The 57,671-nt window shown below is 41.3% G+C and carries 50 protein-coding genes, 2 tRNA genes and 4 pseudogenes (1 of these 56 running past the window's edge); 38 read left to right on the top strand and 18 right to left on the bottom strand.

Annotated elements, in window-relative coordinates:
• Positions 1-647 carry the 3' portion of a succinate--CoA ligase subunit alpha gene (gene sucD, locus ACGF63_RS15770; protein WP_387631914.1) on the top strand. Its footprint begins 229 nt before the window's first position, so 647 of the gene's 876 nt are visible here — the last part of the coding sequence; its start codon lies off the left edge, out of view; its stop codon occupies positions 645-647.
• A 66-nt stretch (positions 648-713) separates the two neighbouring features.
• Here sucD and ACGF63_RS15765 read toward each other — a convergent pair whose 3' ends face one another.
• Positions 714-2,501: a Hint domain-containing protein gene (locus ACGF63_RS15765; RefSeq protein ID WP_387631911.1), complete on the bottom strand. Its 1,788-nt coding sequence runs from the start codon at positions 2,499-2,501 to the stop codon at positions 714-716.
• Between the two features lie 439 nt (positions 2,502-2,940).
• Between ACGF63_RS15765 and ACGF63_RS15760 the strand changes: the two are divergent.
• Positions 2,941-3,090: pseudogene (locus ACGF63_RS15760) on the top strand (IS5/IS1182 family transposase); the annotation flags it as partial.
• Positions 3,091-3,331: 241 nt separating this feature from the next.
• On the opposite strand, the gene ACGF63_RS15755 reads toward ACGF63_RS15760, so the two are convergent.
• The 3 genes and pseudogenes from ACGF63_RS15755 to ACGF63_RS15745 all read right to left on the bottom strand — a co-directional run.
• Positions 3,332-5,098, bottom strand: a complete 1,767-nt coding sequence (locus ACGF63_RS15755) for a Hint domain-containing protein (RefSeq protein ID WP_387631908.1) — start codon at positions 5,096-5,098, stop codon at positions 3,332-3,334.
• Between the two features lie 670 nt (positions 5,099-5,768).
• Complete coding sequence (locus ACGF63_RS15750; protein WP_036850652.1) at positions 5,769-7,067, bottom strand: tail fiber protein; 1,299 nt, start codon at positions 7,065-7,067, stop codon at positions 5,769-5,771.
• A 552-nt stretch (positions 7,068-7,619) separates the two neighbouring features.
• Positions 7,620-7,736: pseudogene (locus tag ACGF63_RS15745) on the bottom strand (tail fiber assembly protein); the annotation flags it as partial.
• A 670-nt stretch (positions 7,737-8,406) separates the two neighbouring features.
• Between ACGF63_RS15745 and cydA the strand changes: the two are divergent.
• The 4 genes and pseudogenes from cydA to ACGF63_RS15725 form a co-directional block, all read left to right on the top strand.
• Complete coding sequence (gene cydA, locus ACGF63_RS15740; RefSeq protein ID WP_387631905.1) at positions 8,407-9,975, top strand: cytochrome ubiquinol oxidase subunit I; 1,569 nt, start codon at positions 8,407-8,409, stop codon at positions 9,973-9,975.
• A 17-nt stretch (positions 9,976-9,992) separates the two neighbouring features.
• On the top strand, positions 9,993-11,132 hold the full coding sequence (cydB, locus tag ACGF63_RS15735; RefSeq protein ID WP_152962747.1) for a cytochrome d ubiquinol oxidase subunit II: 1,140 nt from the start codon (positions 9,993-9,995) through the stop codon (positions 11,130-11,132).
• Between the two features lie 12 nt (positions 11,133-11,144).
• The gene (gene cydX / locus ACGF63_RS15730; protein ID WP_021325053.1) at positions 11,145-11,261 is read left to right on the top strand and encodes a cytochrome bd-I oxidase subunit CydX; all 117 of its coding nucleotides are present in this window, start codon (positions 11,145-11,147) and stop codon (positions 11,259-11,261) included.
• A pseudogene (locus tag ACGF63_RS15725) lies at positions 11,261-11,419 on the top strand (cyd operon YbgE family protein); the annotation flags it as partial. The gene cydX and the pseudogene ACGF63_RS15725, both read left to right, overlap by 1 nt.
• Before the next feature lie 49 nt (positions 11,420-11,468).
• Here the strand turns inward: ACGF63_RS15725 and ACGF63_RS15720 are convergent.
• A complete protein-coding gene (locus ACGF63_RS15720) occupies positions 11,469-12,695 on the bottom strand; it encodes an RNA-guided endonuclease TnpB family protein (protein ID WP_036851020.1) in 1,227 nt (408 codons plus the stop codon).
• A gap of 58 nt (positions 12,696-12,753) precedes the next feature.
• Here ACGF63_RS15720 and tnpA point away from each other — a divergent pair, with 58 nt between their 5' ends.
• The 11 genes from tnpA to ACGF63_RS15665 all read left to right on the top strand — a co-directional run bounded on the left by tnpA (position 12,754) and on the right by ACGF63_RS15665 (position 19,213).
• On the top strand, positions 12,754-13,158 hold the full coding sequence (tnpA, locus tag ACGF63_RS15715) for an IS200/IS605 family transposase (RefSeq protein WP_023045406.1): 405 nt from the start codon (positions 12,754-12,756) through the stop codon (positions 13,156-13,158).
• An 84-nt stretch (positions 13,159-13,242) separates the two neighbouring features.
• Entirely contained in the window at positions 13,243-13,365 is a 123-nt protein-coding gene (locus tag ACGF63_RS15710) for a cyd operon YbgE family protein (RefSeq protein WP_083335169.1), read from the top strand.
• Between the two features lie 116 nt (positions 13,366-13,481).
• Positions 13,482-13,883, top strand: coding sequence for a tol-pal system-associated acyl-CoA thioesterase (gene ybgC, locus ACGF63_RS15705; protein WP_036850658.1), 402 nt, complete (start codon positions 13,482-13,484; stop codon positions 13,881-13,883).
• Positions 13,883-14,578 carry a Tol-Pal system protein TolQ gene (tolQ, locus tag ACGF63_RS15700; protein WP_036850661.1) on the top strand — a complete coding sequence of 232 codons (696 nt, stop codon included), beginning with the start codon at positions 13,883-13,885 and terminating at the stop codon, positions 14,576-14,578. The genes ybgC and tolQ overlap by 1 nt, the downstream gene beginning before the upstream one ends.
• Positions 14,579-14,592: 14 nt before the next feature.
• Complete coding sequence (tolR, locus tag ACGF63_RS15695; protein ID WP_152962750.1) at positions 14,593-15,018, top strand: colicin uptake protein TolR; 426 nt, start codon at positions 14,593-14,595, stop codon at positions 15,016-15,018.
• Positions 15,019-15,063: 45 nt separating this feature from the next.
• A complete protein-coding gene (gene tolA / locus ACGF63_RS15690; protein WP_387631899.1) occupies positions 15,064-16,131 on the top strand; it encodes a cell envelope integrity protein TolA in 1,068 nt (355 codons plus the stop codon).
• 133 nt (positions 16,132-16,264) lie between these two features.
• Positions 16,265-17,557: a Tol-Pal system beta propeller repeat protein TolB gene (tolB, locus tag ACGF63_RS15685; RefSeq protein WP_152962994.1), complete on the top strand. Its 1,293-nt coding sequence runs from the start codon at positions 16,265-16,267 to the stop codon at positions 17,555-17,557.
• A 44-nt stretch (positions 17,558-17,601) separates the two neighbouring features.
• Positions 17,602-18,102, top strand: a complete 501-nt coding sequence (gene pal / locus ACGF63_RS15680) for a peptidoglycan-associated lipoprotein Pal (RefSeq protein WP_036850672.1) — start codon at positions 17,602-17,604, stop codon at positions 18,100-18,102.
• A gap of 9 nt (positions 18,103-18,111) precedes the next feature.
• Positions 18,112-18,879: a cell division protein CpoB gene (gene cpoB / locus ACGF63_RS15675; protein ID WP_387631896.1), complete on the top strand. Its 768-nt coding sequence runs from the start codon at positions 18,112-18,114 to the stop codon at positions 18,877-18,879.
• A gap of 147 nt (positions 18,880-19,026) precedes the next feature.
• Positions 19,027-19,102: transfer RNA gene (locus tag ACGF63_RS15670), tRNA-Lys, on the top strand.
• 35 nt (positions 19,103-19,137) lie between these two features.
• Positions 19,138-19,213: transfer RNA gene (locus tag ACGF63_RS15665), tRNA-Lys, on the top strand.
• Positions 19,214-19,339: 126 nt separating this feature from the next.
• On the opposite strand, the gene ACGF63_RS15660 is transcribed toward ACGF63_RS15665, so the two are convergent.
• Positions 19,340-20,191, bottom strand: a complete 852-nt coding sequence (locus tag ACGF63_RS15660) for an aminoglycoside 6-adenylyltransferase (RefSeq protein WP_387631893.1) — start codon at positions 20,189-20,191, stop codon at positions 19,340-19,342.
• 221 nt (positions 20,192-20,412) lie between these two features.
• Between ACGF63_RS15660 and nadA the strand changes: the two genes are divergently transcribed.
• The 7 genes from nadA to ACGF63_RS15625 all read left to right on the top strand — a co-directional run bounded on the left by nadA (position 20,413) and on the right by ACGF63_RS15625 (position 27,930).
• The gene (gene nadA, locus ACGF63_RS15655) at positions 20,413-21,453 is read left to right on the top strand and encodes a quinolinate synthase NadA (protein ID WP_387631891.1); all 1,041 of its coding nucleotides are present in this window, start codon (positions 20,413-20,415) and stop codon (positions 21,451-21,453) included.
• Positions 21,454-21,507: 54 nt separating this feature from the next.
• Complete coding sequence (gene pnuC / locus ACGF63_RS15650) at positions 21,508-22,233, top strand: nicotinamide riboside transporter PnuC (protein WP_387631888.1); 726 nt, start codon at positions 21,508-21,510, stop codon at positions 22,231-22,233.
• 260 nt (positions 22,234-22,493) lie between these two features.
• On the top strand, positions 22,494-23,549 hold the full coding sequence (gene aroG, locus ACGF63_RS15645) for a 3-deoxy-7-phosphoheptulonate synthase AroG (protein ID WP_152962755.1): 1,056 nt from the start codon (positions 22,494-22,496) through the stop codon (positions 23,547-23,549).
• Positions 23,550-24,076: 527 nt separating this feature from the next.
• A complete protein-coding gene (locus ACGF63_RS15640) occupies positions 24,077-24,289 on the top strand; it encodes a hypothetical protein (RefSeq protein ID WP_152962756.1) in 213 nt (70 codons plus the stop codon).
• Positions 24,282-25,490 (top strand): ATP-grasp domain-containing protein, encoded by a 1,209-nt coding sequence (locus ACGF63_RS15635; protein ID WP_132355582.1) that lies wholly within the window; start codon positions 24,282-24,284, stop codon positions 25,488-25,490. Before ACGF63_RS15640 ends, ACGF63_RS15635 begins: the two co-directional genes overlap by 8 nt.
• Positions 25,491-25,514: 24 nt before the next feature.
• A complete protein-coding gene (locus ACGF63_RS15630) occupies positions 25,515-26,726 on the top strand; it encodes an MFS transporter (RefSeq protein WP_387631884.1) in 1,212 nt (403 codons plus the stop codon).
• Positions 26,727-26,736: 10 nt separating this feature from the next.
• On the top strand, positions 26,737-27,930 hold the full coding sequence (locus ACGF63_RS15625) for a MalY/PatB family protein (RefSeq protein ID WP_387631882.1): 1,194 nt from the start codon (positions 26,737-26,739) through the stop codon (positions 27,928-27,930).
• Positions 27,931-28,278: 348 nt separating this feature from the next.
• Here ACGF63_RS15625 and gpmA read toward each other — a convergent pair whose 3' ends face one another.
• The 7 genes from gpmA to modE all read right to left on the bottom strand — a co-directional run bounded on the left by gpmA (position 28,279) and on the right by modE (position 37,733).
• Positions 28,279-29,031 (bottom strand): 2,3-diphosphoglycerate-dependent phosphoglycerate mutase, encoded by a 753-nt coding sequence (gene gpmA, locus ACGF63_RS15620; RefSeq protein ID WP_021325676.1) that lies wholly within the window; start codon positions 29,029-29,031, stop codon positions 28,279-28,281.
• A gap of 160 nt (positions 29,032-29,191) precedes the next feature.
• The gene (locus ACGF63_RS15615) at positions 29,192-30,019 is read right to left on the bottom strand and encodes a CPBP family intramembrane glutamic endopeptidase (RefSeq protein ID WP_387631879.1); all 828 of its coding nucleotides are present in this window, start codon (positions 30,017-30,019) and stop codon (positions 29,192-29,194) included.
• A 346-nt stretch (positions 30,020-30,365) separates the two neighbouring features.
• Positions 30,366-31,109: a hypothetical protein gene (locus ACGF63_RS15610; protein WP_387631877.1), complete on the bottom strand. Its 744-nt coding sequence runs from the start codon at positions 31,107-31,109 to the stop codon at positions 30,366-30,368.
• Positions 31,110-31,153: 44 nt separating this feature from the next.
• Positions 31,154-34,396 carry a hypothetical protein gene (locus ACGF63_RS15605; RefSeq protein ID WP_387631875.1) on the bottom strand — a complete coding sequence of 1,081 codons (3,243 nt, stop codon included), beginning with the start codon at positions 34,394-34,396 and terminating at the stop codon, positions 31,154-31,156.
• Positions 34,397-34,492: 96 nt separating this feature from the next.
• The gene (locus ACGF63_RS15600; protein WP_152962763.1) at positions 34,493-34,822 is read right to left on the bottom strand and encodes a hypothetical protein; all 330 of its coding nucleotides are present in this window, start codon (positions 34,820-34,822) and stop codon (positions 34,493-34,495) included.
• A 456-nt stretch (positions 34,823-35,278) separates the two neighbouring features.
• Positions 35,279-36,754 (bottom strand): molybdate ABC transporter ATP-binding protein ModF, encoded by a 1,476-nt coding sequence (modF, locus tag ACGF63_RS15595; RefSeq protein ID WP_387631871.1) that lies wholly within the window; start codon positions 36,752-36,754, stop codon positions 35,279-35,281.
• Positions 36,755-36,941: 187 nt separating this feature from the next.
• On the bottom strand, positions 36,942-37,733 hold the full coding sequence (modE, locus tag ACGF63_RS15590) for a molybdenum-dependent transcriptional regulator (protein WP_036851022.1): 792 nt from the start codon (positions 37,731-37,733) through the stop codon (positions 36,942-36,944).
• Positions 37,734-37,916: 183 nt separating this feature from the next.
• Between modE and ACGF63_RS15585 the strand changes: the two genes are divergently transcribed.
• From ACGF63_RS15585 to modC, 4 genes are all read left to right on the top strand, one after another.
• Positions 37,917-38,051: an AcrZ family multidrug efflux pump-associated protein gene (locus ACGF63_RS15585; protein ID WP_071993025.1), complete on the top strand. Its 135-nt coding sequence runs from the start codon at positions 37,917-37,919 to the stop codon at positions 38,049-38,051.
• Between the two features lie 249 nt (positions 38,052-38,300).
• The gene (gene modA / locus ACGF63_RS15580; RefSeq protein ID WP_036850714.1) at positions 38,301-39,071 is read left to right on the top strand and encodes a molybdate ABC transporter substrate-binding protein; all 771 of its coding nucleotides are present in this window, start codon (positions 38,301-38,303) and stop codon (positions 39,069-39,071) included.
• Positions 39,072-39,141: 70 nt separating this feature from the next.
• On the top strand, positions 39,142-39,780 hold the full coding sequence (modB, locus tag ACGF63_RS15575; protein ID WP_239002438.1) for a molybdate ABC transporter permease subunit: 639 nt from the start codon (positions 39,142-39,144) through the stop codon (positions 39,778-39,780).
• Positions 39,774-40,838, top strand: a complete 1,065-nt coding sequence (modC, locus tag ACGF63_RS15570; RefSeq protein ID WP_162524159.1) for a molybdenum ABC transporter ATP-binding protein ModC — start codon at positions 39,774-39,776, stop codon at positions 40,836-40,838. Before modB ends, modC begins: the two co-directional genes overlap by 7 nt.
• A 130-nt stretch (positions 40,839-40,968) precedes the next feature.
• On the opposite strand, the gene ACGF63_RS15565 is transcribed toward modC, so the two are convergent.
• Entirely contained in the window at positions 40,969-41,787 is an 819-nt protein-coding gene (locus ACGF63_RS15565; protein ID WP_152962767.1) for a pyridoxal phosphatase, read from the bottom strand.
• Between the two features lie 104 nt (positions 41,788-41,891).
• Between ACGF63_RS15565 and pgl the strand changes: the two genes are divergently transcribed.
• The 4 genes and pseudogenes from pgl to ACGF63_RS15545 form a co-directional block, all read left to right on the top strand.
• The gene (pgl, locus tag ACGF63_RS15560) at positions 41,892-42,878 is read left to right on the top strand and encodes a 6-phosphogluconolactonase (protein WP_036850722.1); all 987 of its coding nucleotides are present in this window, start codon (positions 41,892-41,894) and stop codon (positions 42,876-42,878) included.
• Between the two features lie 332 nt (positions 42,879-43,210).
• A complete protein-coding gene (locus ACGF63_RS15555; RefSeq protein ID WP_387631866.1) occupies positions 43,211-44,785 on the top strand; it encodes an S-type pyocin domain-containing protein in 1,575 nt (524 codons plus the stop codon).
• Between the two features lie 8 nt (positions 44,786-44,793).
• Complete coding sequence (locus tag ACGF63_RS15550) at positions 44,794-45,051, top strand: colicin E3-like toxin immunity protein (protein WP_036850725.1); 258 nt, start codon at positions 44,794-44,796, stop codon at positions 45,049-45,051.
• Positions 45,052-45,151: 100 nt separating this feature from the next.
• Positions 45,152-45,271 (top strand): annotated as a pseudogene (locus tag ACGF63_RS15545) (DUF6392 family protein); the annotation flags it as partial.
• A 720-nt stretch (positions 45,272-45,991) separates the two neighbouring features.
• Here the strand turns inward: ACGF63_RS15545 and bioA are convergent.
• Entirely contained in the window at positions 45,992-47,263 is a 1,272-nt protein-coding gene (gene bioA, locus ACGF63_RS15540; protein WP_036850728.1) for an adenosylmethionine--8-amino-7-oxononanoate transaminase, read from the bottom strand.
• A 94-nt stretch (positions 47,264-47,357) separates the two neighbouring features.
• Here bioA and bioB point away from each other — a divergent pair, with 94 nt between their 5' ends.
• Genes bioB through bioD form a run of 4 tightly spaced genes read left to right on the top strand, consistent with a single transcriptional unit; the run spans position 47,358 to position 50,970 of the window.
• Positions 47,358-48,395 carry a biotin synthase BioB gene (gene bioB / locus ACGF63_RS15535; protein ID WP_387631862.1) on the top strand — a complete coding sequence of 346 codons (1,038 nt, stop codon included), beginning with the start codon at positions 47,358-47,360 and terminating at the stop codon, positions 48,393-48,395.
• Positions 48,395-49,546 carry an 8-amino-7-oxononanoate synthase gene (gene bioF / locus ACGF63_RS15530; protein ID WP_387631859.1) on the top strand — a complete coding sequence of 384 codons (1,152 nt, stop codon included), beginning with the start codon at positions 48,395-48,397 and terminating at the stop codon, positions 49,544-49,546. Before bioB ends, bioF begins: the two co-directional genes overlap by 1 nt.
• The gene (gene bioC, locus ACGF63_RS15525; protein WP_036850737.1) at positions 49,530-50,297 is read left to right on the top strand and encodes a malonyl-ACP O-methyltransferase BioC; all 768 of its coding nucleotides are present in this window, start codon (positions 49,530-49,532) and stop codon (positions 50,295-50,297) included. The genes bioF and bioC overlap by 17 nt, the downstream gene beginning before the upstream one ends.
• On the top strand, positions 50,290-50,970 hold the full coding sequence (bioD, locus tag ACGF63_RS15520; RefSeq protein ID WP_387631855.1) for a dethiobiotin synthase: 681 nt from the start codon (positions 50,290-50,292) through the stop codon (positions 50,968-50,970). The genes bioC and bioD overlap by 8 nt, the downstream gene beginning before the upstream one ends.
• A 121-nt stretch (positions 50,971-51,091) precedes the next feature.
• Here bioD and ACGF63_RS15515 read toward each other — a convergent pair whose 3' ends face one another.
• Both ACGF63_RS15515 and ACGF63_RS15510 read right to left on the bottom strand, forming a co-directional pair.
• Entirely contained in the window at positions 51,092-51,985 is an 894-nt protein-coding gene (locus ACGF63_RS15515) for a queuosine precursor transporter (RefSeq protein ID WP_036850746.1), read from the bottom strand.
• Entirely contained in the window at positions 51,986-52,600 is a 615-nt protein-coding gene (locus tag ACGF63_RS15510; protein ID WP_036850748.1) for a helix-turn-helix transcriptional regulator, read from the bottom strand.
• Positions 52,601-54,090: 1,490 nt separating this feature from the next.
• Here ACGF63_RS15510 and uvrB point away from each other — a divergent pair.
• Positions 54,091-56,100 (top strand): excinuclease ABC subunit UvrB, encoded by a 2,010-nt coding sequence (gene uvrB / locus ACGF63_RS15505; protein WP_152962774.1) that lies wholly within the window; start codon positions 54,091-54,093, stop codon positions 56,098-56,100.
• On the opposite strand, the gene yvcK is transcribed toward uvrB, so the two are convergent.
• Positions 56,101-57,009: a uridine diphosphate-N-acetylglucosamine-binding protein YvcK gene (gene yvcK, locus ACGF63_RS15500; protein WP_036850754.1), complete on the bottom strand. Its 909-nt coding sequence runs from the start codon at positions 57,007-57,009 to the stop codon at positions 56,101-56,103.
• A 211-nt stretch (positions 57,010-57,220) separates the two neighbouring features.
• Between yvcK and ACGF63_RS15495 the strand changes: the two genes are divergently transcribed.
• A partial coding sequence (locus ACGF63_RS15495) for a transposase (RefSeq protein WP_387631852.1) occupies positions 57,221-57,671 on the top strand: 451 nt, incomplete at its 3' end.

Genomic DNA, 57,671 nt, shown 5'->3' with positions numbered 1-57,671 from the left:
TCTGTAAAGATTCCATTCTGGAAGCTATCGACGCTGGCATCAAACTGATCATCACGATTACTGAAGGTATCCCGACTCTGGATATGCTGGCTGTTAAAGTCAAACTGGATGAAGCCGGTGTTCGTATGATCGGCCCTAACTGTCCGGGCGTTATCACGCCGGGTGAATGTAAAATCGGCATTATGCCGGGCCACATTCATCTGGCAGGTAAAGTTGGTATCGTTTCCCGTTCAGGCACACTGACTTATGAAGCAGTAAAACAGACTACTGATGCAGGCTTAGGGCAATCTACCTGTGTTGGTATTGGTGGTGACCCAATTCCAGGTTCTAACTTCATTGATATCCTGAAATTGTTCCAGGAAGATCCGCAAACAGAAGCCATCGTAATGATTGGTGAAATTGGTGGTAATGCGGAAGAAGACGCGGCAGCTTATATTAAAGAGCACGTAACTAAGCCTGTTGTTGGCTACATCGCAGGTGTGACTGCGCCGAAAGGTAAGCGTATGGGGCATGCTGGCGCCATTATCGCAGGTGGTAAAGGAACCGCTGACGAAAAATTTGCTGCTCTGGAAGCGGCTGGCGTGAAGACAGTTCGTAGCCTGGCAGACATCGGTGATGCAGTGAAGGATTTACTCGTTGGCAAGTAAGCGTTGATAAGAGATGCTTATCTATGAGGCCACAGTGAAGTGGCCTCAGATCGTTAAAAAAGCTGGTTAATTTGATATCGACACTTTTCTTTGCAGGTTATTATCACCGACCAAAATACCACCGGCAGAAAGCACAGCATCTTCAGGTAATAATTCACTTTGGCTATCTGTCTTTTCTAAGACAAAATTATACACGTTTGATGGTTCCGATTTTCTCTGTTTAACTGAATTAAGGGTAGTTTGACCATCACGTGTATGTATTGTATCACCGTCCTTAAGGTCTTCGGCTTTGACTATTCCTCGTAATGTTGAGACAGGATGTGTTGGCGTCAGTGAAACCTGTTCACCATTATTGTAAATTAAATCAATAAATTCAGTATCGTGACCTACAATACGGCTTTTTACTTGTAAGATGCCTCCTTGCTTTGTTAAAACTTTATCGCCTGGGCGTATATTTTCAACTTTCCATTTTGAGCCGTCAGCCATATCTATTAATGTGCCTTCAGCAATACAACCATATTGGATTTGAATGGGCGGATAAAGGAGTTGTGACGCGCTCTCCACACTACCGGGGTTATTGGTAAAAGAAAACAGGACAGGAAATGCGTTATCACCTTGCTCTGTTACAATAGTAGCTTGTAGGTCTAGTATATATCTTTCGTTATTTTTCCAGCATATTGGTCCAAAATCAGCGTAACCTGTGTTTTTAGAAAATTCCCATGATAAATTTGTATTATTGCCTTTGAGACGATCATTATTGACTTTTTTATGTTTCCAAAATGTATCTTCATTTATATCTCTTGCTAATTTACATGCGCCGCCAGTATCGAGACCGACCAGTGTCAGATCTATCGCTGGTGAAATCCCTTGAGCTGCTTTAGGTTTCCTATTTTTATCAATGGCGATAGGGTGCTTGAATGTAACATTACCTATTATTTCCAGCTTGATTGTTGACTGATCATTTGGCTTACCTGGCGACGTAGGACTGTAATCACATTCACTAGGAGCTCCTGGTTTAGAGTTTGCTTTATTTAAGCAAACGATTATCGGTTTCTTTTCCTCAGGTGAATTATTTACATAAGTTGGCGCTTTGTTTTCCATACTTTGAGGAAAAAAGTTGCTAAAAGAATTTTCAAGGTCTTGCAGCGGCAGTGACTTCTCTACTATTGGCGCGTTATTGAGTGGTATCCCATTTATTTCCCCTTGGAAAAAGGAAATAGCTTGATACGTATTACCATGTTGTCCAGAGGTAGCAAAATTATATTCGGGGGTGGATAGTACAAAGTTCCGTACCCTATTATTCTTTGTATTTTCTTGTACAGATACATGTAGTGTTTTAACATCTTGGTTGTCAGAGCTAATAATTGAGAGGCCGCCCTGTAACTTTGCTTTTCCAGCGTTATTTTCAATTGTATTGCTGTTTGAAATATTAGAACCAGGAAAATATAGGGAAGCAAAAACAGTAGCTGAAATTGATTTGTTATTTTCGGAAAATACTATTCTAGGATGACTAATATAATTTTTTGGCTTTGTAACCGAATCTTGTATTTCAAGTCGTTGTCCATTCTTAAGTAATGCATTTTGGTGTACTTTCATAGTTTCGATATCTTCAAAAATATCAGGATGTGTCTGTTCTGTAATATGATGGGATTTTAATAATGCGATATATCCTTTCTCGTTTTGTGGTTGAGTTAAATCTATCAATGTGGGTTTATTAGGTTCAAGACTATTTAAGAACTGAGACATAGTCTGGCTTTCTTCGGCAGATAACTTAATTTTGTTATCAGCAAAGCATGATATTATAGGGGAAAATAACATGATGAAAAAAACAAGTGTTCTGTTGTATAGAGTCATAATTTTATCCTGTGAAATAATATAGGTTTTTTAAGGAATTAATTACATATACTTTATTTTTTAGTCTAAATAATATTAGCGCATTATTGTTTTAAACTGATAATTCATTAATTTTTTTAATTTACTTTGGAAATTATGAGTAAGATGAGTAGTAAAGATGCCTACTATATAAACTGACCGCCTTTCTGAAAAATTACACTTATTAGTCGAATCCGCCATATATATAATATTTTTACAGTATAGGAGGAATAGATACTAAAGGTGACGCTATAATCGTTTATATAATTAATAGTTTTTTGTAAAAGATTGTCAAGTTTCTCATGTCAGATTGTTAACAAATACCACTATTTTTCTCGTGGAACTCTTTATTTCACTTTATTAAGTTCTATTGCCGTATTCTTCTAGCTTTCATTTTAGAGAAAACCGGTTGACGCTGTAGGGCAAAAAGAAGTACGCCCGGTAAAGGAGACGATAGAACAGAGTCTTGCGGTATCATGGTCACCGTTATGCTCGTTTCCTAGGTTTGCTGAAAGTACAGATACTGTGTCTGTTAGCAGTAATAGCCAGAAATACCAAGAAGAGAGCGTTACGGGTCGCGCGTTTTGTGGTTTTTACCTCTGGATGTGGAAGGTTATTTGGTGCAATAGGGACACAATAGTGTATCTGTAGGTGATCAAATTAACCTAAGGGAAAATGGAGTCAGAACATTTTTCATAATGGCTGTTTTTCGTTGGCTGGATATCATTCTCAACCATAAAAATAATACAAATGCGTTACTTAGAAATTAGTGCTGACTAAAAAAGCCAGCACTTTGTTATTAATCTGAGAGATTAATTTGATATCGACACTTTTCTTTGCAGGTTATTATCACCGACAAGAATGCCACCGGCAAAAAGCACAGCATCTTCAGGTAATAATTCATTTTGGCTATCTGTCTTTTCTAAGACAAAATTATACACGTTTGATGGTTCTGATTTTCTCTGTTTAACTGAGGTAAGGGTAGTCTGACCCTCACGTGTATGTATTGTATCACCGATCTTAAGTTCATCGGCTTTGACTATTCCTCGTAATGTTGAGACAGGATGTGTTGGAGTCAGTGAAACCTGCTCACCATTATTGTAAATTAAATCAATAAATTCAGTATCGTGACCTACAATACGGCTTTTTACTTGTAAGATGCCTCCTTGCTTTGTTAAAACTTTATCGCCTGGGCGTATATTTTCAACTTTCCATTTTGAGCCGTTAGCCATATCTATTAATGTGCCTTCAGCAATACAACCATATTGGATATGAATGGGTGGATAAATGAATTGTGACGGATTGTCCCTAGCATGGGGGGCATTGGTATAAGAAAATGGGACAGCAAATGCGTTATCGCCTTGCATTGTTATAATAGTAGCCTGTAGGTCTAGTATATATCTTTCATTATTCCTCCAGCATATTGATCCAAAATCAGCGTAGCCTGTGTTTTTAGAAAAGTCCCACGATAAATTTGTATTATTACCTTTGTCAGGATCATCATTGACTTTTGTATGTTTCCAAAATGTATCTTCATTTATATTTTTTGCTAATTTACATGCGCCGCCAGTATCAAGACCGACCAGAGTCAGATCTACCTGTGATTTCTCTCCTTTATCGTTTTTAGACTTTCCGATTGTATCAATTTTGATAGGGTTATTGAATGTGACATTACCTATTATTTCCAGCTTTATTGTTGGATTACCTGGTGATGTTGGACCATAATCGCATTGACTAGGAGTTCCTGATTCAGGGTTTGCTCTATTTAAGCAAACGATTATCGGACTATCATCCGTTGGTAGATTTTTTACATAAGTCGGTGCTTGGTTCTCCATTGTGGCAGGCTGATAGTATTGAGCGAGATCTTCAAGGTTTGTCAGTGTATTTGACACAATTAATACTGGGCCACTAGTGAGAGGTTTCCCGCTTTTTTTCCCCTGGAAACTAGCAACAGTCTGAATAGAATCAAGTTCAGCAAGATTATATTTCTCAGTACCTATTGAAAAGTTTCGTACTTCTGTGTTGATTGCTTTTCCGTGTTTGGGTACGAGTATTGTTCTGCGCTTCCCATTTTTGTCTTTGCCAAGAATTGAGAGGGTACCCTGTACCGATATCTGTTGAGCGTTAGTTTTAATGGTATCGTTGCTTAAAGTAGTAAGAGGAGGAAAATATATGGAGCTAAGAACTTGAGCTGAAACTAATTTGGAATCTTCAGAGAATACTATTCTAGGATTACCAAAATGATTTGTTGGCTCTGTAGACGAGTTTGATATATCAAGTGATTCTCCTTGATCGAATATTACTTTTTTGGACGCTTTCATAGTCTTGATATTTTCAAAAATATCAGGATTGTTTTGTTCTGTAATACCGTGGGATTTTAATAATGCAATATATCCTTTCTCATTTTGCGGTTGAGTTAACTCGAGCGTTATAGGTTTATTAGGTTCAAGGCTCTTTATGAGCTGAAACATAGCCTGACTTTCCTCGTCAGATAACTTAATTTCGGTATCCGCAAAGCAGGATATTATAGGGGCAAACATCATGATGAAAAAAATAAATATTCTGTTATATAGAGTCATAATTTTATTCCATGAAGTAATAAATGGTTTATAAATAATGAATTACACATATTTTATATGATATTATCTGTATATAAATATAATATTAGAGTGTCACTATTCACTGAATCTTAAACTGATAGTGAATTAATGTTGTAATTTCATATTGAAAGTTATGAGTAAGGATAAAGATGCATAATAACTCCTCTTAGTTAGACAAATAGTTTTAAGAATATATATGTAACATTTTGGTATTACAGGATTAAATGGATACTAAATAAAGATGGTATTATAATTAATAGTTCTTTGTAAAAAATTGTCAAGTTTCTCATGTCAAATTGTTAACAAACCCCACTGTTTTTCTTGTAGGACTTTTTTAATTTCATTCATCATAGAAGACGATGCCCGGTGGATATACAGGTAATAAAGTGCTATTAATAAAGACACTTTCCTTATATTTTTCACTGCTGCAAGTAGATACTGTATTTGTGCTTTCGACAGATCACGGAGCCGAGTATAATAATGACCATGATATTGTTTCGTATCGGTAAAGTTCCATTTCCATCCACAGGAACCTGAGATAAACTGGGCATCACATTGTTATATCATTCCTGACTGGCATGAAAAGAACTTCAGCTACTTATCTTGAAGTTCAAAAAAGTAAGATACGGGGCCATACGGCCCCGTGTTACTACAATTTATTGCCGGAAACGCTGATACTTTCTATTTCTTCCTGCAACTTCTTTCGTTTCAAGTTCCAGAGTGAATCTTCTGGCATTTGGATGCGAATATCTAAACGACAATGTTCAGAAATATCACAGGGTTCCCCATCTTGGTAGAATACCTGTTTGCCATTATCATCAACAGATTTGAGCCGCCAGTTCTGAAATTTCTCAGGTAAATGCGAATGTTGGCGATGGCAGGTTTCAATGATAATAGAACCATCAGGTTGGATATGATCGTCAACGAAAATCAATTCAAGATTATTATTGTTTTGGGGAACAGAAATACCGCCATGCACACCCCAAGCGCCATCAGTGTTATAGCCTGAAATATTTGATATGCGGTATATGCCTGTTCCTTCTTTTGTTACTTCTGCTCCCTCTGATTCTTCATTAGTTGAAAATGTGCCATCAGGATAGATTTCTATTATCGGAGAGGATATTTTTAGGTATCCATTAAAATCTGGTCTGGCATTAAGATTGTCCCAAAATTTACGTGTAAGTTTATAATATTCATTTATATGATCTGTACGATATGTATCGCCAAAATGGGTAAAAATCAGCCTGTGGCTCCATACATCGTCTTCCCCCTCGCTTGATTTACCATTCATATTGCTAATTCTTAATTGAACGCCACCGTTGCCACGTGGCAGCCCATATTGAGTCAGGAACAACGCGGAGGGGTTAAACCCGGAACAACCATTATGTAGATTTTCCAATCCGTCCAGATCACCGTGTTTCATTGAATGTATTACATTATCTGTTGATATCGCTCTTACATCCTCAGCATCAATAGTAATATCCCCGGTTAATACTTTCCCATTTATTTTTCGGGTATTGGGTACTTTTTCATTAATATTTTTACGTAATGAATTTATTATTTCCTGAGCAAGTTTCTGTGTCACTGCCAGCGTGTCATTATCGCCAATTTCATTTGTTAGTTGAACAATTCCCTTTTGTGTTAATGAGGCATTGGGAATTTTTGCTGTGGTTACTTTTTCTAACGCTTTATTTAACTGCACGGTGAGTTTATCTCTATCTCCATCATCCAGAACATCCTCACCAGATTGTGTTGCAATAAAATCAGCCACCACCGATGATATGGTTGACGATTGACGTAATACCTTATTTAACAAGTGAATGTAAGGGGAAATATCACCTGCTGGAATTCCATCTTGCAAATTTTTATTAATTTCATAATCTCCTTGGCTCAACACATTAGAATTCTTGCCGAAAGAAAAAGATTTAAAATCATTTTTTTGATTCATAAACACTCCTTATATAAAATAACATTATTTTATAATCAACATATTGAATTATTGAAAAATACTTCAATAATTCATATCAATTACAGTCTAGTTCAGTTGATTAATAATTAAATGTTCTTATAACTTAAAGGATTAACTATTTTTAGTTAATTGGTGAAAATAAGAAATTCAACATGTAAAAATTATTGTTATCTCTCTTAATTTCTTATTATAAAACACCCTCAATAATATCCGCATTATTTAATAATCAATTTACAGTGAAAACATTAATGAAATAAAATTTTACAAAGATTTAATTTTGAAGTAAATGACCAGAAAAAATAATTATTCATTTAATGAGTATACATATACCAAGCCTTCAGTTTCTCAAAAATTCCATTTAGACCAATTAAATAGCTTTCCATAATACCGATACACCTATGCATTTTGTTTTCTTCTTGAACAATATTGGTTCTATAACCTATCTCACTGTTTTCACGGGCCGTTTAGATGAAAAGGCTGTATGTCTTGGTGCACAAGGGCTAGTTGGAAGTGAAGCATAATTATGAAAGCTTATTTAATGTTTTGTGACAATGAAACATTAGCTCGACTCAGTAATACCAAATGCTTTTTCCAGTCCAGCAACAACGCTTTTTCAGCTTCTGACCGCATCTTAGTTTCAACAGCGTATTGTGGTGGTGACTGGTGCGAGCCTGGAAGTGCCGGTCTGCGAGAATCGGGGTACTAAGTCATTATCCTAAGTTTGGTGAGGTTTGTCACAAGGAGGAAGTTTAGTTTTCAAGCTGCGTGCCATTATTGCTATCTGAATGACAGTCAAATGGTGGCTATCTCACTGCTAATGCAACGTTAATAACAATATTTTCTTAAGGATGAAAATAAAAAGTTAATTTTAAAAGTCATTTCACAGCAATATGGAAATCAACAATTATCTAAAGAAACAAATAATTAACAATATGCCAACCAAAATGAAATAATAGATAATACAGTTAACACTGGCCAGAAAAAAATTATTAAAATCAAGTTATTACTATAGCATTATTTTTCTAATTTGCTTAAATTGATCCTGATCAATAAGTTCCCATTAAACAATAACTGCAATTATTGACCTACATTCAGAATTCTAATCTGAATCACGTAAAACGTATTTATTGTATGGGAATATAAGCGTACTATACTATTAGTCTAATTAGGTTTTTAATTCACTTGGTAATGAGTTGTTATTTTAGAGGCATTTATTGCTGGTAGTTATAAGGTTTCCGTTTTAGAACTCTGAATAGGTTCTTGTACGAAGCCAGGTTGCCGCAAGCCGGTGCTTTCCTGCTAGGAGCAAGGAGTCAAGATGTTTGATATTGTCGAACTGTCACGATTACAGTTTGCCTTAACTGCAATGTATCATTTCCTGTTCGTTCCGCTAACGCTTGGCATGGCGTTTTTGCTGGCGATTATGGAAACGGTATATGTGCTCTCCGGTAAACAAATTTATAAAGATATGACAAAATTCTGGGGCAAGTTATTTGGTATTAACTTTGCTCTGGGTGTCGCAACAGGGTTGACCATGGAGTTTCAGTTCGGGACTAACTGGTCATATTTCTCTCATTACGTCGGTGACATTTTCGGCGCGCCTCTGGCGATCGAAGGTCTGATGGCGTTCTTCCTGGAGTCCACATTCGTCGGTTTGTTCTTCTTCGGTTGGGATCGTCTCAGTAAAAAACAGCACTTGGCGGTAACCTGGCTGGTTGCGTTAGGTTCTAACTTCTCTGCACTTTGGATTCTGGTTGCTAATGGTTGGATGCAAAACCCGATTGCTTCTGATTTCAACTTTGAAACCATGCGTATGGAAATGGTGAGTTTTGCCGAATTGGTACTGAACCCGGTTGCTCAGGTGAAATTTGTTCATACTGTTGCGGCAGGTTATGTGACGGGGGCGATCTTCGTTCTTGGTGTCAGTTCTTACTACCTGCTTAAAGGTCGTGATATTCCATTCGCTAAACGTTCATTTGCGATTGCTTCAAGTTTTGGGATTGCCGCTGTGTTGTCTGTTATTGTGCTGGGTGACGAATCCGGTTACGAAATGGGTGATGTACAGAAGACTAAACTGGCCGCAATTGAAGCTGAATGGGAAACTCAGCCACCTCCGGCAGCCTTTACACTGATAAGTATCCCGGATCAGGATAAAATGGAAAACAAATATGCCATTCAGATCCCTTATCTCATGGGCCTGATTGCCACCCGTTCTGTCGATACCCCGGTTATTGGTCTGCGTGATCTGATGGACCAGCATGAGCTGCGGATCCGTAATGGTATGAAAGCTTATCAATTGTTGGAAGAGTTGCGGGCAGGTAACACGGATCCAACTGTTCGTAGCGCATTCAATGAAAGTAAGCAGGATCTTGGTTATGGCATGTTGTTGAAGCGTTATACCAGCAAAGCGACTGATGCCAGCGAAGAGCAAATCAAGGCCGCTGCGAAAGATTCCATTCCTCGCGTTGCTCCGCTCTATTTTGCATTCCGTATCATGGTTGCAGCAGGTTTCCTGATGTTACTGTTGATTGGTCTGGCGTTTTGGAGCGTTATCCGTGGCCGTATTGGTGAACAAAAATGGTTACTGCGCGCAGCATTGTACAGCATCCCATTGCCGTGGATTGCCATAGAATCAGGCTGGTTTGTGGCCGAATATGGTCGTCAGCCGTGGGCGATTGGTGAAGTTTTGCCAACAGCGGTGGCGAGTTCCAATTTGGCAGCCAGCGATATCCTGTTCTCAATGGCGCTGATTTGTGGTCTTTACACCTTGTTTCTGATCGCAGAAATGTTTTTGATGTTCAAATTCGCCCGTCGTGGTCCAAGCAGTCTGAATACTGGCCGCTACCACTTTGAACAGAAAACAACTTCGGCGCACAATGCTCAGTAATAAACGGGAGTCCACTTATGTTTGATTATGAAGTACTACGGTTTATATGGTGGCTGCTGATTGGTGTGTTGCTAATCGGTTTCGCGGTAACTGATGGTTTTGACATGGGCGTGGGTGTCCTGTTACGTATCATCGGTAAAAACGATACTGAACGCCGCATCATGATTAACTCAATAGCACCCCATTGGGATGGTAATCAGGTTTGGCTGATCACCGCCGGTGGCGCATTGTTCGCAGCATGGCCGACGGTTTATGCCGCCGCGTTTTCTGGCTTCTATGTCGCCATGATCCTGGTGTTATCCGCGCTGTTTTTCCGTCCGGTTGGTTTTGACTACCGTTCCAAACTGGAAAGCCGTAAGTGGCGCAACATGTGGGATTGGGGGATATTTGTCGGTAGTTTCGTTCCGCCATTAGTTATCGGTGTGGCATTCGGTAATCTGTTACAAGGGGTGCCATTCAACGTTGATTCCCAACTACGCCTGTTCTATAGCGGTTCGTTCTTCGGATTGCTAAATCCATACGGTTTGTTGGCGGGTGTGATCAGCCTGATGATGATTGTGACTCAGGGGGCAACTTATCTGCAAATGCGTACTACCGGTGAACTGCGTCTGCGTTCCCGTGCCGCCACTTATATCTGTGCGCTGGTAACAATGGTTGCTTTCCTGCTGGCAGGTGTATGGCTGATTTATGGTATTGATGGTTATGTTGTGACTGGCGGCTTGGATACAATGGCTCAGTCTAACCCATTGCATAAAGAAGTTGCTCATCAGGTGGGTGCCTGGATGACCAACTTTAATCACTATCCGTGGCTGTGGGCGTTACCGGCACTGGGTGTTGTTTCTCCTCTGCTGACGATATTGATGACCGGTATGAATCGGGCAGGATGGGCATTCCTGTTCTCTTCACTGACCATTGCTTGCATCATTATGACCTGTGGTGTGACGATGTTCCCATTTGTTATGCCATCAATCACTAATCCAAATGTCAGCCTGACAATGTGGGATGCGACTTCAAGTTTGTTGACACTGCGCGTCATGTTTGTGGTTGCACTGATTTTTGTCCCAATCATTCTGGGATATACCATTTGGTGTTACTACAAAATGTTTGGGCGTTTGGACAAAAGCTTTATTGAAAATAACAAACATTCACTGTACTAAGGAGCACAGAGCATGTGGTATTTTGCTTGGATTCTCGGAACGCTCTTGGCGTGTAGTTTCGCTATAATCGCTGCCTTAGCACTTGAGCATAATGAAGCGGAAAAAACCGCTGAAAATAGTGAGAAATAATGTTGATAGATAAATGCTATCGGCTGATGGATAAAGGTCCTGTAAGGGGCCTTATCCTTATTATGGCGTTGGTGCTTGCTTCTTGTGTCTTCTGGGATCCCGCCCGTTTTGCGGCAAACACCAGTTCATTGCACTTATGGCAAGGCGTTTTACTCATTTGACATCCTCCCCCACTTTCGCACTTCGTGACTCAAGAGGGGATTCCCGTTAGTGGGCGACGGCTGATCGCTCTGCGTCTGGTTCCTGCTTCGACGGGCGGCCTGATTGCACCCTCCCTCCACAGGCAAGCACGGCATGTCCTGCCGCTAAAATGTTACGAGCTCCGTTGATATCGGCATTTTCCGTATATCCGCATTCAAGGCACTCGAATTGACTTTGTGATATGCGGTTTTCTTTCGCTGTATGACCGCAACATGCGCACCGCTGGCTGGTGTATGCCGGAGGGACTGCCAGTACCTGACCGCCGCGCCAGCGCTGCTTATATTCTAGCTGACGGCGCATTTCATACCAGCCCTGATCCAGTATCGCGCGATTTAAGCCTGATTTAGCCCGAACGCTCCTTCCGGGCTGTTCTGCCGTGCCTTTCGCTGACTTCGACATGTTACTGACCTTCAAATCTTCAATCACGATCATCGCGTGGTTTTTGCTTATTTTCGTGGTGGTCTTATGAAGGTAGTCGCGGCGAATATTGGCAATATGCGAGTGCAGACGCTGAATTTTTCGCTTCTGTTTCTGCCAGTTGGCGCTGAACTTAACTTTGCGGCTTAACTGTCTCTGGCGCTTCGCCAGCTTGCGCTGGCGGGTTTTAAAACTGTTGACCGGTTCGTATATCGTCCCGTCTGAGAGCGTCGCCAGTTTCGATATCCCGGCATCCAGACCCACCATTGTTGTTGATTCGTGGTGTGGCTCAGAGGCTTCTATCTCGACTTGAAACGACACATACCATTTACCCACTGACTGGCTGATCGTGGCATTTTTGATTTTGCCGTTCACCTCCTGCGATTGCCGGAACTTTATCCATCCGAGCCCAGAAGGCAGCCTGACTCTGCGATTTTCAAGGAGACAATATTTTTCAAAATTGACGAACCGGATTGAATCCCTGCCGTCATTTTTTCGTTTCCATACAGGCGCTTTCGCTGCCAGTGTTTTATCGAAGCTACGCCTCCATGCCCCCTGTAAGTCTTTAAGTTTTTGTTGAAGGTTATCGGTGTAAGCTTCCTGTAAGAAGGCGTATTCCGGTGTTTTTTTCCACCCCGTGAGCATTCGGTTGAGTTCAAACGCGGAGGGAAGTTTTCCGCCGGAATCCAGAATGTGTTTTGTTACCTGAAGTCCGTGATTCCAGACAAAACGAGCACACCCGCATAACTGCCGCAAACGCGGCAACTGTTCTTCAGTTGGCTCTAGTCTGAACTTGTAGGCTTTCAGTATTAGCATTATCATTCAGTGTGTAGTAGGTTTACTCTCTATTTTACTGTGCCTTCGGCTAACTTCAATGCAAAAATACAAAATTAATCGTTCACGACATGCCGCCTTTCTTTTGCATGTACATCTTGTGTTTGTGACCAAATACCGTAGAAAGATTCTTGGCGAGCGACACTATTCAGCCTTTCATCAGTATGCAGGTGAAATCTGCCGTGACTTCGGCGCAGAACTTAAAGGGAGTCACGGCGATTTAGATCATGTTCATATGCTGATTGAGTATCCCCCGACCGTTCAGCTATCGGTATTGGTTAACTCGCTGAAAGCGGTAACCTCCCGTCGCTTACGTAATGAGTTTCTGGACTTACGCGAAGCATACGGAAAGGCCGTTCTCTGGTCTCGCTCCTACTTTGCGGGTTCATGCGGTGGAGCACCGCTGGAAGTGGTGAAACAATACATTCAACATCAGCGTGGCTGATGATCCTACGGGCTTTTCAAGCCCGTCCAAATTCCCCTCCCGCCTGATGTCGGCGGGAATACCCTTTGGAGGTAAAGATGGGCTGTGTGCACAGGTGTAACTTTCGGGATGGGTTTTCACCCAAGAAATATTGTCTGGCGTATCTTTTTCTTTCCTCTGCCTGCGTTCTTAATTTTGATTTGGGGCTTGTACCACTTCTTCTATTAGTTAATTCTGTATGTTATGGGATTTTTAGCCAATAAATTTTTTATTTGCACATTATTCCAAAGCTGCATGGTCTTGAGTATAGTGGCAGCGTTAATTCGCCTTACTTAGGATTGAAAGTGAGTAATACGTTGTTCCGTTGGCCCGTCCGTGTTTATTACGAAGATACAGATGCTGGTGGGGTAGTTTATAACGCCCGTTATGTCGCCTTTTATGAAAGGGCCCGCACAGAGATGTTGCGTCAGCATGGCATTCATCAGCAGCGTTTACTTGATGAACAAATTGGATTTGTTGTTCGGCGTATAGTGGTTGATTATCGAGCCCCAGCCCGGCTTGATGATATGTTGGAGGTGGAGAGCGAAATTACGGATATTCGTAGAGCATCTTTGACATTTATTCAACGCATTGTTGATGTTAACGGAATAATTCTTAACAGCGCAGAAGTTTTAATTGCCTGCGTGAATACATCTCAAATGAAGCCGATTGCGCTTCCTAAGTCCATTGTCGCGGAGTTTAAGTAGTGACTGACATGAACATTCTTGATTTATTCCTGAAGGCAGGCCTTTTGGTGCAGCTGATCATGCTTATTTTGATCTGCTTTTCCATTGCTTCATGGGCAATCATTATTCAAAGGACCAAAATTCTCAATACGGCGACCCGTGAAGCGGAAGCGTTTGAAGACAAATTTTGGTCAGGTATTGAATTATCACGCTTGTATAAGGAAAGTCAGTCTCGCCGGGATTCTCTGGGTGGAACGGAACAAATCTTTTATTCCGGGTTCAAAGAATTTGCCCGTTTGCACCATGCAAACAACCATGTGCCGGAAGCGGTGGTAACAGGTGCTTCACGTGCAATGCGTATATCTATGAACCGTGAACTGGAAACACTGGAAAGCCATATTCCATTCTTGGGTACAGTGGGTTCAATTAGCCCGTATATCGGTTTGTTTGGTACCGTTTGGGGGATCATGCATGCATTTATCGCATTAGGTGCGGTAAAACAGGCAACTCTTCAGATGGTAGCACCAGGTATTGCAGAAGCGTTGATTGCAACGGCGATTGGCCTGTTTGCTGCTATTCCGGCTGTTATGGCATACAACCGTCTGAATCAGCGCGTTAATAAGCTGGAGCAAAATTACGATAACTTTATGGAAGAGTTTCTGGCTATTTTGCACCGTCAGGCTTTCGCTGCTGAAAATAAAGCTGAAAACAAATAGTAAGGGGAGAGGCTATGGCACGCACTCGTAGTCGCAAGCGTGAGCTGAAATCCGAAATCAATATCGTTCCCTTACTGGACGTGTTGCTGGTTTTGTTGCTTATTTTTATGGCGACAGCACCGATTATCACTCAGAGCGTAGAAGTTGATTTGCCGGATGCAGTAGATGCCAAAACGGTTTCCAGCTCCGATAACCCGCCGGTCATCGTGGAAGTTTCTGGTGTTGGTCAATACACTATGGTAGTTAACCATGAACGACTGGAATTATTACCTGAGCCGCAGATTATTGCTGAAGCGCAGGCCCGAATAAAAGAGAACCCGAAAACCGTTTTTTTGATCGGTGGTTCGAAAGAAGTGCCTTATGATGAGATTATTAAAGCACTGAACATGTTACATCAGGCCGGTGTGAAATCCGTTGGTTTAATGACTCAGCCTATCTGAGTCTGGCCGGCAGTTGCTGTTATTTAAAGATTTTGGATATCGAGCGTGGGAAAGACAAACGGGCAAAACAATAAGCTAAATCGCGCCGTTATCGTTTCGGTTGTGTTGCATATTATTTTGATAGGGTTACTTATTTGGGGTTCCCTGACGCAAAAAACTGAAATGGGTGGTGGCGGACAAGATGGTTCTGTTATTGACGCTGTTATGGTCGATCCGAATGCGGTAGTACAACAGTACAATCAACACCAGCAGCAGCAAGCTGACGCTAAACGTGCAGAACAGTTACGTAACAAGAAAGCGGAGCAGCAAGCAGCCGAATTGAGAGAAAAACAGGCTGAAGAGCAGGAGCGCCTGAAAGCGGTAGAAGAAGAGCGGATTAAAACGCAACAGGTTGCGGAAGAACAGAAAAAGCAAGCGGTGGAAGCAGCTGCCAAAGCCCGTGAAGAGCAAAAACAGGCAGAAGAAGCTGCGGCAAAGGCTAAGGCTGAAAAAGAAAAACTGATTAAAGATCAGGCTGAGGCACAGGAAAAAGCAGAAGCTGAAGCTAAAAAAGAAGCTGAAGCCGCTGCTGCTAAACAAAAAGCTGCGGAAGAAGCGAAAGCCAAAGCGGAAGCTGAGGCTAAAGCAAAAGCCAGGGTTGAAGCGGATGCTAAAGCCAAAGCTGAGGCAGATGCAAAAGCTAAGGCAAAAGCTGACGCTGACGCCAAGAAAAAAGCGGCGGCACAAGCCGCCAAACAGGCAAGTGAAGTTGATGATTTACTGGGTGGTTTAACTTCTAATGCGCCAAAGCAGGGCGGTGCTTCTGCTGCGGGTAAAGGTGGTGGTAAGAAAAGTGGTGCTTCAAATTCTGATATTAATAACTATCTTGGGCAGATTCAGATAGCAATACAGAATAAGTTTTATGATCCAAGTATGTATCGTGGGCGTATGTGTACATTACGGATTAAGCTTGCTCCTGATGGTTTGCTGATAGATATAAAACCAGAAGGCGGGGATCAGGCACTGTGTCAGGCTGCGGTAGCCGCAGCTAAACAAGCGAAAATTCCGAAACCACCAAGTAAAGAGATTTACGAAGTGTTTAAGAATGCTCCGATTGATTTCAAACCTCAATAAGATTGTTATTTATAGAGATTATTAATAACAAACAAAACCATTCAATGTTATTAAGCTATCTGGTTTTGTTTGTTGACGTTTGTTAATATTCTGCGAATTATTGCGGCATTCCATCTGCGATAAGGGAGAGATGATGAAGCAGGCTTTTAAAGTAGTGCTGGGCATTTTGATGTTGTGGGCCGCTGTTGCTCACGCAGAAGTTCGTATTGAAATCACACAAGGTGTCGATTCTGCACGTCCTATTGGTGTTGTGCCATTTAAATGGACTGGGGCGGGTAATGCACCTGAAGAGATAGGTGCGATCGTTGGGGCGGATCTTCGCAACAGCGGTAAATTTAATCCTATTGATGCCAGCCGTATGCCACAGCAACCGACGACTGCATCTGAGGTGACGCCTGCTGCGTGGTCGGCACTGGGGATTGATGCGGTTATTGTCGGGCAGATTCAACCCAGTGCGGATGGTAGTTTCCTGATTTCTTATCAGTTGGTTGATACCGCTGGCGCTCCGGGAACCGTTCTTGCCCAAAATCAGCTTAAAGTGACTAAGCAGTGGTTGCGTTATGCGGCGCATACCGTCAGTGATGAAGCGTTTGAAAAGCTGACTGGCATTAAAGGCGCATTCCGTACTCGCCTGGCTTATGTTGTGAAAACGAATGGCGGCAAATATCCATATGAGCTGCGTGTATCCGATTACGATGGTTACAACCAGTTCACTGTTCACCGTTCGCCAGAGCCATTGATGTCACCGGCATGGTCTCCTGATGGCGCTAAACTGGCTTATGTGACTTTTGAGAGTGGCCGTTCTGCCTTGGTTATTCAGACCTTAGCCAGCGGTGAAGTACGTCAGGTTGCTTCTTTTCCGCGTCATAACGGAGCACCTGCATTTTCCCCTGATGGCAGTAAGTTGGCGTTTGCCCTGTCCAAATCGGGTAGTTTGAATCTTTACGTGATGGACTTGGGTTCAGCTCAGATCCGTCAGGTTACAGATGGCCGCAGTAACAATACTGAGCCAAGTTGGATGCCGGATAACCAGACTTTGGTCTATACCTCCGATCAGGGTGGTCGTCCGCAGTTATACAAAGTCAATATTAATGGCGGTGCTCCGCAACGCCTCACTTGGGAAGGCACACAAAACCAGGATGCTGATGTTAGTTCCGATGGTAGTTTTGTGATGATGGTCAGCTCAGAGAGTGGTAAGCAGCACATTGCTAAACAAGATCTGGCAACGGGAACCGTTCAAACTTTGACGGATACGTTCCTGGATGAAACGCCAAGTATCGCACCTAACGGCACTATGGTGATTTATAGCTCCACCCAAGGGTTGGGGACTGTATTGCAGCTAGTTTCGACTGACGGGCGTTTCAAAGCGCGTCTTCCGGCGACTGATGGACAGGTAAAATTTCCTGCCTGGTCGCCGTATCTGTGATGCATAATAATATGTATGGCAAACTATAAAAAGGATCAAAAGAGATGCAACTGAACAAAGTGCTAAAAGGGCTGATGTTAGCTTTACCCGTTATGGCCGTAGCAGCGTGTAGTTCTAACAAGAATGCTGATAACGATCAGACTGGTGTAGGCACTGTTAACGAAACTAATGCGGGTCTGTCAGCAGAAGAATTAGCTCGTCAGCAAATGCAAGAGTTGCAAAACAACAACATTGTATATTTTGGTTTCGATAAATACGACATCAGCTCAGATTTTTCTCAGCTGTTAGACGCTCACGCAGCATTCTTGCGTAGCAACCCATCTTATAAAGTTGTTGTAGAAGGTCATGCTGACGAACGTGGTACTCCTGAGTACAACATCGCATTAGGTGAACGCCGTGCTAACGCAGTGAAAATGTACCTGCAAGGTAAAGGTGTTTCCGGTGAGCAGATCTCTATCGTCTCTTACGGTAAAGAGAAACCAGCGGTACTGGGCCACGAAGAAGCAGCATATGCTAAAAACCGTCGTGCAGTATTGGCATACTAAGAGTAATTCATGAACAGTAACTTCAGACGTCATTTTTTGGGTCTGTCGTTATTGGTTGGCGTAGCGGCTCCCTGGGCCGCTATTGCCCAAGCGCCAATCAGTAATGTCGGCTCGGGTTCTACCGATGAGCGCCTTACCCAATTAGAGCGTATTTCTAACGCTCACAGTCAGCTGTTGACCCAGCTCCAGCAACAACTTGCTGATTCTCAACGTGATATCGACATGCTCCGTGGGCAGATTCAAGAGAATCAGTATCAGCTTAATCAGGTTATAGAGCGGCAGAAGGATATTTATCAGCAACTGGAAGGCGCTACCCGTTCTGCGGATAGTAAATCTGCTAAAAATACAGCATCTTCAGCAGCAAGTAATAGTGGTAATCAGGCGTCTTCAGCTACTAGTACGGGTAGCGAGAAGGGTGATTATGACGCTGCCGTTTCTTTGGCGGTGAATACCAAAGAATATGATAAAGCGATTACTGCCTTTCAGAGCTTTGTGAAGTCTTATCCAAAATCGAGTTATATGCCTAATGCGAATTACTGGTTAGGGCAGCTTCACTATAACAAGGGTAAGAAAGACGACGCTGCTTATTATTTTGCGACAGTAGTAAAAGATTACCCTAAGTCTCAAAAGAGTGGTGAATCGTTGTATAAAGTTGGTTTAATCATGCAGGACAAGGGCCAGAAGGATAAAGCTAAATCTGTTTATCAGCAGGTTATGAAACAGTATCCTGGTTCGAGTGCGGCCAAACTGGCTGAAAAAAAGCTTTCTGCGTTGTAATTACCGACCCCGGAAGATAGTATTAATACATTTTCGGGGTTGTTTGAGTGTTTAATAGGCATTTAAACGTAATTTGAAAAAATAATCATTGCGCTACGCGGAAAAATCAGTAATATATGCCGCCGTTGCCGAGAGAAGTCACAAGATGGGTCGTTAGCTCAGTCGGTAGAGCAGTTGACTTTTAATCAATTGGTCGCAGGTTCGAATCCTGCACGACCCACCATCTTGAAGCTTCACTCAAAAACGAATTCCCTAGATGGGTCGTTAGCTCAGTCGGTAGAGCAGTTGACTTTTAATCAATTGGTCGCAGGTTCGAATCCTGCACGACCCACCATCTTAGAGCTTCATTCAAAAACGGATCCCCTGGATGTGTCGTTAGCTCAGTCGGTAGAGCAGTTGACTTTTAATCAACAACGCGTAAGCGCACTTGGAAATCCTACACTCCTTACCACCTCAAAACTTACCTCCCAATAACTTGCATAATATGCTTCCTAACCTTACCGGGTAACTCACTATCGAACTCAAATATCTTCATTTCAGCGACTTCAGCAGAAATTTCCGCATAAAGCTCTGTGGTTTCTAGCAATGCACGTATTGCTTCTTCTTTGCCATAACTGCCAAAAATCCTTTGAATACGTTTGCTGAACTTCTCAGGCAGCCATTCATGTAAATGATGGCCGTTGTACCAGACATCCGTTTTTCCATCACTTTTTATCGAGGCGTACCACTCCATCATTGCCAGCAATAATTCTTTCATCTCATTATCCCTCATTCTTGCAGGCCATAAATCACCACGAGCGATATAAACAGGCACTTGTGTTGCCTCGAACCAAAACTCGCGCAGGTTTTCATTAAATTCTGCTGATGATGGCAGATGCGATTTAGTCAATTGGTGAGTGATTTCAGGAAGCCCGTTTGTAAGGCCCGTCTTATCAAGGAGGATCTTATAGCCGCGTTGATAGAGTTCATCTAAGCCTCTTTGTTTCATATCTTTCAGGCGTTCAACACTTGCCAGTGTGAAATCCACCTTACGACCACCGCTAAAAACGACCAAACAAGTTGGCCAATCTGGTTCACCCTCTTTTTCATTAGCCAGATGCAATGCAACCATAACGTCACCCAACTGCTTAAACCATAAATCGTTGCCTATTAATTCATCTGTTCCTGAACCAATCAGTTCTATATCCAGATCTGAGAATTTATCTACACGTGTGTTTCTGGCACGGGAACCTGTTTGGATAACTGTATCAATACGGGGATCGTTATGGGCAAAAGTCAGGATCTTTTCCAGAAGAATTACCGGGTCTTCCATTATATGAAGTTCCTATTTCACTTTAGTAATGATTGATGGATAAGCTTAATCTCATAAATTAGCAGGTAATGTAATAACTTATAACAGGTAAAATACTCCGCGACAAATTGATGTAAATTGGTTATTTTGTTTAGTATATAAAACAAAGTTGCGTGAATTTTTTGATAATCAACCGGTTTTATCGCTTTTTTAAACTATATACTAAACAGAGAATCAGAGTAATGAGCGAGTATATTGATTTTAATTCAACCATTTACCCATTCCCACCGAAACCTGCTTTTCTCAGTAAGGATGAAAAGAAATATTGCCGTGAAAAAATCAAACACCTCCTGAAACAGCAGGATGCAGTTATGGTTGCACATTATTACACCGATCCAGAGATCCAGGCTTTGGCTGAGGAGACCGGAGGGTGTGTGGCAGATTCATTGGAAATGGCCCGTTTTGGCAGCAATCATCCAGCTTCTACTCTATTAGTCGCTGGAGTGCGATTTATGGGAGAAACCGCCAAAATTCTCAATCCGGAAAAGCGGGTTTTAATGCCAACGTTGGAAGCTGAGTGTTCGCTGGATCTGGGTTGCCCTGAAAAAGAATTTACTGAGTTTTGTGATAATAATTCGGATCGTACCGTCGTGGTTTATGCAAATACATCAGCAGCAGTTAAAGCACGGGCTGATTGGGTTGTAACTTCAAGTATTGCTGTTGAGCTGATCGATCATCTGGATAGCCAGGGGCAAAGGATAATTTGGGCACCGGATCGCCATTTGGGAAATTATGTCCGTAAACAGACAGGAGCCGATATTCTTTGTTGGCAAGGTGCTTGTATTGTCCATGATGAATTTAAAACTCAGGCTTTGATGAGAATGCAAGGTCTGCATCGCGATGCTGCGATATTGGTTCACCCTGAATCACCACAAGCAGTTATTGATCTGGCTGATGTGGTTGGCTCAACTAGTCAGTTAATCAAAGCAGCGCAGTCTTTGCCGCATCAGAAGCTGATTGTCGCAACAGATAAAGGCATCTTTTATAAAATGCAGCAAGTCTGCCCAGGGAAGCAGTTATTTGAAGCGCCTACGGCTGGAGAAGGTGCGAGTTGCCGTAGTTGTGCCCATTGCCCGTGGATGGCGATGAATGGCTTACAAGCTATCGTTCAGGGATTGGAGTGGGGTGGGGTTCAGCATGAAATATTTGTTAAAGCAGAGTTACGTGAAAAGGCGCTTATTCCTTTAAACAGGATGCTTGATTTTGCAACTCGGTTAAAATAGGAAAACAAATAATGGGTGTCATTCTTTGTTGTCGATAATAATAGGATATAACAGATGGATTTTTTCAGTATTAACAATATATTAGTAAATATCCCACTGGGAAAAGGCGGTTATGATTTATCGTGGATTGAAGCAGTAGGTACGATTGCTGGTTTGCTATGTATTTGGTTTGCAAGTCAGGAAAAAATAATTAACTATTTGTTTGGACTGATTAATGTCACATTATTTGCTGTGATTTTCTTCCAAATTCAACTTTATGCTAGTTTATTGCTGCAATTATTCTTTTTTGCTGCAAATATTTATGGCTGGTATGCCTGGAGCAGGGTTAATGATCAGCAGCAGATTGAACTTAAAATACGCTGGTTAAGCTTGAATAAGGCGCTAATAATTAGCCTGATTTCTGTGCTATTGATTGTTATTATGACTTTTAATATCGATTGGCTCTTTGGCTCTTTGACTCAGATTGCCGTTACGATTATGCAACAGTTTGATTTTAATGTTCAAATGCCGGTATTGGCACCTGATGCATTCCCATTCTGGGATTCGACAATGACGGTGCTCTCTATTGTGGCAATGATTCTGATGACTCGCAAATATGTTGAAAACTGGCTGGTATGGATGGTTATCAATGTGATAAGCGTTGTTATCTATTTCCATCAAGGCGTTTTGGCGATGTCATTGCAGTATGTGATTCTCTTTGGCATTGCACTTAATGGTTCTCGTTTGTGGATTCAGGTAGCTAAGAAAAATCATTCGCAGCCATTATCCCGCATCGAATAATTTTTTAATGATGCCAGAGAATTGATTTGTCGATCTCTGGCATATTTTTAGGGATTTACTCTGATAATTCTCATTTCTAAAGATATTTCAATTATAAAAAACAGCTCAGATCACGTTTAACTATATTTTTCTATGTCTTTAGTTAAACACTGATTTATTTATTATCTACAAAGAATATTTACAGTTTGTCTTCTAACAGTTAGATTAAAATCACAAGATTGTTTTAAACAAATATACAAAGATGTGGATGAGAGAGGGTTATGAATTATCAGAATGACGATATAAGAATTAAAGAGATAAAAGAATTATTACCTCCTGTAGCACTACTTGAAAAATTTCCAGCAACTGAAAAGGCTGCATTTACAGTACGTAAGGCTCGCAAAACTATTCATCAGATTCTAACTGGTGAAGATGATCGTCTGTTGGTTGTGATTGGTCCCTGTTCTATTCACGATCCTAAAGCAGCAATGGAATATGCTGGACGGTTGAATAAGTTGCGTGAAGAACTAAAAGACGATCTGGAAATAGTCATGCGGGTTTATTTTGAAAAACCGCGTACAACTATTGGTTGGAAAGGGCTAATTAATGACCCTCATATGAATCACAGCTTTGATATTAATGATGGTTTACGTCTGGCTCGTGAATTGTTGCGGGATATTAATGACATGGGGCTACCAGCTGCGGGTGAGTATCTGGATATGATCTCTCCACAGTATTTGGCAGATTTGATGAGTTGGGGAGCAATCGGCGCTCGTACAACGGAATCGCAGGTCCATCGTGAGCTGGCTTCTGGCCTCTCTTGTCCGGTTGGTTTTAAAAATGGCACTGATGGTGGGATAAAAGTTGCAATTGATGCTATTAATGCTGCAGGTTCACCGCACAGTTTCCTTTCTGTCACTAAGTGGGGATATTCCGCGATTGTGAATACCAGTGGAAATTCTGATTGCCATATTATCCTGCGTGGTGGTAGAGAGCCAAACTATAGCTCTGAACATGTTATTGCTGTGAAGCAAAGCTTGGAAAAAGCAAGTTTGCCGGCAAGAATTATGATTGATTTCAGTCATGCCAATAGCTCCAAGCAATTTAAAAAGCAGATGGATGTGTGTTCAGATGTCAGTGAGCAAATTGCTGTCGGAGAAAAAGCGATTATTGGTGTTATGGTGGAAAGTCATTTGGAAGAAGGGAATCAGGACCCAGAGAGCGATCAACCCTTGGTATATGGTAAAAGTATTACTGATGCTTGCATTGGTTGGGCTGACACTGAAATCTTGTTACGTCAATTATCGTTGGCGGTGAAAGCACGTTGTGGCCGATAACATTTTTCGGATGTAAAAAAACCGGAATTCATGATTCCGGTTTTAGACTGCTAATAAACCCCGTTCAAAAATAACGGGGTTTGTTCCTTTCATTGTGAATCATAATGCAATCCATTTTCCTCATTAAGCCAATTTAATCACCCGATAAGGCGTTATTTTCGCTTCTCCTGCAATGAAATGCTTGCTCTCCAGAGATAAAAACAACTGTGGTCAATAATCTAAAGAAATAATTTTATTTGTTATTATTTTTATTAAAATTATTTCTTCTAGTGAAAGTTTACTATCAATGAAGTGTTTTTTTAATTTGATTACGGTAATTTTAATTATCGCATCTGGTTTTTATTAAATTTGTGCCTCTCAGTTTTTATACTATCGTTTGTTCTGTCATACTTCTCCGTTAATGTGACAAAAATCTTTTTTCTTGACTATCAAAAAACACTTGAAAATGACTATACAAATGATAAGGTTTAATTTCAAACGTTCTAGACAAGGAAAATAAAAATGATAAATAGAAATGGTAAATAGAAATGGTAAATAAACCTATTGTCTATGATTTCCGTGGTGATAAACCATTAAGTAAACCTGTTACTGATATAAAGCCCCAAGACATTCATATTTATCTTGATGAAATTAACGATCTTGTTAATAAAAGATTAAACGGTGTGTTAAAGAATGGGTGTTTTTCTCGTGAGCTAATGAATAACCTCTCTGGTAGATCGATAGAGATTAAAAATGTCTAATAGATTATTAGTAATAGAAAAAAACCCATCCGGTTCAATTGGGTTAAAAAAAGCAAAAGAGCTGGGCGCTTATATTATATTCATTGGTTCAAGGAAATACTATAATAAAGTATCTGATAATGATTTACTCTATATTGATGAATTCTTCGAAGCAGATACTAATGACGATGAACTTGTTCTAAATATGGCTGAGCATATCAATGCTAAGAAAAAAATACAGGGTGTTATTACCTTTATGGAGTTCTATGTTCCCCTTGCGGCTAAAGTAGCAGAAACATTAGGCCTTAAAGGAATAACATATGAAAATGCATTGAAAGCAAGAAACAAACACTTAATGAGAGAATCTTTTAGGCAAAAAAATGTTCCTATCCCTAAATACGCTCTAATTTCGAATGTTGACAGTGCAAAAATAGAAGCAGCCAAAATTGGGTATCCAAACATTATAAAACCTATTAACATGGCCGGAAGTCGAGGTGTTTTACGTAATGATAATGTCATCGAATTGGAAAGGAATTTCCGTGAAGTCTGTGAAATAACGCCTCCATTTGGAGTGAAGAAATCTTCTTTATTTTTGATAGAAGAATATCTAGAAGGACAAGAATACAGTATTGAATCTATTTCCTTTAATGGTGTTGTGAACATTATCACAATTACTAAAAAATACGTATCAAATAATGGTTATTTTGTTGAATTAGGGCATACATTGCCTGCTAATCTACCATTACAACAAAAAATCGAAATAGAAAAAATGGTAACACAAGCCTTGCTCGCGTTAGGTATTTATAATGGAGGAGGACATACCGAGGTTAAGGTAACAAGTGATGGTGTCAAAGTCATTGAAGTAGGCGCTCGGTTAGGAGGAGATCATATTCCTGAATTAGTGGAAATGGCTACCGGCATTGATATGTGGAAAGCAGTTATCCAAATTTCGTTAGATATTTCACCTGACTTGAGTAAGAAGTTCAATAAATATGCCGCTATTTCTTATATCACCGTACCTTCTGGCATTGTTAAAAAGATAAATTACACAAAGAATGACTTTGTCCATTTTGATGTTAACGTTGGAGAACATATTGAATCACTGAAAAATAGCTCTCAACGATTAGGATATGCTATTGCGTGTGGCGTAACAGCGGAGCAGGCTGAATTTGAAAGTCACCACCTTAAAGAGAGTGTTATTATCGAAATAGAGTCAGAGTAACTCAATACGTATCCTGGTGAACCAATGGCATCTCTATTCAGATTATCTTTATTAAAACATTTACCTCCCCCAATTTTTATCATGTTACTGGGGACACTGTTAACAAGAGCCGCCTATTTTATGGTTTGGCCTTTTTTAGCGATGATCCTTTATCGGCAGTTTAACATGTCAGCGACAGGGATTGGCGGATTATTGGCGCTGTCAAGTATCTTAGGCTCAGTGACAGGCATTTATACCGGATATTTGTCTGATATTTTTTGCCGCAGGACAATAATGCTTATCGGGGTGATGATAAGCATTATCTCATTCATCATGATGTCCTTCTCATCTTCACCTATCTTATATTTAATCGCTATATCCGGAATTAGTATTGGTCGTGCTCTGTTAGAAGCGTGTAGCAAAGCCTTAATTGGCGATTATATTGACTCTCCTAAAGAGAGAGAGTCAATACAATACTATCGATATTATTTGGTCAATGTTGGCGCTGCAATTGGTCCTTATATTGGATTAGCCTCTGGCCTATCGGCACAGAGAGAAACTTTTCTAATTACAGCCATTGTTTATTTTGTTTATGGTATTATGTTGCGTGTCTTTTTATTATCTTCAAAAAAGGAAGAGAAAATAAAAAAAGTCAGCAATGACATTAGCTTTACAAAAACATTGAACATAATTATTTCTCACCGAACATTCATGATACTTCTATTATGTAATGTTCTTGTTATGTTTGTTTATGCTAACTTTGATTCTACGCTTGTTCAATATTTATCTAGATCAAATATCAACAATGTTACCAATTTTATTGCTTTATTAGTTATTGTCAACTCATTGACAATTATCACTTTTCAAATACCAACTTTATTTTTATTAAGAAATTTCACACCAAGAATAAAAATATTAATCGGTATCATGTTAATTGCCATAGCTCAAATCATTTTTGCATTCTCACCTATTAATACAGTTTATTATCTCTGTGTCGCAACTATCATTCTGAGTTTTGGGGAAATAATTGCCATACCTACGTTTAATGTCGAAGTTGATAGGCTTACACCTCACCATTTAAGGGGAGCTTTTTTTGGTGCTTCTAATATGTCAAGTATCGGATCAGCTTTAGCACCTATTTACGGAGGGATCATGCTTGATTTATTTAATGCTACTCTACTGTTTTCATTATTATCCCTAACTAGCTTGATAACTCTATTGATTTATTATACCTTTTTAATCAGAAAAAATAATTAATGGTGGATGTATGAATTTCAATTTTGATGTTGTATTCGATCGTTATGTTTTTTCATCCACTAAATGGACATATCCTCAAGACCCACTGTATACCGATAACAAGCCAACACCATTATGGGTAGCAGATATGGATTTTCAGTGTCCTCCTTCTGTCAGAAAAGTGCTTTTGAACATCATTGATTATGGCATATTGGGCTACACTAATTGTAGCTTATCAACATTAAATGTGATTACAGATTGGCAAAAAAACAGGCATGACTGGACAATTGAACCCGATTGGATTGTTCAGAGCCCAGGTGTTGTTACTGCGATTGATATTATAATTAATGCACTTTCGGAGCCCGATGATTCTATCATTATAATGACACCTGTTTATGGGGCATTTTCGCGCTCTATACTTGCCAATCAACGCTTCGCAATAACTGTTCCTCTTCATAATATTACTGGTCGATATTTACTTGATTTTGATGAGTTAGAAAAAAGCATTACAGCAAAAACAAAAATGCTTATCCTCTGTAATCCCCATAATCCAATTGGTAAAATTTGGTCTATTGACGAGCTCAATATCATTGGTAATATCTGTTTGAAACATAAAATAATCATCATATCAGATGATATTCACCAAGATTTAATTTTCAATAACCGTTCGAAATACACACCTTTAGCAGCTCTGAACCCTTATTTTTCTGAGATATGTATTACATGTACCTCACCAAGCAAAACCTTTAATCTAGCAGGGCTGCAAACATCTAATATTATTATTAAAAATAATAAGCTACGTGAAAGAGTAAAAAAAGAATTTCTGCGATATGATATGTCCCGCCCCAACATGATAGGATTAGCTGCGTGTGAAGCAGCCTATAAAACAGGGCAGGAGTGGTTAGAAGCGCTTTTACTATATTTAAAGGGAAATTATAATTTATTACATACTATGCTGAATGGTGTTGAGGGTATTCGAGTAACTGAATCCGATGCATTATTTTTATCTTGGATAGACTTTCGGCAAACAAATATTAATTTAGATGGTTTGAATAATACATTAATTCAACAAGGAAAAGTTTGGTTAGATAATGGTGAAAAGTTTGGTGCGGAAGGGCATGGGTTTGCGAGATTGAATTTTGCTTGTCCTAGAAAGATATTAGAATCTTCAATTAAAAATATGCTCCATATCTGTCATTTTCAGAATGATGACTGCGTCAACTGACAGAGTTAAACCACCCAGGTCATGATTCCGGTAGTTAGAGCTGGATTAACGCAATAAGTGCAATGTGCACCCCGTATATGGTCGAGTAGCCCGAGGGGATCTCACCCACAGGCTCTCACGCAACCAGACGTGAAGTAGAGTAGAGCGTCAGCGAGTTAATCCTTTTCATTTTTGGGATACGCGATCACATTATTTTAATGAGGAAAATGGGCCACAACATTTTTCATCGTGAAAGAAACAAACCCCATTTTTTTAAACGAGGTTTGTTTGCGGTCTGACTGGAATTAATGATTCCAGTTTTTTATATTTGCTGAAAAAGTGCGATATCAGCAATTTGTCGGTAATGAATTATTTCGCTTTACCCTGATTTGCTACAGCAGCGGCTTTTGCTGCGATTTCATCAGCGTTACCCAGATAGTAATGCTTAATGGGTTTCATGTTTTCGTCGAATTCATAAACCAAAGGTACTGCTGTTGGAATGTTCAGTTCAAGGATGGCCTCTTCGCTCATGTTGTCCAGATATTTAACCAGAGCGCGCAAAGAGTTACCGTGAGCAGCGATAATCACTTTTTCTCCTTTAGCAACACGAGGTTTGATAACGTCTTCCCAGTAAGGGATCACGCGCTCAATAGTTGTTGCCAGGCTTTCAGTCACTGGTAATTCTTCTGGTTTCAGATTTGCGTAACGTGGATCATGACCTGGAAAACGTTCATCATCTTGAGTTAAATCTGGTGGGGTGATAGCAAATCCACGACGCCACAGTTTAACTTGATCATCACCGTATTTAGCTGCGGTTTCTGATTTGTCCAGACCTTGCAGAGCACCATAATGGCGTTCATTCAGTTTCCAACTTTTCTCAACAGGTAACCACTGCTGATCAACCTGATCCAGAATGTTCCACAGCGTGTGAATAGCGCGTTTCAGAACCGAGGTGTAGGCGAAATCAAAAACAAAGCCTTCTTCTTTCAGTAGCTGGCCTGCTTGTTGAGCTTCGGCGCGACCTTTTTCAGAGAGAGCGACGTCAGTCCAGCCAGTGAAACGGTTTTCTTTGTTCCACTCGCTTTCACCATGTCTTACCAGAACCAGTTTAGTTACAGCCATAGCTTAAACTCCTTAAAAAACCAAACGTAATGATAACTGCGAGCATTATATTGCCCTATACACCAGAACGGCAATCAATAGTCTGGTTCCATCACGTTCTTTGCCTGAAAACCTTAATTTTTTGCAAATTACTGAAAATATACCGTGCAAGTTTGACACGTTATAGTGCTGTTACTAACTTGATGGGATAAGTAAAGAACAGCAAATGAACCAAATTAAGGACGAAATGGAACCCGACAGCGACCCACAGCCGGCCACTCCACATCCATGCAAGACCGTATATTAATCCTGCGAGTGTAGCGAAAATCACCAGTAATAGGCCTCCAGCGAAGTGCGCGCCACCAAACATCAAGGCAGTGATGATCAGGGCAAAATAGGGGTTAATCCACTGACTCAACCTTTGTTGGATATAGCCACGAAACAGCGCTTCTTCTGCTAAAGAAACAAAGAAAATATTTGCCAAAATAAACATCGGCAACCATTGTGGCATATGCAGTTCAATGGCAAGTCCTCCCAAGGCTGTTGCTATACCGAGTAGTACCGAAATGGCAACAGTCAAGATTATCCACGCATAAGGGCGAGCCTTTGCCAGTGGTTTTGTTGTAAATAATCCAGGCATGCAACATAGCAGAAGGAAAGGGATAAGTGCCTTATCGAAGTTGAAATACATTGAGAATGACGCACTATGAGGACCAACTTGAACGTTATCGAGATATTTCAGGTTATGAAAACCTGGGATCAGATGCAGGAATAACGCGATACCAAAAGTGAGCAATAGCAGCTCAGTTGTTATTTTGATGATGTTATTTTGCTGAAAATAGATACGTAGTGCACCTAACACGAAAATAATTGCAATAGTGGCAATTGCTGGATAAATCATAACTTGCGTTACAAATCCAGTAACAATGGCGACCAGTAGAACGATAAGTGCAGTAGTGCGGTGTATAGCTAATAACGCCAGCGATGTGGCAAGTAAACCCCAAATCATATATGCCCTGTTGTTTTCAATAAGTTAAAAGATAATATCTGAGAAGCAAATCAAAGATTGATGAGAACTATTATTAAATGGTCAAAAAATAGTAACGTAAGATGATTAAATTGCGATGTTTTTTTCACTGGTCGGAGAAGAAAACCATTGGTGACAATTATTTTTTGGTCAAAATTCGTCTAACAAGAGCCTGTATTGTAAGGTTTATTACTGGCATGTACCATTAGATCTGATTCGATAGGGTATGGAGAATAAACTTCATTAAGATATTGGACAGATCAGCCACTTATATAAATAACTAGTGGCTGTCAGATCGGGTTTGAATCTAGTACAAATTATTAGCTTATTATCGCGTACTGATTTTAACCTCCAGCGCACCTTCATTATCTGTTAATCCGGCACCATAACGCCCTTCTAAGTCATCATTGATACAAAGCTGTAATTCACCAGATAACCCACTCGGGGCACTAGCTTCACGACTAATCAAAAAAACCGTTTCACCGACACGGCCTACCAGTGCACCTACTGGCTGACCTGGTAACGTGTAGTCTTGTTGGGCAATATGAGCCCTATCCCCTTCTGCCTGGCAACGGCTGTACTGCGGGTTAAAAGACCATGTGCCGCTGAGATAGGTAATTGTGGTTGTTTGACTTGTATTGACTGTCACACCGCTCTTCTGCCAAGGCTTATTCGCAAGTACAGACAGGGTTACCGGACACAAAATATTGGCCGCTAATTCAATTTCTTGTGCTTGAAAGCCAGCGCCACCCAAGGCTGAGACTAACTCTGAGCGAGTGGTAGCTGGATACACTTTAGGATCAAGCAACATTTGACCAACTTCTAGCGGGCGAAGCGTTGGGAAGTGATTGTGCAGTGCAATGGCAATCTCGCTAATAGGAAACTCAAGCAGACGTAAAATAACGGCGATATCGGTTGCATTGAGTGCTTTCTGATAGACTCCAGATAGAGCATCAACAATAGTATTGCTATTTATTTGTTTTAAACTAGACAATGGATAAGCACTGTTGGTCTGAATAGGGTTTATGATCGCTTGCTGTGTTGAAACTTGCTGTTGCTTTTGGGATTGCATAGCAATACTCCTTTATCTGTCGATTAAATAAGCTCATGAAACAATTACTGTCTACCATAAATTTCTAGCAGGACAGCTGCCATTTCGTTGGCGCTGATGGATGGGTAGGCCGACTTTAGTCCTCGCCCAATTTCTACTGCTATATAGCCTGCTTGTGCCATCGCTGTTGCTAGCATATTCATCTTGAGATCAGGAAAGGATTCAATTATCAGTTTTCCGCAATCATTGCCACTCATCTGCTGTTGATATGCCGACTGTGCAATTTGTTCTGGTGTTATCGCCACCTGTATTGCTACTCCATCACTCCAGATACTTGGGATCTGGAATGATGTTGCGGTAGTATCCGGCATACTAGCCAGATAGAGTTGATACGTTCCTGCAATTGGGATCGGCGGTAAAGCGATACGGGCTTGTCCAGTTGTGGAATGCACGGTTTGTTGTATCCATGCACTGTTTGGATCCTGTAAGCTGAGTAAATAGTGAGTAATATCAGGACAGCATTGCCATTGAATCTCTATGCCACCAGATTGATAATTAGCCTGAATTTGTTGAGGGGTATCCAGACGTAACCATTGCTGAACCTGACAAAATTCGCTGGCAATATAATCGGGGTTGTTCAATGTTGCTAATGAAAAATGATATTTCCCGGCAGGTTTCAGCTTATCAAAGATAATAGTCATTGAACTCTGTGGAGCGGCAATTGAGAGATTTTCGGTTTGTCCATTGCCCTCGATTTGTACGTTATAGTGACTGGCGTCTGTTACCAGACTCCACTTCAATATAAGATCAATATCTCTTTTAATAAGGGGTTTTATTTCTAAATTGATGTCCAATTCCGGCATTGGTAGACGATACTGCTGTAATTGACTTTCTGAGCTGGTAAAGTCTTGCTTGGTAGCGGCTACTGACCAGGTATAAACGCCAGCGGCTAGTTCCGGCCCAATAGGTAAAATAAATGAATTATTGTTGTGATTCTGTTTGTTATTGAATAACACTTTGCCATTTGGTGCTTTTAGTTTGATCTGATAACCGTCAGCATTTTCCATATAGTTCCATGAGAATTTAGCTTTATGATCTTCATAGGTTGCTGACAAATTTTCAGGTGGTTTGGGATTGGCAGGCTTGGGGGGATCGGGAGGTACTGGTTTGCTGTCAATGTCATCTTTAATTCTATTGATAATGTTACCTATAACAGCTGCTCCCGCTGCTACGCCCCCGGCAGCGGCCAGAGCTTCTGCACCGCTCTGGACTGCTTCTGTTAGTGCGGCGTCAACCAATCCCTCACACAGTAACGTCATGGCATAATCAGCAGCTTTCTCGGCAGCTGTCAACGCCAGAAAGGTAGCGATAGCTTCACGATTTTCCAATAGCCCTTTAATGAAAGACTCAGCCGCATTTTTCAGCGCTGCGCCGATAGCGTCAGGTAATTCCTCTAAAGAAAGGTTGTTTGGCAGTAAAAACGCTACGGTTTTTGGGAAGGAGAGAGTAACGAAATCTGTTCCTGCCATTGCCATGGTATATTTACCGTCTAACACAAAATACAGTTGGTCGTTCTGGCTAGAATTATCTGTCTTAGTATCAAATGACGGGGAAATGGAAAACCGGGATGTTAGTAAATGTTCATTGACAAAGTGGGTTAATTGGCCGCAATTGGAACCTTTATTTTGTGAGAATTTCTTTAATTCTTCTATAAAATTAATAAACTGGTTATTATCTAAATTAAACGCAGGCCAGTCAGTAATTTTGAATCCTTCGCCCTTACTATAGGAAAAACCTAATTTCGCTGGATTGGGTAACAAAGGGGAAGAAATTTTTTCCGAGGACAATGATCCGCTGATTTTTAATTTCCCGGTTTTATCTTTTATACCAGAGACTTCTACATTTAAACCAAAATCATGTTTAAAAAATAGCAGCCCACAGCGGAAGCCGAATTTATTTTCTTTTACAGTAGAGAAAAACAGGGTAGGACCGGGATCCTGCTCAAAACCGGTAATTTGCAGTACAAATAATGAAATAGGATTAAGTATCTGGATCTCTGCATTGACACCTTCTTTGGTAATTTGCATATCCCCTTTGAGCTTCAAAGTTTCAATCAGTGTAATGTCAAACAGGGCATGAAGGTGAAATCCTGGCTGATAATGGGTGATATCCTGATTTAATAACAGAGATTTTTCGGCTAAAGAGGAAATAAGCGTATTTTCTTGTTTAATATCTCCATCTGTTTCGCGCCGGTAATAAAGGTTGCTCCCCGGATGAAAAACGATATCAATAAAATCACTCGGCCAGGAGAAAGTAGGACTAGAAAATGATGCCTCAAATATATCATGTATCGATAAATCTTTATTAATAGCCACTGAGGCCAATATGGGAGTATTATCTAGCAGATAAATAGATCCACTTAATGCCAGTAGTTTTGCATAATTAATGGTTCCCTTTACCCAATATAATCCAACTTTAGGTTGTTTCTTTTCTGGCACGGCAAAGGTGTAATCAATACCAAAAGATAAATCATCAAATGTGACGCCAGTCATTCTTCTGTCAAAGGGCTTAACAATAGTACTTTCTGAGCTTTTATGACAGATTTGTAAAGATGCCTGTACTTGTTTTTCATCTGCACTTAAAGCCCCGTCAAAATAATACGTTTTCTGGAACAACTCTAATGTGATAATACCTTCTATTTCATATTTTGCGTAATTATCAAACTGATATTTAAGTATTAAATTGTTGAAGCCAAAAATATTAAATAGTTTGAAGTCAGGAAGAACGACAGTGTAGAGGCTTTTTTTAATTGATTCACCTGCGGATATTCCCTTAATTAAGCGACCGTTTAGCGAGATGTCTGCCTGTGGCAGATCGCCATTTTTAACACCAACCTCAATTAAGTTGTTAAACAGATAATTGCCTTTTAAACGCAAGGTTAGCCAGAAGGTACAACTATGGGATACAGGAGTTTCCGTTTCTGTCACCGACGTTGGCAAAGGTATTTGTGGAAAAATATTACACAGTTTCTCTGTTTCTGGTGGGGTGGCATGATTGGAGAAAGTAAAAAACCCCGCATCCTGTATTAATAGCGGCGCTTCTTGCTCAGGTAAATCAAGATGAAAAGCATGGTTGAGTAATTTAAAGATATTGAGATTGTCAGCCCCTGCCTGTTTCGCAGTCATATTAATATAGATTAGAGAATAACTGTTGAATAAAGCAAGCTGGCATTGCATTGGGCTACGCATTTCGCCATCAAATATTTTGCACCAATCAAAATGGGCTTCAATCTCAAATCGTATCCCCATATTTTACCTCAGATAGTGAAATGTATCGCGAAGGCTATGTTATTTATGGTTCTAAACGCATAGCCTTATGGTTAATATTGAGCTGATAATTTAGGCTTATTTATTTTTATCTTTATCAAACTTCTTATCTGTTTTGTTGTATTTACCTTCGGAAACAACAACATTAAGATTTTCCACTACCTTATCAACACCGGTTTCTTTCAATAATGAACCTGGTGGTGCAACGGCAATATAGATATTACTTGAATTACCGATAGCGACTTCCAATAAAGTATTTGCAGGTTGCCCCCCTTTTTCGGGTGAAACTACACTAAAAAGAAAAGGTGCATCAGGAGTCGGGGTTGCCGATGGAATATTTAAATCAACGTTATAACTGTCTTGACCAAGTTTAAGCTTAACTGATATGACGGCACTTAGACCACTCATTGTTATTCTCCTCATTGGTATTTAATAATATAGAATCCACCTTTGGTCTGATGGAAACATTATTTTCGCTCTACTTCTAATAATAGTCTAATCCAATTCTCTAAATAATCTATCTAAATAATGTGATGAATGTCTATATAATGATTGTAATCATGTAATGGAATTGTTAAGTGAATAAAATCTTCATTTAAAGGTAAATGACTAAGGGATTGTTGTCATTATTTTTGGCTATATTAGATTAATATTTTTATAGTTAAATCTGTCATTTATAAAATTAAATTATTTTACGGATAAAAGATTAACGGCGGGTATTTTTATGTTAATTAACTTTCTTGACACTTTAAATTATTACGAACAGATAAAGCCAGCATGCTTGCATATGTATTGCTACGAGGTTGACATAGGCACACTTTGCAATGCTGGCTTTTGTTTCAGTATTAATCTCATTTTAATACTTTAATGATTGATTCTTTCTGTTTTATAACGATAGATGTCACCGTCAGGAATAAATATCAGCCGGTGAGTAATGCATTGCGGAGCATCTTCCTGATGATGAGAAACAAACAGCAGCTGAGTATCACCGTCAGCAATCATGATATCAATAAAACGTAATATTAACTGACGGTTGAGTGGATCAAGCCCTTGCAGAGGTTCATCAAGAATCAGTAAAGCCGGATGTTTAACCAGCGCACGAGCTATCAGAACCAGCCGTTGTTGTCCCCATGAAAGGCTGTGAAACGGGCCGTTGGCAATCTGAGCAGATAATCCCAGTAAAGCCAGCCATTCATCGGCAAGTTGTTGCTGGCGATCGGATACTGCCTGATAAAGACCGATTGAATCGAAGAAGCCGGACAGAATCACATTACGAACACTGGTACTGACACGGTATTGCAGATGAATACTGTGACTGATATAGCCAATATGGCGTTTGATATCCCAAATCGTTTCGCCACTACCGCGCTGGTGACCAAACAGAATCAATTCATTACTGTAGCCTTGGGGATGATCTCCGGTAATCAGATTCAGGAGGGTTGATTTTCCAGCGCCGTTTTGACCAATAATCTGCCAGTGTTCACCCGGGTTTACCTGCCAATCCAGCCCGTGCAAAATGGGTTGTTCGTTATACTGAACCACACCATTACGCAAGATAATTAAAGGTTGGTCAGGAGGTAGCTGATCATCAAGACGACATTCATCCGCTTCTGGTAAATGGATACCGTTAAGTTTTTCGCTGTGCACCAGTTGAGCAACCAGTGGATCTGCCATCACTTTTTCTTTTATGCCAGCAGATGTCAGATGGCAATCTGCCAGTACACCAATTTGATCAACAAAACCTGGGATTTCACTAAACCGGTTAAGGATAAGCACCAAAACGATACCTTTTGCTGACAATGTTTCCAGTAATTCAGCGAGTTGACCACGGGCAAATGCATCAAGGCCATCAAAAGGTTCATCAAGGATCAGTAAATCAGGTGCAGCCATTAATGCCTGGCAAAGCAATGTCTTTCGGGTTTCGCCGGTAGAAAGATATTTAAAACGACGGGAAAGTAAATCCATAATACCGAACTGTTTTGCCAGTTCCAGACAAAGCTCATTATCTTTATGATGAAGTTGAATAATTTCTGCCGCAGTGAGGCCGGTGTCATCCTCATCGTCACTCAGCATATCAGTATTATTGCGTTGCCATTCTTCCTCAGTCAGTTTTTGTAATTGTTCTAAAGAGACGCAGGCACATGTGCGAAATGAGCAATTTCGCTCGCCGGAAAGCTGTACTAATTCATTTGACAGCGCACGGGCCAATGATGATTTTCCACTACCGTTAGCACCAACAAAAGCCCAGTTTTCACCAGAGGAAATTTTTAGTGACGGTAATTGCAAGGTTTGAGTATCACTTAAACGGAAACAGCCTTGCGTTATTTGCAATTCAGACATCTTTTATTCCTTTTTAAGCAACGCAAATATCTTCTCACAAATAAGCGGAATGACGCCGAATGTCAATATTAACTTTTAATTAACTTTCAAATAACATTTAATGTCAGATATCAGGGGATATGTGAGGTACACAACTTCATAATGTCCCCGGATATTCCGAATTATTCAGTGATAATAGTGTCAATTTTTAACAAAGAGTTGCAATAATCACTTGATCAGCATTGAAAAGAGCAGTGATTTTATCTTTAAGGTGTAGTTTCAGTTTATCCGCGTTTTGATTAGTCAGAGTAGAACAGAGGGTTTCACCACCATCAAGAACGATAAGAACTTCTGTGCTCTTTTCACCAGTTTCGATTTTACTAACCTGGCCTGTCAGGGCATTGTCAAAATGATTGTCGGGAAGTTGCTCTTTAGTCAATGTTATCCAGGGCGCTTTAATCAAAGCCAATACCTCCTTACCTTTTATCAGATCAAGACGGTCAGCACTCTGCTCTGTCAATGCTGCATTCAGTGATGTTTGACCATCTGCCAGCAATATGCGGACATGTTGCTGCACCTGATTATGGTCACGGTCAGTAATTGTGCCAAAGAATTGATTACGGGCGCTGGTTTGCAGAGAAAAACGGGAAATCGCAGCCAATAAGCTATCGAGGGGAAGGAGATCATCTTTCAGCACATCAAAGGCTTTTTGTTGAATTTGTGACAGCAAATCATAAAGTTGTAACAAACGTTCACCATAACGGGTAAGATTCGTCCCGCCGCCGCCCTTACCACCAGTAGCACGATCCACCATTGTTTCATCTGCTAACTGGTTCATTTCATTGATGGCATCCCAGGCGCTTTTATAACTGATGCCAGCCAGCTTTGCCCCCTGGCTGATAGAACCCGTTGCTTTAATCTGTTTCAGTAATAAGATTCGGCGTGGGTCTGCGAATAACCGTTGCTGTAATTTCAGTGTTAATAGAATTTCGGCTTGCATAATTGTTTTTTTCAGGAAATAAAATCGTAAATTTTTGTTGGATAACCGGGAAAAACGCACGTTTAGCCGGTTACAGTTGTTTGTCTTTGTCTAGAATGGTACTAATTATAGCGCTATTACCCGCTATGGTTAAAAATGTGTTATGTTGCCGGCTCATTTAATGAGCCACTATGTGAGGCTACCATGTTTGAATTGATTAAAAGTATGGCCTTTGCCCTGGTCATGGTACCGGTAGTGATGGTCGGAATCTTGGGTTTAATTTATGGCCTTGGGGAATTGTTTAATATCATTTCCCGTATTGGTCATTCTGAGAAGTAGAACTAATATTTCTTTGTACACCAGATGCCATTCTGATTACCCGGTGATTCACCGGGTAATTTGTCTTAATTAATCATAATCAGTTTATTTTATTTATCTTATTTTTCTATTACAGCATTTTGCTTCAAATGAAATCAGATAGTAAAAGTTGCTCACAATTTGCCGATTATTAATGAGATAGTCTTCCATTCAGCGCTATATCTTGTTATATACAGCGAACTAATTGGTAATTACGCAGGTGGAAAACAAATGAAGAAGAGTTTTGCTAAACTGTTAGCGGGAGTTATTGTTTCTTTTACTTTGACGTGGCAAGCATGGGCTACGGAGAAAGTCACCGTATTCGCTGCTGCCTCACTGACTAATGCACTTGACGATATTTCGATACAATATAAGCAAGAAAAGAAAGGTGACGTGGTGGCTTCCTATGCATCATCTTCTACTTTGGCTCGCCAGATTGAACAAGGTGCTCCGGCAGATATTTTTATTTCCGCTGACCAACAGTGGATGGATTACATTGCTGGGAAGAAACTGATTATTGATAAAACTCGCTTTACTATTTTAGGAAATCAACTGGTTCTGATTGCACCGAAAGAGAGCAAACTTAATAAAATTAACATTAATAAAGAGACCCAATGGAAATCTTTATTGGCTGATGGCCGTCTTGCCGTCGGTGATCCAGATCATGTTCCGGTAGGTATCTATGCTAAACAATCGTTGCAATATTTGGGGGCATGGGAGACGGTTAATCCTCTGCTGGCTCGCACCAGTAATGTGCGCAGTGGTATGGCGCTGGTGGAACGTGCAGAAGTTCCATTGGGGATTGTTTATGCTTCAGATGCTGTTGCCAGTGATAAAGTCAAAGTTGTGGGGATTTTCCCGGCAGAGAGCCACAAGCCTATTGAATATCCTATGGCGATCATCAAAGCTCATAATAATCCCGCAGTGCTTGGTTTTTATGACTATCTGAAAACCCCTGAGGCCGCTGCAATTTTTAAACGTTACGGTTTTCGCCCACTTTAGGAATAGGCTTTTGGAGATATTAAGTGAATATGAATGGCAAGCCATCATCCTGAGTCTGAAAATTTCAGGTATGGCGGTGTTAATTAGCTTGCCGTTTGGGATCTTGATGGCATGGATTCTGGTTCGTTTCCGGTTTCCGGGTAAATCATTACTTGACAGTATTATTCATCTGCCATTGGTGTTACCGCCAGTGGTAGTGGGGTATCTACTGTTGATCAGTATGGGGCGTCGTGGATTCATTGGTGAATGGCTATATGACTGGTTTGGCATCAGCATTGCATTCAGTTGGCGTGGTGCTGCGTTGGCTTCTGCGGTTGTTGCTTTTCCGCTGATGGTAAGGGCGATACGTTTGGCGCTGGAAGGTGTTGATCGGCGGTTGGAACAGGCTGCCCGTACCTTGGGGGCGAATCCATTCAGAGTATTTTTTACGATTACATTGCCGCTCTCTTTGCCCGGGATTATTGTTGGCACTATTTTGGCATTTGCCCGTTCATTGGGGGAATTTGGTGCAACCATCACTTTTGTATCTAATATTCCGGGTGAAACGCGGACAATACCTTTGGCAATGTATACCTTGATTGAGACGCCTGGAGCAGAAACTGCCGCGGCTCGTTTATGTATTATTGCCATTATTCTTGCGTTGATGTCATTGATGATTTCTGAATGGCTAACCCGTTGGGGAAGGAAACGTCTGGGAGCAACATGTTAGAGCTGGATTTTGAACAACAACTTGGTGATCTTCATTTACAAGTTGACACGCAGTTACCCACTGAGGGGATTACGGCTGTTTTTGGCCTTTCAGGTGCTGGAAAAACTTCACTGATAAATGTTATTTCTGGTTTGCTACGTCCACAGAAAGGGCGGGTTGTTCTCAATGATCATGTATTGGTGGATATTGAAAAAGGGACTTGCTTGCCACCAGAGCAACGCCGTATAGGTTATGTCTTTCAGGATGCCCGGCTGTTTCCTCATTACCGGGTAAAAGGCAATCTTCAATACGGAATGTCTTCGGTGATGAAACCGGAGTTTGACAGCATTATTCATTTGTTGGGAATTGAGCACCTGCTATCCCGTTTTCCTCTTACCCTGTCCGGTGGTGAAAAACAGCGGGTTGCTATCGGTCGCGCTTTATTGACTGCACCTGAATTGCTGTTAATGGATGAGCCATTGGCATCTTTGGATCTCCCGCGTAAACGCGAACTTTTGCCTTATCTTGAAAGGCTTTCTCAAAATGTCAAAATCCCGATTTTGTATGTTAGCCATAATTTGGATGAAATCCTTCGCCTGGCTGAAAATGTGATCGTAATGGATAACGGGAAAGTCAGGGCGACAGGGAAGTTAGCCGAGGTTTGGGCTAGCAGCGCACTGCGTCCCTGGTTACAAAAAGAGACGCTCAGCAGCATTCTGAACGTTTCAATGGTTGAACATCATAATCGTTATGAAATGACAGCGGTGGCGTTCGCTGATCAGGCTTTATGGCTGCCTAAAATTGATGCTCAACCGGGAACTGATTTGCGTATCAGAATAGATGCTTCAGATGTTTCACTAGTACTGGAACCGCCTCGCGGTAGTAGTATCCGCAATATTTTGGCTGTGAAAGTGGTTGAATTTTTTGATGATGATGGGCAGGTCGATGTCAAACTGACGCTGAGTGGTCATTGTTTATGGGCAAGAATTACTCCGTGGGCAAAGGATGAACTGAATTTGCGACAGGGGCAATGGTTGTATGCCCAAATAAAGAGCGTTTCTCTTAATCGGCAATTGTAGAATCTGATTTTCCATAAATGAATAAACAGGTTGTCAGTTGGAAGAAAGAAGATTGTTTGGAATAACAAGGGGCTCCCATGCGGGATTGCCCCCGAGTGTGATTTATGGATATCGTTAATCAGGCAAGAAATTAAAGGACATGTTTGCGAATAATTTCGGCGATCCCTGGTTGAGTATTATCCAGCGTCACCAAATCGGCCCGTTCTTTGATAGCATCGACGCTGTTACCCATAGCAACACCGAGTCCGGCGGTTTCCAGCATGCTCAGGTCATTAAAGTTGTCACCAAAGGCGATAACATCCTGCATGCTCATTCCCTGTGATTCAATCCACTGTTTCAAACGCATGCCTTTACTGTTGCCTTTTTTGGTAATATCCACTTGATCAAACCATGACCATTCACAGGCAAGACCGATGTCATTTTCGATCTGTTCAGTCACTTCACGTAGCTTTACTAAATCAGGGGAACAGGTAGCGAATTTCCAGATAGACTGTACTTCACCAATAGCATGCTGAAAACTACTGACATGCCGCATAGTTGGGCGTTGAGATTCAGGTAAGGTGTCAGACCATTTCATGGTGCGGGTAATTGTGTCATGCAGTTCTTCATATAACATGGCATCATCCACATACATCAGACGTTGAATATCGGTGTTGCTTAAGTGGGCGAGAACTTTTATCGCTTCCTGAGATGACAGTGGATCTGAGGCTAATATTTTCTTCTCATGATAATCATACAGATACGTCCCATTACAGCAGATGACAGGCGTATCGAGTTGCAAAGCCTGATAAAAAGGGTGGATAGCGACATGATGGCGGCCAGTTGCAATCAGCACCTTAACACCGGCTTTACGGGCTTCATTCAGTACAGCGAGTGATTCCGGCAGGATATTCTTTTGAGGACTCAGTAACGTACCGTCCAGATCCAAAACAATGACGCGATATGACATAGATTAGCCTCATAACTATATATAATGTAAAAGATATTACATTGGAACTGAATAAAATTAAACCAATTGTACGGTGAGCTTAACGAATAATTAAAGGAGTGAAGATGAAACAGGTGGTTTATACCGCGAGTCCAAACAGTCGTCAGATTCATGTTTGGAACCTGAATAATGAAGGTGAGTTATCATTAATTCAGACAGTTGATGTTCCGGGAGAAGTACAGCCAATGGTGGTTAGCCCGGATCGCAAGCATCTTTATGTTGGGATCCGGCCACAATTCAGTATTGTCACTTACCAGATTGGTTCTGATGGGAAGCTGGTACAGCAGGGAATTTCACCAATACCGGGTAGCCCGACACATATCGCTACTGACAGGCAAGGCTGTTTTCTGTTCTCTGTTTCCTACAGTTATAACAATTTGAGTATCAGCCCAATTGACGAGCAAGGTATTGCAGGCGCGCCTGTTCAGATTATTGAAGGCTTGCAAGCACCGCATTCAGCCAATATTGATTGGGATAATAAACAGCTATTAGTACCTTGTCTGAAAGAAGATCGCATCCGTATTTTTGAGATGACAGAAGAGGGTTATCTGACAGAAAAGCGCGCTGAAGAAATTGTTACCGCAACGGGTGCTGGCCCTCGTCATATGGCATTCCATCCGAATCAGCAGGTGATTTACTGTATTAATGAACTGGATTCTACGGTGGATGTTTATCACAAATGGGAGAAATACCGGATTATTCAGACCATTGATTCATTGCCGGAAGATTTGGCCGGTATTCGTTGGTCGGCGGATATTCATATTACACCGGATGGTCGTCACCTTTATACCTGTGATCGTACTACAAGTTTGATTAGCCATTTTATTATTTCACAAGATGGTTTTAATTTGATTTTGGCAGGGCACTATAAAACCGAAACTCAGCCGCGTGGTTTTGCTATTGACCATAGTGGAAAATACCTGATTGCATCCGGTCAGAAATCTGACCATATCTTGGTTTCTGCTATTGATAAATATACCGGTAAATTAACTGAGTTAGCGCGTTATCCCGTTGGTAAAGCGCCAATGTGGGTAACAGTGTTAGCTCTTTGAGTTTGAGAAAATTGCTGTGTGTTACGGCGATAATAGACAGATGTAAATATATCTCGGATTAATGACAAAGTGCCGGTCTTTTGGTCAGCACTTTGAACTGAGATTTGTGATGCCCGCCTTTGCTGAAAAATTGTATTCAAAATGTTATAAAATATGATGAGTTACCAGAATTAATCGGCCTAACTACTATAACTTTCGGAATATTCCTATATCTTTTTAAGTGAAATCCATTGCACTATTGATCATCTATTAGCCTATAAGTGGTAAGAACATGATGACGATTTCAGTTAGACCTACTCTTCGTACTGTAAAACCATGGAGAGGTAAATAGAATGGCAAAAGGCTATTATCTGCTCGTTGGTGATAAAACGACCTGTGGTGGCGTCATTATCACCGGTGACCAGACCATGACATTTAACGGGCGGGCAACCGCGCGTGAAGGGGATCACGTCACCTGTGGTAAACATTCCGGTACTTACATGATTGCCGGGGGTGTACCCAGCATGTTTAGCATGGGACGACGATTGGCGGGCACATTAGATAGTGTCAGCACCTGCCCCTGTCGGGCCAGGCTGATTAATTCCGTGATGGACAGTTATGAGAAGCAGGAAGAGTCTGCTGACCGGGCTGTCGCGCCTGCTAATATGGCGGCGCAGAATGTCTCTTCACCGGTGAAGGAAGCGGGAAGCGCTCAACCCGAACCGCCAGTGACGCAGTCCCCGCCACCACCGATACCGGTGTTTACCAAATCCTGCCAGCGGGGCAAAGGCTGTACGGATGCCGGAACCGAAGCTGAACCCGCGAATAACTTTGGCAGAATGGGGATATATCAGGTGCCGTCATCTCCCGCTCCGGTAGCGGCGCAAAAGCCTGAACCGCCTCCTCAGGGCAAAAAACACCCACCTGAACCGGATAAGCCGCAGGATAAAAAATTACCGTGGTATAAGCGGTGGTTTCGTGGTGGAAAAGGGCAGGCTGAAGCGGCGGCTACGGCAGTGGCGGCCACCACCCAAAGCGTGGCAGCGGATGGCGAAGCGCTGGTGATGCGTTACATTGGCGGTGGTGCTGCCAGTTCCGGGCGTTGGCTGGTGGCCCCAAATCCGTTGACGGTCGGGTTAATGGGATTGTTTTATTCACCGAGACTGAATGAAGGCGAAGAGGACTACTTAAACTGCTATCGCCTGAGTGAAATTGCTGAACAGTTTGGCAAAGCCCCGACGCGTGTGCGTTTCCGCTGGATCAGAGATGAAAAAAGCGGCAGGATGACGGTTCAGGGGTATCACGTCGGCCCGGAAAGTGGTCTGGATAAAGTGCCGGTTCGTATGATGAGGCTGAATCGGACCACCGGTAATTATGAATTCTGGGAGCCGGGAGAAAATCGGCCAACGATATTATGGACGCCGAACGAACAGGAGTTTCAGGTTCCAGCCCATACCGGGAATGAAGAACGGTCGTTTATTCCGTCGCAAATCACCGTGTTACCAATCCCGGAAAAAGTGGGCAGTGATATTGAATCATTGCCGATGCCGGAAGAAAAGGATTTCCGCGATTATATTCTGATCTTCCCGATCCCGAATATGCCTCCGGTATATGTGTATTTGAGTAAACCTAGAAATGGATTGCCTCAAGATGGACACGACTATCATCCAGCCCCAAAAACAGAGGAAATTACTGGGGTTTCTGGGTTACGGTCAGCTAAGAAAAAAACTCCAAAACAAAGCGGAGGTGGTAAACGAGATAGATGGATCGATAGCAAAGGCCGCCGAATTTATGAATGGGATTCTCAACATGGTGAATTGGAGGTTTACCGGGTAAGTGATGGTGAACACCTTTGCTCTGTAGATTATAAGACTGGGAAAGAGTTAAAATCTGCTGTCAAAGGACGAAACATTAAACAGTATTTGTGAGGTATATAATGGGATTGAAATTAAGATTGGAGTGGTTTAATAAACAAACAGAATTAGGGGAAGGGTGTGAGTATTCCAAGGATTTTGGAGATAATGCTGATGTTATGGCTAGTGGATTGGGAATATCAACAGAAGATAATATAAATAACGGCGGCTTTGATGTGGAATTTAAATGGGTGAGCGCTTTACAGCCTCACTTTTGTCATCAAATTGATTTATCAGCTTATGATTATCAAATCTCTTTTGATTATCGAGACTTGTGGTGAACAGAGATTCAGCGGATGGTGGGATAGTGAGCAACAAACCACTATCCGTGTTTGACAGAGTTTTTGTTCCACTGTACGGCATATTCTGAGTATGAATTTAATGATGGTCAATGTAGAAGTATTAATAAATAGTCTGGGTAAATCTTATCAAGAAATTTTTGATGAGGGATTAATTCTTTATAAAACTAAACCAAATGGTTTTCCGGGTGATGAGGTTATTTAATTATAAATGGTAAAAGATGAGGGCTAGCGTTTTATCGCGAGGGGAAGAATTTAAAAGAAATTACATTAACCCTATTAAAGCTTTTATATCAAGAACGGATTTAACTTAATAAATACAGCTTTTCAAAAGGAGAGTTAATTTTATTTAATCGAAAATCATAAACCATTAATAGAGAGTTTAAAAGAAACCCGCACGTAAAAAAATATTATCCGAACAGATGGGTATTAAAGCGCTTTCTTGCCAGTTATTTTACGAAGAAAACCCTAAAAATAACGCAATAAAAAAGGGATGAAACGGTTAATCTAACAGCATTTAAGCCCTGAAAAAGGAGGGGGGATTATCCGAAAAAAACAGAGTCAGTAAAGATAAAAATGGATATGATTAGTATTGGTTAAACGTAAAATACAATATCCAATGATGATTAAACTTAACAAAAAGCAGACGTTAAAAGGGGTAAAAACAACGGTTAAAATTTTATACCGATTAAACCCATAAGTTAAAAAAATGATTTTTAATAACAGTTTAAAGCCTGCCTATTAAATAAATGCAACTTTTCAAACGGAGAGTTAATTACATTTAATCGAGAATCATAAACCATTAATAGAGCGTTGAAAAGAAACCAGCATGTAAAATAATATTATCCGAACAGATGGGTATTAAAGCGTTTTCCCGCCATATCCGCAGAATGGGTGGCGGGAGAAAATCACTAACAGTAAATTACAAATTAATTGCCTTGAAAACAGCCTCTGTCAGACATGAAAGCTGCTCTGGTTGAATAATATAAGGTGGCATCAGATAAATCAGTTTACCAAATGGCCTTATCCAGACACCTTCAGAAACAAAATGGTGTTGTAACACCGCCATATTCACCGGTTGTTTCATCTCCACCACCCCAATGGCGCCTAATACCCGAACATCAGCCACTTTTACATGTAATTTTAATGGCATCAACTCAGTGCTTAATTGGCTTTCAATCGATTTAATGCGCTGTTGCCAAGAGCTTTCTAGCAACAATTTCAAACTGGCTTCTGCTACGGCACACGCTAATGGGTTTCCCATAAACGTTGGACCGTGCATAAAACAGCCAGCTTCACCATTGCTGATCGTTTCGGCTACTTTACGGGTTGTCAGTGTTGCTGATAGCGTCATGTAGCCGCCAGTCAGCGCTTTTCCCACACATAAAATATCCGGTTCAATTTCAGCGTGTTCACAAGCAAACAATTTTCCTGTGCGGCCAAAACCGGTGGCAATTTCATCGGCAATTAACAGAATCTGATGCTGCTCACAGAGCATTCTGACTTGGCGCAGATATTCAGGATGATAAATCCGCATTCCTCCGGCACCTTGTACAATCGGTTCCAGAATAACCGCGGCAATATCACTGGAATGCTGCTCCAGCAAAGTACGGAATGAAATGATATCCCGTTCATCCCAAAGAGAATCAAATCCACATTCAGGTGATTCGGCAAACAGATGTGGTGGCAGATAACCTTTGTAGAGATTATGCATCGAATTGTCGGGATCACAGACAGACATAGCACCGAACGTATCACCGTGATAACCGTGACGTAATGTCAGAATACGCTGACGTTTCTCACCTTTTGCCTGCCAGTATTGCAACGCCATTTTCAGGGCCACTTCCACCGCAACAGAACCTGAATCAGCCAGAAAGACGCACTCAAGCGATGGTGGCGTAATGTCCACTAATTGCCGGCAAAGTGCGATTGCGGATGGATGTGTAATTCCACCAAACATGACATGGGACATTTTATCAATCTGAGTCTTAGCTGCCTGATTCAGTATCGGATGATTATATCCATGAATGGCAGACCACCATGAAGACATGCCATCTATCAGCTTACGGCCATCAGTAAGTTCCAGTTCCACACCAGAGGCACTGACAACAGGATAAACCGGAAGTGGTTTGGTCATAGAGGTATAAGGATGCCAGATATGGCGCAGATCAAATTCAATATCGGAAGAAGTCATAAGGCTATATGTAAACTAATTTATTTAAAATAGGTTGACAGTATAACGACATTATTTAAACTGACGAGACTTTTTTCACACTGGAGATGTCATTGTGACTGAACGTAAGCAATGGACAATTAAGCAGGCGCAAGAACTGTTTGATAAACCTTTTTTCGAATTATTATTTCAAGCACAACAGATTCACCGTATGTATTTTGACCCGCAGCAGGTACAGGTCAGTACATTACTTTCCATCAAAACGGGTGCTTGTCCGGAAGATTGCAAATATTGCCCGCAAAGCTCCCGCTATAAAACTGGTCTTGAAAAAGAGCGGTTGATGGAGGTGGAGAAAGTGATTGATTCTGCCCGTGAGGCTAAAAACGCAGGTTCAACACGTTTTTGTATGGGCGCCGCGTGGAAAAACCCTCATGAACGGGATATGCCTTATCTGGAAAAAATGGTTAAGGAAGTCAAAGCATTAGGGATGGAAACCTGCATGACGCTTGGCATGCTCGAGGGTTCACAAGCGCAGCGGTTGGCGGAAGCGGGATTAGATTACTACAACCACAACCTTGATACTTCACCGGAATTTTATGGCAACATCATTACGACCCGGACCTATCAGGACCGGTTGGATACGCTTGATAAGGTGCGGGATGCGGGAATAAAAGTTTGCTCTGGTGGTATCGTCGGCTTGGGTGAAGAAATCCGTGATCGAGCTGCGTTATTGGTACAACTGGCAAACCTGCCAAAACCACCGGAAAGTGTCCCCATTAACATGCTGGTAAAAGTCAAAGGCACTCCGTTGGCTGATAACGAAGATGTAAACGCTTTTGATTTTATCCGCACGATCGCGGTTGCCAGGATCATGATGCCAGCTTCTCATGTCCGGTTATCCGCAGGTCGTGAACAGATGAATGAGCAGACGCAGGCAATGTGTTTTATGGCGGGTGCCAATTCTATTTTCTATGGTTGTAAGCTGTTGACTACGCCTAATCCTGGTGAAGATAAGGATTTACAACTGTTCCGTAAATTGGGTATTAATCCTCAACAGACTCAAACAGCATTCGGTGATAATCAGCAGCAACAGCACCTGGCAGAAGCCATCATCAATGCCGATAACGAACAATTTTATAATGCGGCATTATAATGGACTGGTCAGCGTATCTTTCCCGGCAATTGTCTGAGCGTCGGGACTCTTCTCTATGGCGTCAGCGGCAGGTTAATCAGAAATCAGATGGGCGTTTCCTGTATACCAATGAAGGCAAATATCTTAATTTTTCCAGTAATGATTACCTGGGGTTAAGCGCAAGTCCGGCAGTCATTTCCGCATGGCAGCAAGGGGCTGAACAATATGGTGTTGGCAGTGGGGGGTCAGGCCATATTACGGGTTATACAAACGCTCATCGGCAGTTGGAACAACAATTGGCTGACTGGCTGGGTTATCCAAAAGCGTTGCTCTTTATTTCAGGATATTCTGCTAATCAGGGGGTAATTGCAGCGTTAATGACGAAAATGGATCGGATTATTGCCGATCGGCTGAGTCATGCTTCATTAATGGAAGCTGCTATGCATTCACCTGCTCAATTACGTCGTTTCCTCCATAATCAACCTGAATCACTTGCGGATTTACTGGCAAAACCTTGTGTTGGGAAAACACTGGTGATGACCGAGGGGGTGTTCAGTATGGATGGTGACTGCGCACCGCTGGCCGATATTTATCAGCAAACCCGTGTTTCGGGTAGTTGGTTAATGGTGGATGATGCACATGGTATTGGGGTCTGTGGTGAACAGGGCCGGGGAAGTTGTTGGCAGCAGAAAGTAAAACCGGAGATTTTAATTGTCACTTTTGGCAAAGCGTTTGGGTTGAGTGGTGCGGCGGTACTTTGCGATGAGCAGACGGCAGAATATCTAATTCAGTACGCCCGTCATCTTATTTACAGCACTTCTATGCCTCCGGCGCAGGCAATGGCGATTTCTGAAGCGGTCCGGCAGATACAATCTGGTGATGAGCTGCGCCAACGGTTGCAGCAAAATATTGATGACTTCCGCCAGCAGGCACAGAAACTGCCATTCAACCTGACAGGTTCAGTTACGGCGATTCAGCCATTGATTGTGAGTGATAATGAGTTGAGTGTGTCTTTATCTCAATATTTGCAACAAAAAGGAATTTGGGTTAAAGCGATTCGTCCTCCGACAGTACCGCCAGGCAGTGCCAGATTACGTATTACTCTGACGGCCAGCCATACGCAGCAAGATATTAATATATTGACGGAGACGTTATATGGGTTCTGTAGCTGAATCTGTCGATAAGCAGGCTATTGCCGGAGCATTTGGGCGTGCTGCTGCTAATTATGATGTAGTAGCAAAATTACAGCAGCAAACGGGCGAATTCCTCATGCAACAAGCCAGTGGACATTCTGGCAGGTTAGTTTTGGATGCTGGTTGTGGTACCGGTTTTTTTAGTCACCGCTGGCGGCAACAGGGGAGGCAGGTTATCGCGCTCGATTTGGCATCGGGGATGTTAGCTCATGCCCGTGAAAGACAAGCAGCAGATTATTACCTGCAAGGAGATATTGAGCATTTAGGGCTTGCTGACAGCAGTGTTGATATCTGTTTCAGTAATTTGGTTGTTCAATGGTGCGATAATTTATCTTGTGTTTTAACCGAGCTTTATCGGGTAACCCGCCCTGGAGGATTGATTCTGTTTTCCACATTGGCCAAAGGTTCATTACATGAATTGCAGCAAGCCTGGAGTGCAGTTGATAACTATCAGCATATTAATCATTTTCTGCCACAGCCGATGATTAAGGATGCCTGTCAGGATTTCCGGCATCGTCTTATTAGTCAGGTTTACCGCCAACAATATCCGCATATATTGCCGCTATTGGGTTCCCTGAAAGGGATTGGGGCGACTCATCTTCATTGTGGACGACAGCAGGGGCTGATGACCCGTGGACGGTTGACTGCTTTGGAGCAGGCTTACCCACGGGAAGATAAACATTTACCTCTCAGTTATCAGGTTGTTTTTGGAGTGATTTATCGTGACTAAGCGCTGGTTTTTAACGGGTACAGATACCGAAGTAGGTAAAACAGTTGTCAGTTGTGCTTTGCTACAGGCTGCGACTAAAGCAGGATATAAAACAGCAGGTTATAAACCCGTCGCTTCCGGCAGTGAAATAACACCGGAAGGTGTCCGTAATGCGGATGCACTGGCATTATTGGCAAACAGTTCTTTGCCTTTACAATATGATGAAGTGAATCCGCTGGTATTTGTTGAAGCGACATCACCGCATATTGTTAGCGCTGATTTAAATCAACCTATTGATTTTTCTATTATGTCTGCGGGGCTGCATCATCTGGAAAAGAAAGCCGACTGGGTTTTAGTCGAAGGCGCGGGTGGTTGGCATACTCCTTTATCGGAATCGGCGACTTTTGCTGACTGGGTGATTAAAGAGCAATTACCGGTTATTCTGACCGTGGGTGTGAAACTTGGCTGTATTAATCATGCGATACTCACCGCAGAGGCTATCAGAGGTTCAGGATTATATTTCGCGGGTTGGATAGCGAATGAAGTTGAACCTGCAAGCCAGCGTCAGAAAGAATATCTGGCGACATTAAAACGCATGCTGCCTGCGCCTTTATTGGGGACTATTCCTCATTTAACGCAAGAATATCTTAATTATTCAGGTGAATATATAGATTTTACATTACTGGTTAATTGAATTATTAATCTTACCGGTGACGATATATCGGGTTTTATTGCAATATGCCGGGATGCTATTCCGGCATAAAAATTATATTTTTCAATAACTTTGTTGTGGTTGGCGAAGGTGTGCCTGCTATTCATACTTCGGCGAGCTTTTTATTGACCGTGGCATCTGTGGGTTGGTTTATATAACTCCTGAATATCTTTCTTACCAGATATATAGGGCCTACACCCAGAATAGAATAAACGACTTTAATGATAAATTGGGCAATAATCATTTCTTTTATGATATCGATACCGAGAACTCCATAAAAAGCAATTGAGCAGAATATTATACTGTCGAATGCCGAGGCGATGACCGTACTTGTTATTACTCTGAGGAAAAGATACTTTGAATTTGTAAGAGACTTTATTTTGCAAAGAAGATACGAATTTATATTCTCAGAGATAAAATAAGCAAGAGATGATGCCAGTAATACCGAGACGATACTATTAATTATCCCACTATAAGTGACACCAAACTCCCATCCGGGAACACCTGGCATCAATGCGGTTGCCCAAAGCCCCAGAACAAACAGTAAATTCGCTGCAAAGGAGATAATAATCGTTCTTCTTGCCAGACGTAACCCATAGAATTCGTTTAAAATATCGACCAGAAGGAAAGTTATTGGGTAAATAAAGACGCCGGGTGGAGTGACAATATTAATAATAGGGACATGAATGGGCTTCACGCCACATATTGTGGAGAAAATATAAATAACACTGAGTGCGACGCTGATGAGTAAATATGCTTGCCATGAACGCTCATGACGATCCCCGAGTTCATAAGCTGTGACAATGTTGCTGTGGCTGTATAATTTCCGATATAGCGTACTGAGTTCATGCCTGCTCAGATCTTCTGAAATATCACTATCAACCAGCTCTTTCAGCCCCATAGTAATGGTCTTGCCTGTCGCGAGTACCATGATATTTGCTGATAATTTACCGTACCTTGTAAATCCCAATAACTTAAATTTCTGGTTTGCTGTCATTTATAGCCTTTCTCCTACGATATAGCCTAAAAATTGAGCGTATTTGGGGTATCTTCTGTCTATGCTGTCATCATCTTTCTCTTGCCGGATAAAGAACCCGATTTCCTGAGAGTAGTACAGTAATGGGGTGTTAGTGACTAACGCGGGAGGGCGTTTTATGATGATCACCTCACCGGGTATAAATGTATCCCCTATTTCCGATTCGACTTTAATTGCCAACATATTTGACTCATCGCCAAAGAAATAGGTTAACGGGTACTCAGTAACAAGCTGACCTATTTTTTTCCCGGAAACAGATAAAAATTCAGATTGTGGAATGATGGGGATGGCTGACGGGTTTTTATTACCTTCAGTTGAAAGCGTTTCATTGAGGCGTTCTAGTTGTTCAAGGTCATAATTTTCTATTTCTTCACAGGAAACACCGAAAAAATCGGAGATCCGGAGGATGGTAGATTGTTGAACGTTATTAACTTGTCCTTCCAGAATTTTATAAATGGTAGTACGGGTTAAACCTGTTCGATTGGAAAAGGAACTCTTGGTTTCGCCACGGGTACGTATTAAATATTCTATATTCTTAATGATATTTGTTTTTCGCTGTGCATTAGACGTTTTCATAAAAATCCTTTATGTGAAAATTACTGCATAACTATATATTACTCAATAATATTGTCCAGTATGAGAAAGCCACTCATTGTAATAGTTTATTGATTTTACTTTAATATGTTATTTTTATGACTATTCATATTAGCACATCTTGTGTCATAAGATGCGCATGGAGTTACATTTATATTTTAAAAATAAAAGTTAAATCATAGTATTAAGTGAGATGCATTATAAAGTTTACATAAAAATGAACTTTATGTTTCTTTTTATGTTGACTTTATGGGCTCCATTACAATAATGTTAAGTTGTGTTGATGTGTTTTCTGGCAGTTGGATAGCATCAACCAAAATATTATTCCTATTATAAATCCCTCGGGGAAGAGCTACTTCAACCTTCGAGTTTAAAAACTGGTTATTTCTTTTAGCACTAGGGAACCACCGTAAGATAAGGAAGTGAAATAAACATTAGGACTTAAATTAGTAAATTGATTAAATGGTAACACAGTTAAATCACCGGGAAATGACAATATAAAAAATGCTTGGGAACAGCAATAGATTAAAATTGTGGATGATAGGTACAAAGTAGGTCTTTCGATCGAAAATAGCCAGCAGAATATTGGACATTTTGTCAGGGCAGTGTAGATCTGATATTTTTGTATCTATCGTTTTTTTTAAAGCTCCCTAATGGGGCTTATCTTGTCGAATAGGGGAATGCTGATGTGAATTAATCTATTTATCAAGGATATACTTTATATTCTAGTTAAAAGATGAGTTTTACTCATATCAATAAGGTGATTTTATTTTTCTGGCAAGTACTTATTAGTATAGCCAAAAATGTTATTGGTGATATCGAGTCTACTGTTGCTGAAAACAGTAATGAATCTCATTATCGAAATGGAAATATTTACTTTATTTCTGCTCAGGTGAAAAATTATCACCATCTCTTCTGGTGTAAACAGGTGTGATACTGGAAAACTGTTTACCGGTTATTTCCTATTGAATAAAAATTCTGATGCGAAGTCGGTATGGTTTGTTGCTGGTCAAAAAACAGTAAAAATTTTTACTGGTAGAGGATACCTCTTTTGTGGAATGATGCTGCAACCTCGTACAGCTAATAGGGTTTGTAGAGTTATCCACTATTCCTGTGGATAACCTTGTGTATTAGGCTTAGAAAAGTTGCGTAACGCAAGAAAATACGCGGCTTTCGTCAAGGTTGATGTTATTCTCGTCTTTGTTTTAATTTATTTTAATATCAATAAGATAACTAAAATCAAGCCTTGTCTGGCCGGTGATGACGCCCTGTGTTGTCACCTTTCAGTCGATCATATAAAAAATGAAAAAATCAAGGTGATTTTGGGGATAACGTAGTATTTATTTTGATGTCAACCAATATTTAATTAATAGGGAAATAGCCTAAATTGAGCCGGTTTTTACAAAACTGACTTGAAGCTGGTTTTTTATCCAGTATTATAGGCGGCTTAATGCCAGGAAAGTGAGATATCTATGAGTAAGGTGTTCAAATTACATTCTGACTTCCAACCGGGTGGTGATCAACCAGAGGCTATTCACCGATTGCAGGAAGGGCTGGAGGACGGGCTTGCCCACCAGACTCTGTTGGGCGTAACGGGGTCAGGTAAAACATTCACTATTGCTAATGTGATAGCGAATTTAAACCGGCCAACAATGGTACTTGCGCCAAACAAGACACTAGCAGCTCAACTTTACAGTGAAATGAAGGAATTTTTTCCAGAGAATGCGGTGGAGTACTTTGTTTCTTATTACGATTATTACCAACCTGAAGCTTATGTTCCCAGTTCCGATACTTTTATCGAAAAAGATGCCTCAATAAACGAGCACATTGAACAAATGCGTTTATCCGCCACAAAGGCTTTGCTGGAGCGGCGGGATGTCATCGTGGTTGCATCTGTATCGGCTATTTATGGTTTGGGTGATCCGGACAGTTACCTGAAAATGATGCTCCACCTGACCAATGGGATGATTATCGATCAACGTTCTATTCTGCGGCGTTTGGCTGAATTGCAATATACGCGTAATGATCAGGCATTTCAGCGGGGGACATTCAGGGTACGCGGTGAAGTGATTGATATCTTCCCGGCTGAATCTGATGAGCATGCTTTGCGTGTTGAGTTATTTGATGATGAGGTGGAACGGCTATCACTGTTTGATCCGCTGACGGGACAAATTGAATATCATGTTCCACGATATACTGTTTATCCGAAAACTCACTATGTGACTCCCCGTGAGCGTATTATTCAGGCAATGGAAGAGATTAAAGTTGAGCTTGAGGAACGGCGCAAGGTACTGTTGGCAAACGGTAAGTTGTTGGAAGAACAGCGTATTACTCAGCGTACCCAGTTTGATTTGGAAATGATGAATGAATTGGGTTATTGCTCCGGCATTGAAAACTACTCCCGTTACCTCTCCGGACGTGCAGAAGGAGAACCACCTCCGACACTGTTTGATTATCTTTCTGCTGATGGACTGTTAGTGGTGGATGAATCACACGTGACAATCCCGCAAATCGGTGGGATGTACCGAGGAGATCGTTCTCGTAAAGAAACGTTAGTGGAATATGGTTTCCGTATGCCTTCCGCATTGGATAACCGTCCGCTGAGATTTGAAGAATTTGAAGCACTGGCTCCACAGACAATTTATGTTTCGGCCACACCGGGTAAATATGAATTGGAAAAATCTGGTGGGGATGTTGTGGAACAGGTGGTGCGTCCTACCGGTTTGCTTGATCCTGAAATAGAAGTTCGCCCGGTAACCACTCAAGTTGATGACTTACTGTCTGAAATCCGTATTCGGGCGGTGAAAAATGAGCGTGTGCTGGTCACTACGCTGACCAAGCGAATGGCGGAGGATTTAACTGAATATTTGGAAGAACACGGTGAGCGGGTTCGCTATTTGCACTCAGATATTGATACTGTCGAACGGGTGGAAATTATTCGGGATCTTCGTTTAGGTGAGTTTGATGTATTAGTGGGTATTAACTTGCTGAGGGAAGGGCTGGACATGCCAGAGGTTTCTCTGGTGGCAATTCTTGATGCTGATAAAGAAGGTTTCCTGCGTTCTGAGCGTTCATTAATTCAAACTATTGGGCGTGCAGCGCGTAACTTGCATGGCAAGGCGATTCTTTATGGCGATAAGATCACCGATTCAATGGCGAAAGCGATTGGTGAGACGGAACGTCGTCGTGCGAAACAACAAGTATTTAATCAAGAGCACGGCATTGTTCCAACAGGTCTGAATAAGAAGATCAGTGATATTCTGCAAATTGGTCAGTCTGCGGGTAGCAAAGGGAAGGGCAGAAGTAAGGTGGTGGTTGCGCCGGAAGAATTTAGCAAGCTATCCGCCAAAGAGCTGGAAAACAAAATCCGCGGGCTGGAAGCGAAAATGTACCAGCATGCGCAGGATCTTGAATTCGAGCAAGCGGCGAGTGCTCGGGATCAGGTTCAGGCATTGCGTGAGCAATTTATTGCCAATTCTTAATTAACCAAGGTTTTGCAGGGTATTTTCTAACGCCTGATGCAGTAATTCACGGTCGTGGCGGTAGGGAATATCCTGTGCTTCCAGTATTTGTTGAGTAATAATCCGGTCGCTAAGTTCGCTGATATCTGTACAGGGGCCAACAATGACCGCGTTGATTATCCGGCAGCCAATTTTGTTTTCCATTATTTCCAATTTATCTTTCAGTGTTAATCCAGCGGCTGCGGTACTTAATTCTTTCCCAAGATTACCGATATAAATCATACTGGCGTTGCTGCGGCGCAGTGCCTGAGTTAAATCTTCAAGTAAAAGTAATGGCATCAGACTGGTAAAGAAGCTTCCAGGCCCGATAATAATCAGGTCCGCCTGAGTGATAGCATCCAGCGCTTCTTTTGTCGCCGTAGCTGGAGGGTAAATCATCAACTCCTGTGGAATACAATGCAACTGATCAATATTGACTTCGCCATAGATGGTATTGCCTTGATCATCTACTGCCATCAGGTCAACTGGCTGTTCAGACATGGGAATAAGATGAGAATTCACTTTTAGCAGGCTGCGGATTAAATTAATCGCTTCAAGAGGTCTGACACTCAGATGATCCAACGCCTTAAGCATCAGATTACCCAGGTTATGACCTGCCAGTTCCCCATTACCACCGAAACGGTATTCAAACATTGCTGATGCAACGCTGGGTTCGGTAATGAGCTGATTTAAACAATTGCGGGTATCTCCCCAGGCAATACCGCCTTCAGAGCGCCGGATCCTGCCGGTTGAGCCGCCATTATCTGTCGTGGTGACAATACCTGTCAGGCGAGAGCCTAATGATGAAAGAGAGGACATAACGCGCCCAAGGCCATGGCCTCCACCGAGGGCAACTACCCGATCTAAATCGGCTAATGTGCGGTTTCGCATAGAATTCCTGTTGCTGACTGAACTTATATTGACCGAGTAATTTTAGCGTAATTTATTATAAAACACGATTAACCGAAAAAGTGCCGTGATTTGGCGCAATATTTTAATTAACCTGAACTCTGCTTAAGAAAGGAAAGAAAAAAGGAACTAAGAGCCCGAGGCACGATCAACGTTTTTGTATAGAAAACAAAATCGTGGAGATCCTCAGGCTATGATGACTTTAGAAGAACTTGACTGCTGCGTCGATGATTTTTGCCAAAAATTTATTCCGCTTTGGGAACAACAGCTCATCGAGAATAACCGGCTTAAACGCCATCGCGCCGCTTCCCTGTCACTGAGTGAAATCATGACGCTCCTCATTTTATTTCACATGAGCCACTATCGTCATTTCAACGCGTTTTATATTGAGCATGTGCAACAGTATCTTAAGGCTGATTTCCCCCATCTGGTCAGTGACAACCGAATAATAACCTTGAAGAAAAGCGCGATTATCCCGTTGTGCGCTTTTCTTTCTTCACGCAAAGAAAAATCACAAGGCATGGCTTTTATCGACTCCACCAAAATCGCCGTTTGCCATAATCTTCGTATTCCCCGAAATAAGGTTTTTGAGGGGGTAGCACAACGGGGGAAAACCAGTATGGGGGGGTTTTATGGTTTTAAAC

Origin of the sequence: Photorhabdus sp. RM322S, assembly GCF_042879395.1 — a bacterium.
Taxonomy (GTDB): domain Bacteria; phylum Pseudomonadota; class Gammaproteobacteria; order Enterobacterales; family Enterobacteriaceae; genus Photorhabdus; species Photorhabdus khanii.
Note: the sequence above shows the minus strand (reverse complement) of the source record. Positions and strands in the feature narration are given on the sequence as shown.

What these genes read in the sequence shown, in the direction of transcription:
- ACGF63_RS15755 (WP_387631908.1), bottom strand. Translation starts at nt 5,098, where the DNA reads ATGACTCTATATAACAGAATATTTATTTTTTTCATCATGATGTTTGCC.
- ACGF63_RS15565 (WP_152962767.1), bottom strand. Translation starts at nt 41,787, where the DNA reads ATGTCATATCGCGTCATTGTTTTGGATCTGGACGGTACGTTACTGAGT.
- bioA (WP_036850728.1), bottom strand. Translation starts at nt 47,263, where the DNA reads ATGACTTCTTCCGATATTGAATTTGATCTGCGCCATATCTGGCATCCT.
- tolR (WP_152962750.1), top strand. Translation starts at nt 14,593, where the DNA reads ATGGCACGCACTCGTAGTCGCAAGCGTGAGCTGAAATCCGAAATCAAT.
- pnuC (WP_387631888.1), top strand. Translation starts at nt 21,508, where the DNA reads ATGGATTTTTTCAGTATTAACAATATATTAGTAAATATCCCACTGGGA.
- ACGF63_RS15660 (WP_387631893.1), bottom strand. Translation starts at nt 20,191, where the DNA reads ATGGAAGACCCGGTAATTCTTCTGGAAAAGATCCTGACTTTTGCCCAT.
- pal (WP_036850672.1), top strand. Translation starts at nt 17,602, where the DNA reads ATGCAACTGAACAAAGTGCTAAAAGGGCTGATGTTAGCTTTACCCGTT.
- bioC (WP_036850737.1), top strand. Translation starts at nt 49,530, where the DNA reads ATGGGTTCTGTAGCTGAATCTGTCGATAAGCAGGCTATTGCCGGAGCA.
- ACGF63_RS15600 (WP_152962763.1), bottom strand. Translation starts at nt 34,822, where the DNA reads ATGAGTGGTCTAAGTGCCGTCATATCAGTTAAGCTTAAACTTGGTCAA.
- uvrB (WP_152962774.1), top strand. Translation starts at nt 54,091, where the DNA reads ATGAGTAAGGTGTTCAAATTACATTCTGACTTCCAACCGGGTGGTGAT.
- ACGF63_RS15635 (WP_132355582.1), top strand. Translation starts at nt 24,282, where the DNA reads ATGTCTAATAGATTATTAGTAATAGAAAAAAACCCATCCGGTTCAATT.
- ACGF63_RS15750 (WP_036850652.1), bottom strand. Translation starts at nt 7,067, where the DNA reads ATGAATCAAAAAAATGATTTTAAATCTTTTTCTTTCGGCAAGAATTCT.
- ACGF63_RS15640 (WP_152962756.1), top strand. Translation starts at nt 24,077, where the DNA reads ATGGTAAATAAACCTATTGTCTATGATTTCCGTGGTGATAAACCATTA.
- modE (WP_036851022.1), bottom strand. Translation starts at nt 37,733, where the DNA reads ATGCAAGCCGAAATTCTATTAACACTGAAATTACAGCAACGGTTATTC.
- pgl (WP_036850722.1), top strand. Translation starts at nt 41,892, where the DNA reads ATGAAACAGGTGGTTTATACCGCGAGTCCAAACAGTCGTCAGATTCAT.
- modB (WP_239002438.1), top strand. Translation starts at nt 39,142, where the DNA reads ATGGCGGTGTTAATTAGCTTGCCGTTTGGGATCTTGATGGCATGGATT.
- ACGF63_RS15765 (WP_387631911.1), bottom strand. Translation starts at nt 2,501, where the DNA reads ATGACTCTATACAACAGAACACTTGTTTTTTTCATCATGTTATTTTCC.
- bioF (WP_387631859.1), top strand. Translation starts at nt 48,395, where the DNA reads ATGGACTGGTCAGCGTATCTTTCCCGGCAATTGTCTGAGCGTCGGGAC.
- cpoB (WP_387631896.1), top strand. Translation starts at nt 18,112, where the DNA reads ATGAACAGTAACTTCAGACGTCATTTTTTGGGTCTGTCGTTATTGGTT.
- tolB (WP_152962994.1), top strand. Translation starts at nt 16,265, where the DNA reads ATGAAGCAGGCTTTTAAAGTAGTGCTGGGCATTTTGATGTTGTGGGCC.
- ACGF63_RS15510 (WP_036850748.1), bottom strand. Translation starts at nt 52,600, where the DNA reads ATGAAAACGTCTAATGCACAGCGAAAAACAAATATCATTAAGAATATA.
- modA (WP_036850714.1), top strand. Translation starts at nt 38,301, where the DNA reads ATGAAGAAGAGTTTTGCTAAACTGTTAGCGGGAGTTATTGTTTCTTTT.
- modC (WP_162524159.1), top strand. Translation starts at nt 39,774, where the DNA reads ATGTTAGAGCTGGATTTTGAACAACAACTTGGTGATCTTCATTTACAA.
- cydA (WP_387631905.1), top strand. Translation starts at nt 8,407, where the DNA reads ATGTTTGATATTGTCGAACTGTCACGATTACAGTTTGCCTTAACTGCA.
- ACGF63_RS15585 (WP_071993025.1), top strand. Translation starts at nt 37,917, where the DNA reads ATGTTTGAATTGATTAAAAGTATGGCCTTTGCCCTGGTCATGGTACCG.
- cydB (WP_152962747.1), top strand. Translation starts at nt 9,993, where the DNA reads ATGTTTGATTATGAAGTACTACGGTTTATATGGTGGCTGCTGATTGGT.
- ACGF63_RS15550 (WP_036850725.1), top strand. Translation starts at nt 44,794, where the DNA reads ATGGGATTGAAATTAAGATTGGAGTGGTTTAATAAACAAACAGAATTA.
- ACGF63_RS15615 (WP_387631879.1), bottom strand. Translation starts at nt 30,019, where the DNA reads ATGATTTGGGGTTTACTTGCCACATCGCTGGCGTTATTAGCTATACAC.
- ACGF63_RS15720 (WP_036851020.1), bottom strand. Translation starts at nt 12,695, where the DNA reads ATGCTAATACTGAAAGCCTACAAGTTCAGACTAGAGCCAACTGAAGAA.
- aroG (WP_152962755.1), top strand. Translation starts at nt 22,494, where the DNA reads ATGAATTATCAGAATGACGATATAAGAATTAAAGAGATAAAAGAATTA.
- ACGF63_RS15555 (WP_387631866.1), top strand. Translation starts at nt 43,211, where the DNA reads ATGGCAAAAGGCTATTATCTGCTCGTTGGTGATAAAACGACCTGTGGT.
- ACGF63_RS15515 (WP_036850746.1), bottom strand. Translation starts at nt 51,985, where the DNA reads ATGACAGCAAACCAGAAATTTAAGTTATTGGGATTTACAAGGTACGGT.
- cydX (WP_021325053.1), top strand. Translation starts at nt 11,145, where the DNA reads ATGTGGTATTTTGCTTGGATTCTCGGAACGCTCTTGGCGTGTAGTTTC.
- tnpA (WP_023045406.1), top strand. Translation starts at nt 12,754, where the DNA reads ATGCAAAAATACAAAATTAATCGTTCACGACATGCCGCCTTTCTTTTG.
- gpmA (WP_021325676.1), bottom strand. Translation starts at nt 29,031, where the DNA reads ATGGCTGTAACTAAACTGGTTCTGGTAAGACATGGTGAAAGCGAGTGG.
- ACGF63_RS15610 (WP_387631877.1), bottom strand. Translation starts at nt 31,109, where the DNA reads ATGCAATCCCAAAAGCAACAGCAAGTTTCAACACAGCAAGCGATCATA.
- yvcK (WP_036850754.1), bottom strand. Translation starts at nt 57,009, where the DNA reads ATGCGAAACCGCACATTAGCCGATTTAGATCGGGTAGTTGCCCTCGGT.
- nadA (WP_387631891.1), top strand. Translation starts at nt 20,413, where the DNA reads ATGAGCGAGTATATTGATTTTAATTCAACCATTTACCCATTCCCACCG.
- ACGF63_RS15630 (WP_387631884.1), top strand. Translation starts at nt 25,515, where the DNA reads ATGGCATCTCTATTCAGATTATCTTTATTAAAACATTTACCTCCCCCA.
- ACGF63_RS15625 (WP_387631882.1), top strand. Translation starts at nt 26,737, where the DNA reads ATGAATTTCAATTTTGATGTTGTATTCGATCGTTATGTTTTTTCATCC.
- ACGF63_RS15605 (WP_387631875.1), bottom strand. Translation starts at nt 34,396, where the DNA reads ATGGGGATACGATTTGAGATTGAAGCCCATTTTGATTGGTGCAAAATA.
- modF (WP_387631871.1), bottom strand. Translation starts at nt 36,754, where the DNA reads ATGTCTGAATTGCAAATAACGCAAGGCTGTTTCCGTTTAAGTGATACT.